General features: G+C 67.8%; 49 protein-coding genes and 4 pseudogenes. 24 read left to right on the top strand and 29 right to left on the bottom strand.

Going from position 1 to position 51,825, the window contains the following annotated elements; genetic code table 11:
• From ABT245_RS37120 to ABT245_RS37110, 3 genes are all read left to right on the top strand, one after another.
• On the top strand, nt 1-355 hold a 355-nt coding region (locus tag ABT245_RS37120; protein ID WP_351742805.1), incomplete at its 5' end, for a FadR/GntR family transcriptional regulator.
• Complete coding sequence (locus ABT245_RS37115) at nt 303-830, top strand: GntR family transcriptional regulator (protein WP_351742802.1); 528 nt, start codon at nt 303-305, stop codon at nt 828-830. The genes ABT245_RS37120 and ABT245_RS37115, both read left to right, overlap by 53 nt.
• Before the next feature lie 501 nt (nt 831-1,331).
• Entirely contained in the window at nt 1,332-1,751 is a 420-nt protein-coding gene (locus ABT245_RS37110) for a hypothetical protein (RefSeq protein ID WP_351742800.1), read from the top strand.
• Here ABT245_RS37110 and ABT245_RS37105 read toward each other — a convergent pair.
• Complete coding sequence (locus tag ABT245_RS37105) at nt 1,723-2,121, bottom strand: transposase (protein ID WP_351742797.1); 399 nt, start codon at nt 2,119-2,121, stop codon at nt 1,723-1,725. The genes ABT245_RS37110 and ABT245_RS37105 overlap by 29 nt on opposite strands.
• Between ABT245_RS37105 and ABT245_RS37100 the strand changes: the two are divergent.
• The 3 genes and pseudogenes from ABT245_RS37100 to ABT245_RS37090 form a co-directional block, all read left to right on the top strand.
• Nucleotides 2,121-2,519: pseudogene (locus tag ABT245_RS37100) on the top strand (transposase); the annotation flags it as partial. The gene ABT245_RS37105 and the pseudogene ABT245_RS37100 sit on opposite strands and share 1 nt — an antisense overlap.
• A gap of 155 nt (nt 2,520-2,674) precedes the next feature.
• The gene (locus ABT245_RS37095; RefSeq protein ID WP_351742794.1) at nt 2,675-3,121 is read left to right on the top strand and encodes a helix-turn-helix domain-containing protein; all 447 of its coding nucleotides are present in this window, start codon (nt 2,675-2,677) and stop codon (nt 3,119-3,121) included.
• Complete coding sequence (locus ABT245_RS37090) at nt 3,096-3,815, top strand: IS630 family transposase (protein ID WP_351742816.1); 720 nt, start codon at nt 3,096-3,098, stop codon at nt 3,813-3,815. Before ABT245_RS37095 ends, ABT245_RS37090 begins: the two co-directional genes overlap by 26 nt.
• Before the next feature lie 21 nt (nt 3,816-3,836).
• Here the strand turns inward: ABT245_RS37090 and ABT245_RS37085 are convergent, their stop codons facing one another.
• The 7 genes from ABT245_RS37085 to ABT245_RS37055 all read right to left on the bottom strand — a co-directional run bounded on the left by ABT245_RS37085 (nt 3,837) and on the right by ABT245_RS37055 (nt 11,267).
• Nucleotides 3,837-4,697, bottom strand: a complete 861-nt coding sequence (locus tag ABT245_RS37085; RefSeq protein ID WP_351742791.1) for a phytanoyl-CoA dioxygenase family protein — start codon at nt 4,695-4,697, stop codon at nt 3,837-3,839.
• 75 nt (nt 4,698-4,772) lie between these two features.
• Nucleotides 4,773-5,840: an ABC transporter ATP-binding protein gene (locus ABT245_RS37080; protein ID WP_351742788.1), complete on the bottom strand. Its 1,068-nt coding sequence runs from the start codon at nt 5,838-5,840 to the stop codon at nt 4,773-4,775.
• Nucleotides 5,833-6,984, bottom strand: a complete 1,152-nt coding sequence (locus ABT245_RS37075) for an ABC transporter substrate-binding protein (protein WP_351742785.1) — start codon at nt 6,982-6,984, stop codon at nt 5,833-5,835. Before ABT245_RS37075 ends, ABT245_RS37080 begins: the two co-directional genes overlap by 8 nt.
• A 169-nt stretch (nt 6,985-7,153) precedes the next feature.
• A complete protein-coding gene (locus tag ABT245_RS37070; RefSeq protein WP_351742783.1) occupies nt 7,154-8,068 on the bottom strand; it encodes a carbohydrate ABC transporter permease in 915 nt (304 codons plus the stop codon).
• Nucleotides 8,065-8,925: a carbohydrate ABC transporter permease gene (locus ABT245_RS37065; protein WP_351742780.1), complete on the bottom strand. Its 861-nt coding sequence runs from the start codon at nt 8,923-8,925 to the stop codon at nt 8,065-8,067. The genes ABT245_RS37070 and ABT245_RS37065 overlap by 4 nt, the downstream gene beginning before the upstream one ends.
• A 132-nt stretch (nt 8,926-9,057) precedes the next feature.
• A complete protein-coding gene (locus tag ABT245_RS37060; protein WP_351742777.1) occupies nt 9,058-9,822 on the bottom strand; it encodes an HpcH/HpaI aldolase family protein in 765 nt (254 codons plus the stop codon).
• Between the two features lie 344 nt (nt 9,823-10,166).
• Nucleotides 10,167-11,267 (bottom strand): aminotransferase-like domain-containing protein, encoded by a 1,101-nt coding sequence (locus tag ABT245_RS37055; RefSeq protein WP_351742774.1) that lies wholly within the window; start codon nt 11,265-11,267, stop codon nt 10,167-10,169.
• 115 nt (nt 11,268-11,382) lie between these two features.
• Between ABT245_RS37055 and ABT245_RS37050 the strand changes: the two genes are divergently transcribed.
• The 6 genes from ABT245_RS37050 (at nt 11,383) to ABT245_RS37025 (ending at nt 16,956) form a co-directional block, all read left to right on the top strand.
• Nucleotides 11,383-12,066 carry an HAD family hydrolase gene (locus ABT245_RS37050; RefSeq protein ID WP_351742771.1) on the top strand — a complete coding sequence of 228 codons (684 nt, stop codon included), beginning with the start codon at nt 11,383-11,385 and terminating at the stop codon, nt 12,064-12,066.
• Nucleotides 12,063-13,670: a gamma-glutamyltransferase gene (gene ggt / locus ABT245_RS37045; protein WP_351742768.1), complete on the top strand. Its 1,608-nt coding sequence runs from the start codon at nt 12,063-12,065 to the stop codon at nt 13,668-13,670. Before ABT245_RS37050 ends, ggt begins: the two co-directional genes overlap by 4 nt.
• Before the next feature lie 13 nt (nt 13,671-13,683).
• On the top strand, nt 13,684-14,232 hold the full coding sequence (locus tag ABT245_RS37040) for an amidohydrolase family protein (protein ID WP_351742765.1): 549 nt from the start codon (nt 13,684-13,686) through the stop codon (nt 14,230-14,232).
• A gap of 10 nt (nt 14,233-14,242) precedes the next feature.
• The gene (locus tag ABT245_RS37035) at nt 14,243-14,830 is read left to right on the top strand and encodes a hypothetical protein (RefSeq protein ID WP_351742763.1); all 588 of its coding nucleotides are present in this window, start codon (nt 14,243-14,245) and stop codon (nt 14,828-14,830) included.
• Nucleotides 14,831-15,147: 317 nt separating this feature from the next.
• Nucleotides 15,148-15,987: a TIM barrel protein gene (locus ABT245_RS37030; RefSeq protein WP_351742760.1), complete on the top strand. Its 840-nt coding sequence runs from the start codon at nt 15,148-15,150 to the stop codon at nt 15,985-15,987.
• A 51-nt stretch (nt 15,988-16,038) separates the two neighbouring features.
• Nucleotides 16,039-16,956, top strand: coding sequence for a 2-hydroxy-3-oxopropionate reductase (locus ABT245_RS37025; protein WP_351742757.1), 918 nt, complete (start codon nt 16,039-16,041; stop codon nt 16,954-16,956).
• Between the two features lie 170 nt (nt 16,957-17,126).
• Here ABT245_RS37025 and ABT245_RS37020 read toward each other — a convergent pair whose 3' ends face one another.
• Both ABT245_RS37020 and ABT245_RS37015 read right to left on the bottom strand, forming a co-directional pair.
• Entirely contained in the window at nt 17,127-18,242 is a 1,116-nt protein-coding gene (locus ABT245_RS37020) for an alpha/beta fold hydrolase (protein ID WP_351742754.1), read from the bottom strand.
• Nucleotides 18,239-19,192 (bottom strand): MurR/RpiR family transcriptional regulator, encoded by a 954-nt coding sequence (locus ABT245_RS37015; RefSeq protein WP_351742751.1) that lies wholly within the window; start codon nt 19,190-19,192, stop codon nt 18,239-18,241. Before ABT245_RS37015 ends, ABT245_RS37020 begins: the two co-directional genes overlap by 4 nt.
• 151 nt (nt 19,193-19,343) lie before the next feature.
• Between ABT245_RS37015 and ABT245_RS37010 the strand changes: the two genes are divergently transcribed.
• Entirely contained in the window at nt 19,344-20,567 is a 1,224-nt protein-coding gene (locus ABT245_RS37010; protein WP_351742748.1) for a metal-dependent hydrolase family protein, read from the top strand.
• Nucleotides 20,568-20,656: 89 nt separating this feature from the next.
• Here the strand turns inward: ABT245_RS37010 and ABT245_RS37005 are convergent, their stop codons facing one another.
• Together ABT245_RS37005 and ABT245_RS37000 are read right to left on the bottom strand one after the other, a co-directional pair.
• Complete coding sequence (locus ABT245_RS37005) at nt 20,657-21,319, bottom strand: HAD family hydrolase (RefSeq protein ID WP_351742813.1); 663 nt, start codon at nt 21,317-21,319, stop codon at nt 20,657-20,659.
• Between the two features lie 156 nt (nt 21,320-21,475).
• The gene (locus ABT245_RS37000) at nt 21,476-23,083 is read right to left on the bottom strand and encodes an outer membrane protein assembly factor BamB family protein (protein WP_351742746.1); all 1,608 of its coding nucleotides are present in this window, start codon (nt 23,081-23,083) and stop codon (nt 21,476-21,478) included.
• Between the two features lie 21 nt (nt 23,084-23,104).
• Here ABT245_RS37000 and ABT245_RS36995 point away from each other — a divergent pair, with 21 nt between their 5' ends.
• Nucleotides 23,105-23,401 carry a hypothetical protein gene (locus ABT245_RS36995; protein WP_351742744.1) on the top strand — a complete coding sequence of 99 codons (297 nt, stop codon included), beginning with the start codon at nt 23,105-23,107 and terminating at the stop codon, nt 23,399-23,401.
• Nucleotides 23,402-23,616: 215 nt separating this feature from the next.
• On the opposite strand, the gene ABT245_RS36990 is transcribed toward ABT245_RS36995, so the two are convergent.
• The 4 genes from ABT245_RS36990 to ABT245_RS36975 all read right to left on the bottom strand — a co-directional run bounded on the left by ABT245_RS36990 (nt 23,617) and on the right by ABT245_RS36975 (nt 27,931).
• A complete protein-coding gene (locus tag ABT245_RS36990; RefSeq protein WP_351742742.1) occupies nt 23,617-24,723 on the bottom strand; it encodes an ABC transporter ATP-binding protein in 1,107 nt (368 codons plus the stop codon).
• Nucleotides 24,723-26,021, bottom strand: coding sequence for an extracellular solute-binding protein (locus tag ABT245_RS36985; protein WP_351742739.1), 1,299 nt, complete (start codon nt 26,019-26,021; stop codon nt 24,723-24,725). The genes ABT245_RS36990 and ABT245_RS36985 overlap by 1 nt, the downstream gene beginning before the upstream one ends.
• 61 nt (nt 26,022-26,082) lie before the next feature.
• Nucleotides 26,083-26,910, bottom strand: a complete 828-nt coding sequence (locus ABT245_RS36980; protein WP_351742736.1) for a carbohydrate ABC transporter permease — start codon at nt 26,908-26,910, stop codon at nt 26,083-26,085.
• Nucleotide 26,911: 1 nt separating this feature from the next.
• The gene (locus ABT245_RS36975; RefSeq protein ID WP_351742733.1) at nt 26,912-27,931 is read right to left on the bottom strand and encodes a carbohydrate ABC transporter permease; all 1,020 of its coding nucleotides are present in this window, start codon (nt 27,929-27,931) and stop codon (nt 26,912-26,914) included.
• Nucleotides 27,932-28,085: 154 nt separating this feature from the next.
• On the opposite strand from ABT245_RS36975, the gene ABT245_RS36970 reads away from it, so the two are divergent.
• Nucleotides 28,086-28,859 carry a GntR family transcriptional regulator gene (locus tag ABT245_RS36970; RefSeq protein ID WP_351742731.1) on the top strand — a complete coding sequence of 258 codons (774 nt, stop codon included), beginning with the start codon at nt 28,086-28,088 and terminating at the stop codon, nt 28,857-28,859.
• Between the two features lie 422 nt (nt 28,860-29,281).
• Nucleotides 29,282-29,536, top strand: a pseudogene (locus ABT245_RS36965) (DDE-type integrase/transposase/recombinase); the annotation flags it as partial.
• A 156-nt stretch (nt 29,537-29,692) separates the two neighbouring features.
• Here ABT245_RS36965 and ABT245_RS36960 read toward each other — a convergent pair.
• From ABT245_RS36960 to ABT245_RS36920, 9 genes are all read right to left on the bottom strand, one after another.
• The gene (locus tag ABT245_RS36960) at nt 29,693-30,250 is read right to left on the bottom strand and encodes a DUF4328 domain-containing protein (protein WP_351742811.1); all 558 of its coding nucleotides are present in this window, start codon (nt 30,248-30,250) and stop codon (nt 29,693-29,695) included.
• Nucleotides 30,251-30,526: 276 nt separating this feature from the next.
• Nucleotides 30,527-31,261: a GntR family transcriptional regulator gene (locus tag ABT245_RS36955; RefSeq protein WP_351742728.1), complete on the bottom strand. Its 735-nt coding sequence runs from the start codon at nt 31,259-31,261 to the stop codon at nt 30,527-30,529.
• Nucleotides 31,262-31,603: 342 nt separating this feature from the next.
• Nucleotides 31,604-32,653: an aldo/keto reductase gene (locus ABT245_RS36950; protein WP_351742726.1), complete on the bottom strand. Its 1,050-nt coding sequence runs from the start codon at nt 32,651-32,653 to the stop codon at nt 31,604-31,606.
• A gap of 137 nt (nt 32,654-32,790) precedes the next feature.
• Complete coding sequence (locus ABT245_RS36945; protein WP_351742723.1) at nt 32,791-33,813, bottom strand: phytanoyl-CoA dioxygenase family protein; 1,023 nt, start codon at nt 33,811-33,813, stop codon at nt 32,791-32,793.
• 314 nt (nt 33,814-34,127) lie between these two features.
• A complete protein-coding gene (locus ABT245_RS36940; protein WP_351742720.1) occupies nt 34,128-35,285 on the bottom strand; it encodes an NAD(P)/FAD-dependent oxidoreductase in 1,158 nt (385 codons plus the stop codon).
• Nucleotides 35,286-35,305: 20 nt separating this feature from the next.
• The gene (locus ABT245_RS36935; RefSeq protein ID WP_351742808.1) at nt 35,306-35,500 is read right to left on the bottom strand and encodes a ferredoxin; all 195 of its coding nucleotides are present in this window, start codon (nt 35,498-35,500) and stop codon (nt 35,306-35,308) included.
• 79 nt (nt 35,501-35,579) lie between these two features.
• The gene (locus ABT245_RS36930) at nt 35,580-37,028 is read right to left on the bottom strand and encodes a cytochrome P450 (RefSeq protein ID WP_351742717.1); all 1,449 of its coding nucleotides are present in this window, start codon (nt 37,026-37,028) and stop codon (nt 35,580-35,582) included.
• Entirely contained in the window at nt 37,025-38,419 is a 1,395-nt protein-coding gene (locus ABT245_RS36925) for an MFS transporter (protein ID WP_351742714.1), read from the bottom strand. The genes ABT245_RS36930 and ABT245_RS36925 overlap by 4 nt, the downstream gene beginning before the upstream one ends.
• 386 nt (nt 38,420-38,805) lie before the next feature.
• Entirely contained in the window at nt 38,806-39,810 is a 1,005-nt protein-coding gene (locus tag ABT245_RS36920; protein ID WP_351742711.1) for a GlxA family transcriptional regulator, read from the bottom strand.
• A 213-nt stretch (nt 39,811-40,023) separates the two neighbouring features.
• Here ABT245_RS36920 and ABT245_RS36915 point away from each other — a divergent pair, with 213 nt between their 5' ends.
• Together ABT245_RS36915 and ABT245_RS36910 are read left to right on the top strand one after the other, a co-directional pair.
• Nucleotides 40,024-40,806 carry an MBL fold metallo-hydrolase gene (locus tag ABT245_RS36915; protein WP_351742708.1) on the top strand — a complete coding sequence of 261 codons (783 nt, stop codon included), beginning with the start codon at nt 40,024-40,026 and terminating at the stop codon, nt 40,804-40,806.
• Between the two features lie 149 nt (nt 40,807-40,955).
• Nucleotides 40,956-41,768, top strand: a pseudogene (locus ABT245_RS36910) (IS256 family transposase); the annotation flags it as partial.
• A 10-nt stretch (nt 41,769-41,778) separates the two neighbouring features.
• Here the strand turns inward: ABT245_RS36910 and ABT245_RS36905 are convergent.
• Nucleotides 41,779-42,702, bottom strand: a pseudogene (locus tag ABT245_RS36905) (helix-turn-helix domain-containing protein); the annotation flags it as partial.
• Here ABT245_RS36905 and ABT245_RS36900 point away from each other — a divergent pair.
• Both ABT245_RS36900 and ABT245_RS36895 read left to right on the top strand, forming a co-directional pair.
• Entirely contained in the window at nt 42,656-44,656 is a 2,001-nt protein-coding gene (locus ABT245_RS36900) for a hypothetical protein (RefSeq protein WP_351742700.1), read from the top strand. The pseudogene ABT245_RS36905 and the gene ABT245_RS36900 overlap by 47 nt on opposite strands.
• Complete coding sequence (locus ABT245_RS36895) at nt 44,656-45,057, top strand: hypothetical protein (protein ID WP_351742697.1); 402 nt, start codon at nt 44,656-44,658, stop codon at nt 45,055-45,057. Before ABT245_RS36900 ends, ABT245_RS36895 begins: the two co-directional genes overlap by 1 nt.
• A 493-nt stretch (nt 45,058-45,550) precedes the next feature.
• Here ABT245_RS36895 and ABT245_RS36890 read toward each other — a convergent pair whose 3' ends face one another.
• Both ABT245_RS36890 and ABT245_RS36885 read right to left on the bottom strand, forming a co-directional pair.
• Complete coding sequence (locus ABT245_RS36890; protein ID WP_351742694.1) at nt 45,551-46,321, bottom strand: AMP-binding protein; 771 nt, start codon at nt 46,319-46,321, stop codon at nt 45,551-45,553.
• Nucleotides 46,322-46,359: 38 nt separating this feature from the next.
• Entirely contained in the window at nt 46,360-46,614 is a 255-nt protein-coding gene (locus ABT245_RS36885; protein ID WP_351742691.1) for an acyl carrier protein, read from the bottom strand.
• A gap of 315 nt (nt 46,615-46,929) precedes the next feature.
• On the opposite strand from ABT245_RS36885, the gene ABT245_RS36880 reads away from it, so the two are divergent.
• Both ABT245_RS36880 and ABT245_RS36875 read left to right on the top strand, forming a co-directional pair.
• Nucleotides 46,930-49,029 (top strand): alpha/beta fold hydrolase, encoded by a 2,100-nt coding sequence (locus ABT245_RS36880; protein WP_351742688.1) that lies wholly within the window; start codon nt 46,930-46,932, stop codon nt 49,027-49,029.
• Nucleotides 49,026-49,772: a class I SAM-dependent methyltransferase gene (locus ABT245_RS36875; RefSeq protein ID WP_351742685.1), complete on the top strand. Its 747-nt coding sequence runs from the start codon at nt 49,026-49,028 to the stop codon at nt 49,770-49,772. Before ABT245_RS36880 ends, ABT245_RS36875 begins: the two co-directional genes overlap by 4 nt.
• 80 nt (nt 49,773-49,852) lie before the next feature.
• Here the strand turns inward: ABT245_RS36875 and ABT245_RS36870 are convergent, their stop codons facing one another.
• Nucleotides 49,853-50,569 carry a PIG-L deacetylase family protein gene (locus ABT245_RS36870; RefSeq protein WP_351742682.1) on the bottom strand — a complete coding sequence of 239 codons (717 nt, stop codon included), beginning with the start codon at nt 50,567-50,569 and terminating at the stop codon, nt 49,853-49,855.
• 222 nt (nt 50,570-50,791) lie between these two features.
• On the opposite strand from ABT245_RS36870, the gene ABT245_RS36865 reads away from it, so the two are divergent.
• Nucleotides 50,792-51,199, top strand: coding sequence for a DUF3224 domain-containing protein (locus tag ABT245_RS36865; RefSeq protein WP_351742680.1), 408 nt, complete (start codon nt 50,792-50,794; stop codon nt 51,197-51,199).
• A gap of 114 nt (nt 51,200-51,313) precedes the next feature.
• On the top strand, nt 51,314-51,679 hold the full coding sequence (locus ABT245_RS36860; protein ID WP_351742678.1) for a VOC family protein: 366 nt from the start codon (nt 51,314-51,316) through the stop codon (nt 51,677-51,679).
• The last annotated feature ends 146 nt before the right edge of the window (nt 51,680-51,825 follow it).

Here is a 51,825-nt window from a genome sequence, read left to right as displayed (position 1 = left end):
TCTTCGTAAGTCCACACAACTCACGATGATCAACGGTGGCCGCACCCGTCTCCGCACCGGCCCGACCAGCAAGATCACGATCTACAGCTGGAGTACTAGGAGGAAATACATGGCTGGTCGCCGACCGACACTCGTTGACGAGGTCCGAGAAGGGCTAATCGAATCCATCACCAACGGGACCTACGGAGTCGGCGACCGCCTGCCCAACGAGCAGGAAATCGGGGAGCAGTTCAACGTCAGCCGGGCCACCGTCAGAGAGGCCTACCGGCAGCTCATCGACGCGGGTTACCTTCACCGTCGACATGGCGCAGGGACTTTCGTCTCCCGCGCCTCTGCGTCACGCGCTCGACCTTAACCTCAGCTACACGGCACTCATCCAGGCAGCCGGGTACACGCCGAGTATCGAGGTCCTCGCACACCGCGTGGAAACCGTCTCACCGACGGATGCGAAGAAACTGCGTCTTAACGCTGACGACGAGGTGATCGTCATTGAGCGGATCCGCTATGCCGACAAGCAACCCGTCGTCTATAGCATAGACCGGATCCCGATGCACGTGGTTCCCGAGGAGCTGCGTGGGGTGTCGAGTCCATCGATCTTCGACATACTCGACCAGTCACACCATTCACCGCGCGCCGGGCGAGCGCGCCTGCAACCGGTACTCGCCGAAGAGCCGGTCACAGGTTATCTCGATGTCGCGGTGGGCTCTCCCCTGCTGCACTTTGACCAAGTGGACCAGGACCAGTCAGGCACGCCCGTCCTTACGTCATACGAGTGGCACACCAGTGACGTGTTCGAGATGTGGATCAACCGCACCCGCGGCGCCCAGTAATACCCTGTCAGTTTTGCTGACTCCTCCGGTCAGCATGTTGGTGGATGCTCTGATACCCCAGAACAGCAAGCCCCGTACAATTGTCGCGCCTGACTACGCCATCGTCGCCCGCTACGATGAGAGGTCATCTCATCTGGGCGAGGGGTGCAGGCTATGGCGGCGAAGGTGAGGAAGGCATCGGCTTTGCTTTCGTGGCGTCGGTAGAGTCGGCGGCAGCTTCATTTCGTGGGCGACCCCATTTTTTGCCAGATTCACTATGCAAATTCTTACGCCTACTCCCGCCCGCTGGAGTTTCTGACCACGACGGGGATCAGCGACGGTGCGACGCCTGAGACGCCATCCGCTTTCCGAACGTGATCGTTTAGTTCGGGGTTTGTGGGCATGAACTCCGGCCGGTGGCGGGAGAGATGAGCGTGATTCGTCCGTTCATCTGGTTCGTGGGGGTGGCTGGTGGCGTCGGTGCTTGGTCTGCTGGAGACCCGGTAGAAGAAGATCCGGGAAGTGGTGGCGGGGCTGCGGGAGGAGGCCGAGCGTGTGCAGGCCGCGCTCGGTGATGCGGAACGCGTACTTCAGCGTCTCGTGGATGCCCGGGTCACGGTGACCGAGGTGCTGACCGAGCCGTCCCTGGCAGCAGCGGAGCAGGCGCCGGGGGCAGTGGCGGGATCGGTGGTGCCGCACCGCGTCGAGGGCATGGCGGCATCCGCCCTGGCACCGGATTATCAACGCATCGTGGAGGTACTGGAGTCGGACGCCGGCCGGGCAGGTCTGCGGTGTCAGCAACTGGCCGTGTCCCTCGGCCTGGAAGCAGTTCCAGCGAAGGTCGAGGGACTGCGGTCGAAGGCGAAACGCCTGGTGGAACGGGGTTGGATCCTGCAGGTGCGGCCGGGAGTGTTCACCGCGCTCGCGGCACCGGCCCGCTGAAGGCACTCGGGCGGCGTCCGGCCAGCCGGCTGCTCATGAGCATGGTCATCGACCACAGCACCATGGCCTCGTGCATGGCGGGCAGCGTCTCGTAGTCACGCACCAGACGACGCGAACGCATCAGCCGGCTCAGCGTGCGCTCCACCACCCACCTGCGCGGCAGCACCACGAACCCCGCCATGTCGTCGGAGCGTTTGACGATCTCCAGGGTGAGCCGGCACTTCTCGGCAGCCCAGTCCACCAGCCCGCCCGCGCAGCCGCCGTCCGCCCAGACGAGACGGACGGAGAAATAGAACGCACGCAGCCGCGCGAGCAGCGGCACTCCCGCCTCCCGGTCCTGCACGCTCGCCGCGGTCACCACCACCGCCACAGGTCTTCCTCACCGACGCCCCCATCGCGGGTGGCGGATCGCTCCAGTTCCTGGAGGTCCGCCACCGTGCCCACGCCCGCGTCGAGGACCGCATCCGCTGCGGCAAGACCACCGGCTTCGGACGCTTCCCGTCCCGCCACTTCGCCGTCAACACCGTGTGGCTGGAGCTGTCGCTGACCGCGATCGACCTGTTCGCCTGGACCCGCACTCTGCTGCTGGACGGCGAACTCGCCGACGCCGAACCCAAGAAACTCCGCTGCCGGCTGCTGCACGCTGCTGCCCGCATCACCCGAGCAGCCCGCCGCATCCACCTGCGGATCGCCGAAACCTGGCCCTGGCGCCACGAACTGACCACTGCGTTCGTCCGTCTGGCGGCCTTGCCCCGGCCTGCCACCTGAGCGGCGAAAACAACCCGCCCGCCCACGACCCGAGGAACAGGGAGCACCCGGCTCGCACGCCGGGTCCCCGCCATCCCCACCCACCCAGAACCATCGCAACACGATCAAGCCACCTCAGCCAATCCCAACCGAAACACGGAGGCTAGTGTCTCGTGATGCTGTTCATGGAACCTGAGGCTTCTGTGATCGTTGAGTCTGGTATGGATCTCACCTCTGAACAGATGGCAGAACTGCGGGAGTTGGCCGGGTCGCGGGATGTTCCGGCCGATGTGGCGCTTCGGGCACGGATCGTGTTGTGGTCCGGCGAGGGGCGGCGGCGCAAGGACATTGCCGAGCTTGCCGGTGTGGCGCCGCTGACGGTGGACCGCTGCAAGGCCCGTTATGCCGAGCGGGGCCTTGCCGGTCTGGAGGAGAAGCGCCGCGGCGGGCCGCGTACCCAGGTGCCGCCGCAGGTGCAGGCCCGGGTGATCGCTTTGACGAGGATGTCCCCGCCGGCGGAATCCGGTCTGTCGCACTGGTCGACGCGGGCACTGGCCGACCATCTGAAGCGGCGGGAGGGCAACTCGGTGTCGTGGCATTACGTCGCCCGCATCTGGGCGTGAGGAGAATCTGAAGCCGCACCGCTCGGGCACCTTCAAGATCTCGAAGGACCCGGCGTCCGCGGAGAAGGCCGGCGATGTCGTCGGTCTGTACCTGGCCCCGCCCGGCGGCGCTGTGGTGTTGTCGATCGACGAGAAGACGCAGGTGCAGGCCCTGGACCGGACCCAGCCGGTGCTGCCGGTGACTTTCGCGGCCACCGGGAAACGCACCCACGACTACGTCCGGCACGGCACCACGAACCTGTTCGCCGCGCTGAACGTCACGACCGGTGAAGTGCTGGGCGAGTGCAGGCCGAACCGGAACGGCACGACCTGCCTGGCGTTCCTGAAGAAGGCGGTCAGGCCACATACGGGGAAGGAGATCCATATCGTCCTGGACAACCTCTCCACGCACACCACCCCGGACGTGAAGGCGTGGCCGGCGAAGAACCCGCACGTCCACTTCCATTTCACCCCCGTCGGGTCCTCGTGGTTGAACCAGATCGAGATCTGGTCCGGGATCATCACCCGGCAGGCCATCCGCCGCGGCACGTTCGCCAGCGTCAACGTCCTGGTCAAACAGATCCGCGACTACATCGACTCCTGGAACGAGAATGCGAAACCCTTCACCTGGACCGCCACCACCGACGAGACCCTCATCAAGGTCCGACTCGCCCAGACCAGCGTGAAGAAACTCGTCAATAACAATGCGAAGTAACGCAATCAGGATCACGAGACACTAGGAGGGGTTCGCGTCTGGGCCGGTGCCCTCTCCGGCCCCGGCGCGACTGATGATGGATTCCCGGCGACGTTCCCTTTCCTCCCGCATGTCGTTGTAGAAGGCGACGGCGGCCGGGTCCATGTCGTACGCCGGAACCACGTCCGGGGCAAAGTGGCCGTACTCGTCCACGCCGCGCACCAGCGTCGCGCTGTCCCTGAAGCCTTCGATCGGCCGTACTCGTGTGGCGACGTAGCGAATCGCGATGCCGCATCGCCTTATGTCAGAGGTGTTCGCCTCCGATCCATGGACCAGCATCGTATGGTGCAGCGAAAACTCACCAGGGTTGAGCTCCAGGTCGACTGCGTCATTCTCGTCGACGTCGACCTCGACCTCCTGGCCTCGGCTCAGGACGCTGTCCTTGTCGAAGGTGTCGTGGTGCGGAACCTGGCCCTGTCGGTGACTACCCGGGATGACCCGCAGGCAGCCGTTTGTGCGCCTGCTCGGCGTCAGCGCGACCCAGGCGGTGAGGACACTCGGCTCTGAAAGACCCCAATAGGTTGAGTCCTGGTGCCAGTTGACGAACTTCGGGTCGTGCGGCTTCTTGTCGAAATGAGCCGTGCCCCACGCGAGCACATTCGGCCCGAGAACGTCTTCGACCGCATCAAGAACCGTCGGCGTCCGCATGAAATCGTTGAGCCACTTCATCAGCAGATGCGGCTTGTACTTGGCGCGCGACCACAGGTCCGGCTCCCGCCGCTCAAGCGCGTCCATGTGTTCCAAGATGCCCTGTGCCTCGTCAGCGGAGAATGCTCGCAGCGGATGAACGTAGCCGTCTCGCTCATACTGGTGAACTTGTGCGTCCGTGAGCAGCTTTGGCATCTTGATTGTTCCCTTTCTTGTTGTGGATGATGGACAGAATGCGACGGAAGGCGCGTTTCCTCGGTGTGACGCTGCCTATGCGTCGATGCGTATGCCCTCGGCGTCGAAGAGATGCAGACGTTCGACATCGACGCACAGGCGTACGGTGTCCGCTGTGACGGTGCCCACGGGCAGCCGGGCCTTGAGCTTGTCGCCACCGGCGAGAGTGATGTGGGCGAGTTCCTCGCTGCCGAGGAGTTCGAGGAGCCTGACCCGGCCGGTGAGCGTGACTTGGGGGCGGCCTGCCGAGGTGTCGGCCGCTCGAAGGTCCTCGGGCCTGATGCCGATGGACCCCGTCGCGGCGGCCTTCGACGTCCGGAGCTCGACGATCTGTGACCCGTCGGGCGTTCGGAAGTACCCGTCCTTGACGGTGCCGTCGAGAAGGTTCATGGCTCCGAGAAACGAAGCGGTGAACCTGTTCGCCGGGCGGGCGTAGACCTCGCGTGGAGTGGCCTGTTGCTGCAGCCGCCCCTCGTTCAGGACGGCTACCTGATCGCCGAGTGTGAGCGCCTCGGTCTGGTCGTGGGTGACATAGACGACCGTGGCGCCGAGCTGCTTGAACAGCTCGTGCAATTCGGTGCGCATATCGACCCGCAGCGCGGCGTCGAGGTTCGACAACGGCTCGTCCATCAGCAGCACGGACGGCCGGCGGATCAGCGCCCGCCCGATGCCGACGCGCTGTTTCTGCCCACCGGACAGCTGGGCCGGTTTCTTCCCCAGATGCGTGGTCAACCGCAGCAGCCGCGCGATCTCGGCGACCCGCCCAGTGCGCTCGCCTCGCGGCACCTTGCCCATGACCAGTGGGAACTCGATGTTGGCGGCGACCGTCTTGGCCGGGTACAGGGCGTAGTTCTGGAAGACCATGGCCGTGCTTCGCCGCTGGGGGTCGGCATATGTCATGTCACGGCCGTTGATGCGGATCGTCCCGCCGGTGGGATTGTCCAGTCCGGCGATGCAGCGCAGCAGGGTGGTCTTGCCGCAGCCGCTGGGCCCGACCAGGGTCAGTGTCTCGCCGGCCTGGCACGACACGGTCACCCGGCGCAGGGCATGGTCTGCCGGTCCGAACGTCTTGGTCACGTCGACGCAGTCGATTCCCTCAGCCATGGTTCTTCAGGATCTCGTCGACCGCGTTCTGCGACTCGGTGAGTGCCTTCTCAGGGGACTCATTGCCGCCCAGTGCCTGGAGGAGGCTCTTCTCGATCGCGTCGTTGGCCTCGACGTCGTGACCGCCGGGGTAGGTCTGCCACTGGTTCAGGTAGGGGACGGCGTCCAGTGGTGTCCGCCGGTTGGGCTGCTCGCTGAAGTACTTCTTCAACTCCGGGCTCTTCAGGGCGGCGGAGTTGACGGGCAGGTAGCCGGCCGCGAGGGTCAGTGCCGTACTCGCCGTTGGACTGACCAGTTGCTGGATGGCCTTCAGGGCCGCCGCCTGGCGTTTGGCGTCCTTGGTGAGCAGGACGATCGCCGCGCCTGACGCGGGTGCGCTGCGTGCGCCGCCGTCTTCGATGGGGACCTGTCCGGTGGCGACGGTGAACTTCGCACCATTGTTGATGTTGCCGAGGTTTCCGTTGGACTGGATCAGCATGCCGGCGTCGCCGTTGATGAACGCCTGGACATTGGGGCTGGTGTCCGACGTACGGGCGAGCAACGGCATGGTCTTGTCCTTGACCAGACCGCGCCAGTAGTTGACCACCGCTCGGCCCTGGGAACTGTTGAACGCGGCGCCGGTTTCGTCGGAGTTGAGCATCGCGCCGCCGGCACTTGCCAGTTGCTGCTGGAAGTCGATGTTGCTGCCGCCGTTCCAGTCCATCACGATGCCGTACTTGTGCTTGGCCGGATCCGCCAGCTTCGCCGCGTCCTTGCGCAGCTCACTCCATGTGGTCGGCAGATGCGTCGGGTCGAGCCCTGCGGCCTTGAACATGTCCGCGTTGGCATAGAGAATCCGTGTCGCGACGCCGTAAGGAAGCCCGTACTGCTTTCCGTTGTACTGGGTGAGCTTCAGGAACTTCGGGTCGATGTTCTTGGTGTCCAGGCTGCCCTTGGCGATCGCGGTGTCCAGCGGCTGGGCGATGCCGAGGTCGACCAGGCTGCGCAGGTTGTTCAGCCCGACCAGAGCCACATCCGGCAGGCGACCGGTGCCCGCCTCGCGAATGATCCGCTGCTGGACGTCGTTGTAGTTCTTGCCTGCGAGGACCAGGTTCACCCGAGGGGCGTTCTTTTCTTTCTCCAGCGGCTTGATGGCAGTATTCAACGGATCAGCGTAGAGACTGGCCTGCGTGTAATAGACACTGACGGCACCGTCCTTGGTGTCCGATGTGCCGCAGGAAGTCACCCCGGCCAGGAGGCCAACGGATGCCAGCGCAGCGGTGATTCTCCAACGCATGGTTCTACTCCTCGAAAAATAAAACCGAATGGGATATTCAGTCCGGGGTGTTCGACAGTACGAGACCGCGAACGAAATGACGCTGGGCGAGCAGGAATCCCACCACGAGCGGAAGCACCGCCAGCGTGGCGGCGGCCATCTGGGCGGCAAAGTCATTGCTTTCCGAGTTGGCGAATGCCGAAATTCCGTAGGGCACCGTCGCCGCATCGTCACTCGACAGGACCAGGCTCGGCCAGAAGTAGTCGTTCCAGTGGGAGACGATACTGAAGACCGCGAATGCGGTGAGCGCCGGCCGGGCCATCGGAAGGACGATTCGCCACACCGTTGTCCAGTTACTTGCGCCATCGAGCCGCGCGGCATCCAGTACGTTCTGCGGGATTCCCAGAAAGAACTGGCGCAGCAGGAATACGCCGAAGGCGCTGGCGAGAAAAGGTGAAATGAGCGACAGGCGATTGTCCAGTAGGCCCGCCTTGGCGAACAGCAGATACAAGGGTATGGCGACGACCTGCATCGGCAGCATGGTGGCGAACAGCACAAACCCGAGTGCCAACCTGCTGCCGCGAAACCGCATCCGTGCCAGCGCGTAGGCGGCCGGAACGGCGAGCAGGACCTGACCGAGGAAGATCAGCCCGGTCACGGCCACGCTGTTGAGGAAGTACCGTCCCATCGGCACCGTGTCGAAAACGCGCTGATAGGCATCGAAGGTCGGATGCTGCGGCAGCAGGTTGCTGCTGTAGATTTCGTCGTCCGGTTTGAAAGAGCTGAACACCATCCAGGCGAACGGCGCGAGCATGACGACGGCACCCAAGGCCAGCAGTAGGTGCCGGGGTATGTCGCTGGCGGCGGCCCGCCGCAGGACGCTTCCCCGGCCACGGCCGGATGCGTCGGGTGACTCTGCTCGGCCCGGCGTCAGAACGCCGGCGGTGTGCTGCGATCGTGTGCCGGTGGTCATCGGGCGCCCGCCTCGCTGAGTCGTCGGCCGAATGACCGCATCTGTACCAGCGTCACCAGCATGACGGTGGCGAGCAGCACGATGCTGATGACGGCACCTCCGCTGATGTCCTGGTAGAAAACCCCTCGCCGGTAGAGCTCGTAGCTCAGGGTTGAGGTACTGCCGGTGGGCCCGCCCTCGGTCATCAGCGCCACGGTGTCGTAGACGCGCAGCGCGCTGATGGTGCTGATGACGACGGCGAACACCGTGGTCGGCCCCAGAGCGGGCCACTGGACGTGCCAGAAACGATGCCAGGCGTTCGCGCCGTCGAGACGGGCCGCCTCCAGATGCGCGGTGGGCACGTTGGCCAGCCCCGAAAGAAACAGCACGACCGCGTATCCGAGTTGGTGCCACACTCCCACGAGAGCAACCGCCGGGAGGGCGAGCGAACTGTCGCTCAACCAGTTCGTCACTCCGAACAACTGGCCCACCGTGGAGTCGATCATCCCTCGCTCCGGGTAGAACATCCATTTCCAGACGATGCTCATCGCCGCGAGAGTGCTGGCGAACGGCAGAAAATACACCGTCCGCCAGAAAACCTTTCCACGCCGCACGCTGTGAATGGTGAGGGCGATCAGAAGACCGAGCACCGTGACGGCCGGCACGGTGAAGAGCGAATACAGCAGGGTGTTGATGAGAGCTTGGCGCAGTTCATCACTGCCCAACACCCGCCGGAAGGAGTCGAGGCCGGTGAACCGGGCGTTGCCGCCGGCCAGCGGCCAGTCGAGCAGGGACAGCACCACCGTCGATGCTGCCGGAAGTACCGAGAACACCCCCAGGAACAGCAGGAACGGACCGCACAGCACATAGGCGCCCACGCGCTTTCGCAAAGATGCAGTCCTCGATGTGCCCGCAGGTGCACCACCTGCTGATTGATGGAGAGACAGAGTCATGTGGCCGCCCTTGCGGTGTGGTACCGGCTCCATGCGAGGGAACCGTTTTTCTTGTTCTCAGACGCCAAGATCGACGCGCGCCCGGGCGACGGCGTCGAGCATGAGCGGGGCCGGGAGGAATTGCAGGACTCGGGCGCCGGCCTCGACATAGTCGGCAGCCCACTCGGCGCTGCGGGAACCGACGGAGATCCCCACCGCCTTGCCTGCGGTGGTGGCTTGCTTGATGCCTTCGCGGACGGCCTTCCGGACGTCAGGGTGCATCGTGTCGCCGGTGTGTCCCAGAGTCGCCGCGATGTCGTTGGGGCCGAAGGTGAGGACATCGACACCCGGAACAGCGGCGATCTCTCCGATGTTCGCCAGGCCGGTCGGATCCTCGATCGTGCAGACGACCAGCGTCTCACGATTCGCGAACGCGAAGGCGTCCTGCGCGTCCAGGCCGAGCGCCCAGCGGGCGTGCATGCCATGCCCGCTCGGCGAGGTGAGTGTGCGGTCGCCTTCCGGCGCGAACTTCACCGAACGGACGGCAGCGGCCGCATCGCTCGCCGTCCTGGTGTGGGCGAAGGTGAGTCCGCTCACACCGCGGTTGAGGAGCTGCACGACGAAGTCGGGCTTGCGCTCCGAGATCCTTGCCGTGGGGACGATGCCGGCGGCTTCGGCGGACCGTACCGCGTGCTCGATGCTCTCCAGCGTGTAGGGCCCCTGTTCGCAGTCGAAACGCACAAAGTCCAGCCCGGCCAGGGCGGCGTATTCGACCATCATCGGGTCTGGTGTGTCCAACCCGAGTCCGAAAACCATTTCACCGAGGAGGATCTTTTCCTTCATCGTATTTTTCTTCATACTGCTTCCCTGCCGCGGTCAAAATGGAGGTCATGGGTGAACGGGGCGCAGCCGCACGCGGTCATATGCGAGCGCGAGCGGCCTCGGTGTCAGCGTGAATACGCTCAACAGGAGGATCGCCAGGCCGGTCAGGGCTGGTGCCGAACAACTCAAGATGGTCGACAGCATGGTGCAGGATCCGTCGCGGGTACTGACTTCCTCGATATCCGAGGTGGCCGGTCGAGTCGGAATTACGGGGCCCAGGGCCCCGGTCAGGGAGTGATTTTCCCTTCGAAGATGACCGTATGGCAACAGCGTTGCGTGCGCTACGGGCGCCGAACGATGTTTGCCTATCGTTCATGTGGTGACAGGGCGGAGATGATCTCCAGTCCCCGTCGGACCTGAGCCCGGTCGAGCGGAGTGCTCAGTGACAGCCGCACCCGGGGTGGCACCGGGTGGCTGTCGACGGCGAACATCTCGGCCGGTCTGACCAGTACACCGCGTTCCGCGGCGGCCGCGGTGTAGCTGTGTGAGGTGTGCCCGGCCGGCACGCGCAGCCACAGATGCATGGCCGCGTCCTGGGTGTCGTAGTCCAGCCCGTGCAGCAGTTGCGCGGCGAGTCGCTGCCGTGCGGCCGATTCGCGGTGGATGGCCTCGGCGATGGCGGTGGCCTGGCCGCCGTCGATCCAGCGGCGGACGACCTCGGCGGACAGCGGGTTCGCCACCCAGTACGACAGCCGCACGAGGGGCCGCTTCATGGCCTCGGCGGCAGGCCCGTCGGGGCCGAGGAGGTATCCGACCCGGAGCCCCTGAGTGAGCGACTTGGTCAGCCCCATCGAGTACCAGGTCAGTTCCGGGGCCAGGGTCGCGATCGGCGGCGGCGTGTCCGGGTGAAGGGCGCCGAGCACATCGTCCTCGAAGACCGGCACCCCGTATCGGCGTGCGACGGAGACGATCTGATGCCGTCGTTCCAGGCTCATCGTTGTGGTGGTCGGGTTGTGGTAGCCGGGATTGCAGTAGATCAGCCGGGGTTTGAACTTGCGGCACGCCGCGGCCAGCGACTCGGGCACCATGCCGTCGTCGTCAAGATCGACGGGGTGCAGGTGCACCCTGGCGCGTTCGGCCAGGTTGCCGATGGACCCGTAGGTGAGCCCTTCGGCCAGTACGACATCCCCCGGGGCGGCCAGGTGGCGAAGGACCAGCAGGAGCGAACTCTGCGTTCCGTTGGTCAACAGCAACCGGTGAGGATCTGGCGCGGGCATCCGCCGCGCCATCCATCGTGCCGCCGCGAGGCGGTCTTCCGGCCCGCCACCGGGCTTGCTCTCGTGGAGCAGCATCCGGGCGCCGGGGTCGGCGGCGATGGCCCCGAGGGTGCCGACCAGTGCGTCGCCCACCTCGGGCGGGGCCGGCGGTATGGAGCGGGTGAAGTCAGCGACGATGTCGCGCTGCATGGAGTCTCCTCTCGACCCGGGCAGGCTAGCCGCACAAGCAACCTCATTGCCACATCGAGGGTGAATGATGGATTATCGTTCCCTCATCGCGTTCCACCGATCGAAGGGAAGCACCATGCACGTTGCACCGCCGGACTGGGAGTTGTTGGTCTGTGACATGGCCGGCACCGCGTTCAGCGATGACGGCCTGGTCATCGAGGCGTTCCGCGCCGCGCTGCTGGACACGGGACTTCCCGACGGCCCCGAACTCAGGGCCGCCCTGGCCTCGTTCGACGGCAACCGCGGGCGCAGCAAGCTGGACGCCTTCCGCGATGTGCTGCCCGAGGAGGGGGCACGGTCGGCCAACGAGGCGTTCGAGCGACGTTACGAGGAACTCGTCGCCAAGGTCGGCATCAAGGCGTTTCCCGGCGTCGAGGACCTGTTCGTGCGGCTTCGGGCAGCGGGCGTACGGATCGCACTCATCACCGGCTTCGCGGAACGCACCCGCGAAACCCTCGTCGACGCACTGGGCTGGCGGGACACCGTCGATCTCACGCTCAGCCCCAGCGACGCAGGCCGCGGCCGGCCGTTCCCCGACATGATCCTCACCGCGGCACTCCGGCTGCAGGTCACCGACATGCATGCCGTCGCGGTCGTCGGCGACACCCGCAGCGACCTGCTCGCCGGATGGCGCTCGGGGGCCGGCGTCGTCGCCGGTGTCACCACCGGAGCACACACCCGGGCCACCCTGGAGACCGCACCGCACACCCACCTCCTCGACTCCCTCGTCGGGATCGAGACCGCGACGGCCACCCGATGACCGCCCACCGCCCCGCGGCCGGCGGCCGCAACGGCATCGTCACCTCCGCCCACCAGCTGGCCACCCAGGCCGGCATGCGCATCCTGTGGGCAGGCGGAAACGCCGTCGACGCTGCGGTGGCCGTCGCCGCCGCCCTCAGCGTGGTCGAACCGTGCAGCAGCGGACCCGCCGGCATCGGCTACATGCTCATCCGGACACCGCACGAGGCGGCACCCGCGGTCCTCGACTTCGTCGGACCGGCACCCGGGGCCGCACACCCCGACCGGTTCACCACCCCCGGCAGCAAGGACGTCGGCATCCTCTCCGCGATGGTCCCCGGAGCGGCAGCAGGCTGGTCCGCCGCCCTGGAACGCTACGGAACCATGGACCTCGCAACCGTCCTGGCACCGGCCATCACCCACGCCGAACAGGGCTTCCCCGTCTCCCACTACCTCCACCACTACCTCGCGGCGGCCCGCCCCCGCCTCGAACTCGCCGCGACCAGCAGGGAGATATTCCTCCCCAACGGACGAGTCCCGCGCCCGGGCGAACTCCTCGTCCAGAAGAACGCCGCCGACACCCTTCGGCTCATCGCCGAAGCCGGCACCGAAGCCCTCTACCACGGACCCATCGCCGAGGAGATCACCCAGTACTGCGCCGACCACGGCGGCCTCCTCACGGCACCCGACCTCGCCGGCTACAGCCCCCGCTGGCAGGACCCCATCTCCAGCACATACCGCGGCCTGACCGTCTACTGCCCGCCCGCGCCGAGCGCAGCGCTGGAGTACCTCATAAGCCTGCGCATGCTCGGCGAGTTCCCGCTCTCCGAGATGGCACCGGACAGCGACGCATACCTGCACCTGCTGTCCGAGGTCTTCAAGGCGGCGATCGAGGAACGGAAAGCCCACCTGCTGGACCCGTCACCCTCCTACGACGACCTCCTGTCCGACGCACACATCACAGCGGCCACACAACGGCTGGACCTGCGGCGGGCAACCCCGTTCCCGGGGGAACGCCACGAGTACAACCCCGCACTGGAATGGACCCGGGCCGTGTTCGCCGGCCCGGAGAACACGACACACTTCGTCACCGCCGACGCACAAGGGTATGTGGTGTCCTGCACCCAGACCCTCGGAGGCGCCTTCGGATCAGGTGTGGTGGCCGGCACCACCGGACTGCTGCTGAACAGCTTCGCCTCCTGGTTCGACACCGACCCCGCGAGCCCCAACGCGATCGGCCCCGGCAAGAGAGTGGAGGTCTGTCTCGCTCCCTCACAGATCTGGTCGGACGGCCGGCCGTTCCTGGCCGTCGGCACCCCCGGATCGTACGGCATCCTGCAGACCACACCCCAGATGATCATCAACGTCGTCGACCACCGCATGGACATCCAGGAAGCGATCGAGGCACCCCGGATCCGCGTCGGACACGGCACCCTCCTGGGCACCGAGAGCAGGATCAGCACGGAAACCCTGGCCCGGCTCCGGGGCCGCGGACACCAGGTGCACGACCTGGGCGCCTGGAGCCGCGTGGTCGGCGGCGGACACGGCGTGGCCTTCGACCCCGACACCTCCACCATGTGGGGCGGAGCCGACCCACGACGCGACGGCTTCGCATTCGCCTGGTGAACAAGAGCCCCCGGTGATCCGACAAGATGGCATCGACGTTCACGCACACTTCCTGCCGAAGCGATACCGGACGGCGTACCACCACCTCGGTACACCCGGCCCGGACGGCCTGGCCGCATGGCCGGACTGGTCTGTCGGCCGGGCCCTCGGCACGATGGACGAACTCGGTGTCGAACTCGCCATCCTGTCCATCTCATCGCCGGGCGTCCACGTCGGCGACGACCGCGCGGCGACGGTGCTCGCCCTTGGTGTCAACGAGGACGGCGCGGCGCTGGCCGCCCGACACCCGGACCGGTTCGGGTTCTTCGCCTCCTTGCCGCTGCCCGACGTGGACAGCGCGCTGGACGAGATCGCCTACGCACTCGACCAACTCGGCGCGGAGGGTGTGGTCCTGCTGAGCAACTACCACGGGACATACCTCTTCGATCCGAGGTTCCGTCCGGTCCTCGACGAACTCGACCGCCGGGGCGCCGTGGTCTTTCTGCACCCCACGTCGCCACCGTGCTGGGAGCAGACGGCGTTCGGACAGCCACGCAGCCTCATCGAGGGAGCACCTGGGTGACGACCTCGCGGTGCAGTTGTACGCGTACGGCGCCGGCCTGACCACCGAACTCGACCGTGAGAAGGCCAATGCGCTGGCCGGCCACCTCGGCTTCGACTTCCACGGCGCGACGGACCCTCGGGAGCAGGCCAACCGGCTGCTGCATGTGTACGGCCAACGGGCGACCAACCACATCCTCGACCTGGCCAGATCGTATGCCGTTGCCAACGGCAGGAAACTGCTGGTCGCGCTCAACTTCACCGCGCGTATCGGTGTCGGCGGCCCTGCCCGCGAGCTGGGCACCCCGATCGGCGACGGTGAGCGCACCGACCAGCTGATCGTGGACCACCTGGCGGGCGGAGGCTTCGACTACTTCGACATGAACGAGGTGCACCGGCTGGAGTACGAGCGGATGGCGCCGACGAGCCTGTCCTACACCGACTACCTCGGCCTGTACCGAGTCCGCGGCGGGCACTACAGCCCGCGCGGCAACCACCTGTTCGCGTACGCGATCAAGGACTCGTTGGTCGCGCTGCTGGACCCCAAACCGCTGCCGTACCGCGAGCCCAACACCGACGCGCCGATCGACTTCGAGGGCTACCTGCCCCGCTTCCACTGAGACCGGAGCGCCGCGGTCAGGACGTGTCGACCACCTGGGCGAGCTGCGAGGCCAGTGCGGCGAACGCTTCGACCTCGGCCGCCGGGGCTGGTTGTTCAGCCGAGTGATGGGTGGTTGGCCGCCCAGGGCCGAGTGGGGCTGGTGGTCGGATTGGTGCATCCATGCTGGGAGTGCGGCTGTACGCGTTGGCGATCCGTGAAGCCCGCGGCCCCAGCCCCGCCTGACGGCAGCGCGAGTGGGTTGTCGCCGCCGGCCAACGCCGCTCTCCGCTACAAACAACATAGTTTCCGTATTGAGAACTCAGGAGCGTTGTCCGGATGGGATTCGCAGACCAGCGCTACACCGTCAACCTGTCGATCCTCTTCACGGAACTCCCGCTCCTTCAGCGGCCGGCGGCTGCCGCCGCGGCGGGATTCACCGCGATCGAGTTGTGGTGGCCTTGGGCCGGCTCACCCACCCCGGAGCACTCGCAACTCGACTCCCTGAAGAAGGCGATCGAGGACACCGGCGTGCGACTCACCGGCCTGAACTTCTACGCCGGCCAACTGCCGGGCCCCGACCGCGGCGCGCTGTCGATCCCGGGCGAGGAGTCGGAGAAGTTCCGCGTCAACATCGATGTGGTCGCGGACTTCGCCGAGTCGCTGGGCTGCACGGCACTCAACGCGCTGTACGGCAACCGCGTCGACGGCGTCGACCCGGCGGAACAGGACGCCCTCGCGCTGGAGCACCTGGTCCTCGCGGCCCGGGCCTGCGACCGGATCGGCGCGACCCTCTTGATCGAGGCGCTGAACGGGCCCGAGTCGCCCCGCTACCCCCTGGTGTCGGCCCCGGCCGCCATCGAGATCGTCGACAAGGTCAACGCGGCCACGGGGCTCGGTAACGCACGGTTCCTGATGGACCTTTACCACCTGTCCATGAACGGGGAGAACCTGCCGCAGCTCATCGGGCGGTACGCGGCGAGGACCGGCCATGTGCAGATCGCCGACAACCCGGGCCGGGGTGCGCCCGGCACGGGCGTGCTCCCGCTGGAGGACCTGCTCGAGAAGCTGACGAAGGCGGGTTACGACGGCCGGGTCGGCCTGGAGTACAAGCCGGGGAACCGCCCGAGCGCGGAGACCTTCGGCTGGCTGCCGGTCCAGTGGCGCGCCGCCCGCTGAACACCACACCACAGAGGTAGCACCGCAGGTGCAGTCAGAGAGGCACTGACCATGAACGACAATCTGGCGACTTCTTCCCACCCGCCCCGCCCGGCGATCGCCTGGATCGGCCTCGGCATCATGGGCTCCCCCATGTCCGAGAACCTGATCAAGGCCGGGTACGACGTCACCGGCTACGCCCGGAAGCAGGAGAAACTCGACCGCCTGACCGCCGCCGGAGGCACCGCAGCGAAGTCCGTGGCCGAGGCCGTGCGGAACGCGGACGTGATCATCACGATGGTGCCGGCATCCCCGCAGGTCGAGGAGGTGGCGTACGGCCCCGAGGGCATCCTGGAGAACGCACGGCCCGGCGCCCTGCTGATCGACATGTCCTCCATCACCCCGCAGACCTCGATCGACCTGGCCGGGGCCGCGAAGCACAAGGACATCCGGGTCCTCGACGCACCGGTGTCCGGCGGCGAGGCCGGTGCAGTCGAGGCCGTGCTGTCGATCATGGTCGGCGGCGAGCAGGCCGACTTCACCTACGCGAGGCCGATCTTCGAGGCGCTGGGCAGGACGATCGTGCTGTGCGGCCCGCACGGTTCCGGTCAGACCGTGAAGGCGGCCAACCAGCTCATCGTCGCCGTGAACATCCAGGCGTGCGCGGAGGCCGTGGTCTTCCTGGAAAGGTCAGGCGTGGACCTGAAGGCATCCTTGGATGTCCTCAACGGCGGGCTGGCTGGTTCGACCGTACTGACCCGCAAGAAGGACAACTTCCTCAGCCGCGATTTCAAGCCTGGCTTCCGTATCGACCTGCACCACAAGGACATGGGCATCGTCACGGACGCGGCGCGCGCTGTCGGCGCGCCGCTGCCCGTCGGTTCCGTGGTCGCCCAACTCGTCGCGTCCTTGCGCGGGCAGGGCGACGGCGGCCTGGACCATTCGGCGCTGCTGCGGGGCGTGGAGCGTCTGTCCGGCGCCCAGGTCTGACCCCTTCTCCAGCTCTCGCACAGCTGGGTCAGGGCGGGGAGTCCCTCGCTGGCAATCCTGGTCGCCATGGGCGCGGGTGCACCCGACGATGCGGCTGTCATCAGTCTGGTCCGCCCGCTGTCCGGCGTCGACGCCGGACAGCGGTGACTCGCCGACACATGTCTGCCGCCTCATGGGACCTCATGAGGCGTCAGAGCGCCCGAGACGACGAGGAGGAGATCCTCGGCGGCCTGCCAGAGCTCCTCGATGTGGCGTGCCGCACGGCGGGCACCGGCGGCGCCGAGGAAGAAGAAGTGGTTGCCGGGCATGAAACGGACCAGGTCCGTGGACAGCCGCCGACTGGTCGCGGTCAGAGCCGCCCAGGTGTCGGCCGACAGCGTCGTCGCATCCGGCAGGCGCCATCCCAGTGAGTAGGAGGTGATCGCCGGCCAGGTGAGGTGATCGCACAGGGCGTGCCGAGCGTCCTGTGTGCCCTCCGGGACAATGGCCGCGCATATGGGGAACTCTGCCCACTGCCCCACCCCGGTCTCCCGGATCGCGGCCTCGGTGTCATGGACGTCGGCCTGCCCGTCCCAGTGCTGCGCCTCACCACGCAGACCGACCGAGTGCCGGCACAGATAGTGCCGTACGTACTCCTCCCGCGACATGATCGGCCTGCCCTGTTCCGCCTGAGCAGAGATCTGCCCGTACCAGTTGTCCAGCCGCGTCGACGACTGCCCCAGGGCGGCTTCCCACAGACCCCCGGTGGTCAATGGCTGGCCTGCCCGAGGGACCGGTACGAGGCCGGGCAGCGGAGCCGAAGCCGCGAGCGACACAAAGCACCGCAGATCGAGGCCGACCTGCCGAGCGGTCCGGGCGAACGGTAGGACGGATCGGCCGGCCATGCTCCAGCCGCACAGGATGACCCCGGCCCCGAGCTGGTGCTCGGTGACGATCCGTTGGGTGAGCACCGCTGCCGCCGCACCCCACCGGTCGACGGTCAACTCCGGGTGCGCCGCCGGAAGGGCCGGATGGTCCGACGGATACGACAGCGCGAGTACCGTGAACCCACGTGCTGCCAGCCAATGCGCGAGAAAGTCGTCCGGGCGGCCGTCCGGGTGCCCGTAACTGATGCGAGCCAGGTGGCCGCCGCCCGGCAGGAACACGACGAGGGGCCGACCGGGATCGCCCACCCGCAGATAGGTCAGGAGCGGGAGCCCTTCGCTGTACTGGAGGGATTCACCGCTGTATTGGAGGGACTCACCGGCGTACTGGAGGGACTCACCATGGACCCGGTCGTCCCTCACAGCATGTGCTCCGCGTGGACGTCCGCGATCGCGTCCAGGTACGCCCTGGACCGCTCCGGATCGCGCAGGGCGAGTCCGACGAACAGCGCGTCGGTGATCGCCAGATGTGCCAATCGGCTGGCCGTGGCCTCCAGTCGGAAACCCTGCCCCGGGCTGCCCGCGATGAGCGGCGCGTCCGCGATGTCGGCCAACGGCGAGCCGTGAAAGCTGGTCACCGCGATGACGTAGGCGCCGCCCGCTTTCGCGGTCTCCGCGGCCAGCACTGTCTCGCGTGTCGCGCCGCTGTGGCTCATCGCCAGGCAGACGCCGCTTTCGCCCAACTGCCGAGCGGCGATGTGCTGGGTGATCGCGTCCATCGGCGCTGCCGTGGCCAGCCCCAGCATCCGCATGCGGTGTGCCGCGTCTCGCACGGGTGTGGTCGACTGGCCGTTACCGACGAAGAACACCTTCTGACGGGTGCGCAGGGCGCCCAGCGCACCGGCGAAGGCGACCGGGTCGACCGTGCTGATCGCGTCGGACAGCGCACGGCTGCTGGCCGCGAGGATGGTGTGCAACACCGCGTCCGGAGGTGAGTCGGTATCCAGCTCGTCGGCGAACACCAGTTGGTCGGCGCCGCGCAGGGCCAGGTCACGGACCAGGGCCAGCTTCAGGTCCTGGAAACCCTTGAACCCCGCTTGCTGGCAGGCTCTGACCACGGTCGATGCCGCCGTGTCGGCGCGCGCGGCAAGGTCCGCGGCGGAGTATCTGGTGGCTGCCTCGGGGTCGGCGATGATCACCTCCATGGCCCGACGCGCACTGGGCACGAGCGACGGCGCCGCGGCCTGGATCTGCGCGAGGACCGCACCGCTGGTCAGCGGGCCGGCCGACTGCCCGGCCGAAAGGTTCTGAGGACCCGGACCCGGTGCGCCGTCCCCGTCGCCCCCCTGACGTCGGGCTGCCTTAACCGTCATCCCCGCCCCTTCCTCCATCCAGGGAATATCGTTGCGGCGCCAGTGTACCGCAGGGAACAACGTCTCATATGCAACGTCAGTGCTTCAATTGATCTGAAGTATGGAATACGATTCCGTCTCTCGTCTCCCTTCCCGCTGGACGGAGTTCTACGTGACTCAGCTGATCAACGCACGGCTCATCGATGGCACCGGTGCAACGCCGGTTGACGGTGCGACCATCGCCATCGACGCCTTCGGCCGTATCGCTCACGCCGGTACCGGGACCGGGCCGACGCCGGCCACGGACGAGACCGTCATCGATCTCGGTGGCCGCACCGTGGCGCCGGGCTTCATCGACTGCCACGTGCATTTCGGTCTCGGCCACGTAAACGAACTGCTGGAGCCACCCCGGCACTGGGCATCACTCGCCACCTTCCAGACTGCGGAGCGCCTGGGCCGGACCCTCGCGGCCGGCGTCACCACCGCGCGTGACCTCGGCGGCCTCGACGCCGGATACCGAGAGGCAGTGACGGCCGGCCTGGTGGAGGGGCCGCGCCTGCAAGTAGCGGTCCGGATGATCAGCCACACCGGCGGGCACGCCGACTTCACACAACCCAGCGGGGTCGACGTCGATGCTCTGCGCCCGCAGCCCTGGACGGAGATCGCCGACACCGCCGGCGAAGCCCGCATAGCCACACGCCGCGTCATCCGGGCCGGCGCCGACGTGATCAAGGTGTGCGCCACCGGCGGCGTCAGCAGCCCCACGGACCAGCCCGACGACGAAGGGCTCGCAACCGACGAGATGGCCGCCATCGTCGACGAAGCGCTTCGACACCGCGGGCGACGGGTCGCCGCGCACGCCCAAGGCGCCGCCGGCATCCGCAACGCCGTCCTCGCCGGCATCGCCAGCATCGAACACGGCTACGGCATCGATGATGAGACCATCGACCTCATGCTCGAACACGGCACCACACTCGTGCCGACGCTCACCACCGCGGCTTCCATCCCGGAGCAGGGCTCAGTGCCCGACTTCCTTTACCAGAAGAAGATCCGGTGGTCCGCACTCGCGATGGAACGAGTCGCGGAGGCGATCCGCCGAGGCGTACCCATAGCACTGGGCACCGACTCCGGGGTGACCTCGCATGGACACAACCTGCGCGAACTGACTCACCTCGTCGACCTCGGCCTCTCCCCCATGGGCGCGATCGAGGCCGGCACCCGTGTCGCGGCCCGGCTCCTCGGCCTCGACGCCGACCTCGGCACGATCGAACCGGGGAAGCTCGCCGATCTTGTCGTGTGTCGGACCGACCCGCTCCACGACATCGCCGGCCTCGCCGACCCGGACAACATCCTGCTCGTCATGCAGGCCGGCCGCCCCGTGAAAAACCGGCTGTGACCACGGACTCCACCGGACTCCCGCGGCGCATGTCCCTTGCCTTTCCGTGGCCGGGACGCGAGTGAGACACGTTCCCCACAGATCAAGGCTCAGGGGCCGTGGCCGATCGGTTGGCACTGTCTGTCGAAGAGTGCGATCACACGGTGGTCATCAAGTCGAGGTGCCGTGACGGCCCTTGATGTGAGGTCGAAGGCCGACTCGCCGATGAAGACGAGATGCATCCCCGCCGCCCGCACGGCGCGCGCGCCGACCTCGGAGTCCTCGAACCCATAGGAGAGCGCGGGGTCCGCGTGCACACGGTCGCAGGCGGTGAGGTACACGGCCGGGTCGGGCTTCGCTGCTCCTGCCGTCTCGGTCGTGCACACGGCATCGAAGGCATCGAGGAGGCCCGAACGCCCCAGCATGGAGGTGACGATGTCCGTCGGACCGTTGGACGCGACGGCGAGCGGTAGCCTCCCGTGAAGTGTGTGCACGAGGCTCGCTGCGCCAGGGAGCATACGCGGCGGCTCGACGTCCGCGATCTCGATGAATCGCTTGACCACTCTCGCCTGCACTTCGTTCACCGGAGCGCCGGTGATGCGGGACAGGATCGCCGCTCCGGTCCGCACCGGACTGCCGACCGTACGGGCGTGTTCGGCTGCCGTCATTTCATGACCGAGTTCGGCGGCGATCGTGCTGAAGGACCGTGCCCATGCGGGCGCGCTGTCGAGGAGGAGTCCGTCGCAGTCGAAGACCGCAGCCTGGGCTTGTATTGCTTTCAGTGTTCGCTTCCTGTCCTTTGTGGGGCTTGAGGCGGCACGGATGCCTCAGTTGCCGCCGCGGCGTGCAGGGAGCCGGCCGGGCACCGGTCGGCTCCCTGGCCGCCTGACGCGGTTCTGGACCACGTTTCACACGTCCGCGCTGTTCCTTCAGTCGCGGCCGACGGCGACGACCGTTCCGTCCGTTGTGACGACTATGAGCCGGTCATCGGTGGCAAGAGGCGGCGCGAGCAGACTCTGACCGATCTCGTAGGAACGCTCATACCGCCCCGTCGCAGCGTTGACCGCATGGATACGGCCGTCCATACCGGGGGCATACACGGTGTTCTTCTCGACCGTCGGCGAGCCCATGAGAGGGCCATGTGCCGTTCGTCGGAACGGGATGTGCGGGAGGAGCGCGTCGCCCTCCAGTTCCAGGCTCCAAGCAGCAGAACCGGTGCGGACGTGGTAAGCGCTCATACGGCGATCGGAGGTGACGGCAATGACGAGATCGCCGTGGAATGCGGGCTGCCCCGGTGCGTACACCGTACTCGTCTCGCGATCCCAGAGGATCTTTCCGTCGTCGATCGCCCAGAGGTGGCCCGACGCGGGGAAAACCGTAACTCCCGATCGGTGCCGATTGCCTGGGCCCACCGGGCTCCAGCCGAACCAGTCGAGGTGGCTCATCGCATCGTCTCGCACGGCGACGGACAGGGGCGTGGCCGCGACGGCGGCCGACCGGTCGGTGCCCTCGGCACTCGGAGAGTCGAGCTGCCACATCGGTTCACCGGTTTGCGGCTCGATCGCCACCAGCGCGGGCCGCAGCGGCGCCGCTCCGAGGAGGAGTTCGTCACCGGCCAACATAACTCCCGTATGCGGCACGTTGTTGAAGTGTGGCCACGGGCGCGGGAACGTCCATCGCCGCTCACCGGTGACGGGATCGAGAGCGCGGAGTGTTCCGGGATAACCGACCACGACCACATCATCGGAGCTTACCGCTGGAACAGTCAGGCACCAGTCCCGAAGGGGGTCCGCCGAGAAGTCGGTCCACACTCTCGTGCCGTCGGTGACATCAAACCCGGCCGCGTTGCCCGCGATGTCATGGACGATGATCATGTTGCCGACGACCGCTGGTCGTGCCGCGATCGGATGGTCGAACGCTGTGCTCCATCGCTGTTCGCCGTCGGTGAGTCCGAGTACCGTCACACGGCCGCTCTCAGGTTCGTCGCCGGTGCCGGCCACGATGACGGCGTCGCCGCAGAGCACGGGACCGCCCGCCGTCCGACCGCTCGCCTGCAGGCTGCGGCTCCACAGCGCGCCGCCGCTCACAGGGGTGCGAGGAACCCCGATCGGCGCCGAAGGTTTCACCTCGATGCCGTCCCAGGTGATGATGCGTGAGCTGGGTGCGGAGTGGTCGAGTCCGGCGAACAACGCCGAGGGTGTGTTGATGAATCGGATTCCCTGATGCGTGGTGACGCGATCTGTGTGCCAGTGGCCGGTGAGGACGGCGAGCGGCTTGGTGGGGAGGTTTCGGAAGAACGATGCGTGCGGGTTGTCGTGTGCGAGGAGGATCCAGGGTCGGTCACCGATCGCGTCGATGTCGTTGCGGATCCACCGATCCTGCCGAACTCGGTCGATGCCGCGTTCCCAGGTGTTCCAGTCGATCGCCACGATGTGCAATCCGGCGATGTCATGGGAGTACCAGCGGGGACCGACGTGCCGTTCCCAGAGGTCGGAGCTGCTGCCGTTGATGAGGTAGTCGGTGTCCGTCAGGCTCATCGCGTAACGGATGCCCGCCTTGTGATCCGCGTTTCCCGGCAGGGCGAGGATCGGCAGGGGCGGCTCGTCGATGAGGCCGTGCAGCGCGTCGTACTCGGCGCTTGCCCCGACGTCGACGAGGTCGCCGGTGAGGAACGCCGTCGCGAACGGGCCATGTGTCTCGGCCAGACGCCCGAGAACGTCGCGGGCGTGCGTGGCTTTCGGGCTCTCCATACTCCAGTCCGAGCCACCGGAACGGACTTCGCCGGACGAGTCAGTGAGGTGAAAATCGGTGGTGTGCAGAAATCGGATGGGCAGCGACTGTTCTTCGGGTCGTAGCCGGAACAGAAGCCGACGATCGAGGTCTGGTCGGGCCCACCATCGGTCGCTTGTCGACCCGGTGGGCAGGCAGAGTGTGATGAACTCGGCCGGTGGGAGGGAGAAGACACCGTCGCTGTCCGTGTGCACGACATCGGTGAGGTTGCTGACGAGCACGTTCGCGACAGGTCGGCCGGCAGCGTCGATGACCTCGCCGCTGATGAGTTCCTCGGATGTCACGAGCGCACCTTGTCCTTCAGTTCGCTGAGTGTGCCCAGGCGGAGTTCGTCCGCGCCGAACACGTGCACGTCGGTCGCGTCGAACCCGAGCCGGACGGTCTCGCCCGGCGTCACGGCCCTGGTTGCCGCGACCCGCGCCCGGAGTGTCGCTGCGGGCAGCCCGGACGCGGTGGTGCGCAGATGGAGCACGGCGGATGATCCTTCGTGCTCGCGCAGCACCACCTCGGCGCTCACGGTGTATTCCTTCGAGTCGTCGTTCACCGCCATCGCTTCGGGACGGATACCGAGTGTGAGGTCGGCGTCCTGGCGCACGTCGCGCAGATGCAGATGTGTGAACGGTGTCTCCCAGACTCCCGCGTCGATCACCGACGCCTGCATCGTGTTCATGGGCGGCGTTCCCACGAACGTGGCGACGAACAGCGATGCCGGCTGGTCGTACACCTCCTGAGGCGTCCCGAGCTGCTCGATACGGCCGGCCCGGACGACCGCCACTCGATCGGCCATCGCCATGGCGTCCGTCTGGTCGTGCGTCACATGAATGGTCGTGGCCGCCGTGGATCGCATGATCTCGGCGATCTCGGCTCGGAGACTGATGCGCAGTTGGGCGTCCAGGCCCGACAGCGGCTCGTCGAGGAGTACGACTGCGGCCTGGCGCGCCAGGGCCCGAGCGAGCGCGACCCGCTGCCGTTGACCACCGGACATCTGCCGCGGCAGGCGCCCGAGCAGTTCGCTGATGCCGAGGCGCGCCGCGATGTCGTGCGCGCGGTCGTTCGCCTCCTGCTTGGACAGGCCGATGCCGTGTCGCAGCCCCAGCGTGATGTTGTCCCGCGCGGTGAGGTGTGGGTACAGCGCGAAGTGCTGGAACACGATCGCGATGTCGCGCTTGTGCGCGGGGAGGGTGCTCTGGGGGACGCCGCAGATGATGATCTCGCCGTCGTCCGCCTGCTCAAGCCCGGCGATGATCCTCAGGAGCGTGCTCTTACCGGAACCGGAGGGCCCGAGAATGACCAGGCTTTCACCGTCATCGAGGGTGAAGGAGGTGTCCGCGACCGCGGTGACGGACCCGAACCGTTTGGCGACGCGCTGCAATTCGACCGATACCACTACTTCACCGCCGCGTTGATCTGCTGCACCGTCGTGGACACCTCGGAGTTCGTGTCGCCGCCCCGGATGATGTGCTGCACCATTTGCTGCACGATCTGGTTGACGCGGCCGGTCGCGGTCCCGGGCCACGCGTCCCAGGTTGTCGGCGTGCCGTCGTACTTCCAGCTGTAGCCGACGGGTGTGTCCGCGGCAGGGTCGGCCGCGAGGGTCCTGGCGGCTGCCCGGTCGACCGGGATGTAGCTGAACTGCTTCGCGCTCGCGGCGATGACGTCGGGATCGAGCATGAGCGAGATCATTTCGTTCGCGTACGCGGCCTGGCAGGGGTCCTGCGAGAGAACCATCCACCCGTTTCCGCCCGCAGGCAGTGAGGTCTTCTGCACCGATGGCACGGGCATCGCCGACACGTCCCAGTCGAACTTGCTGCCGACGGCGGCCCGGGTCGACGCGGCGATCGACGGACTGTCGATCATGAATGCGATGCGGCCGCCCTGGAAGGCCGTCCGTGCGTCGTTGACGCTGATCGGGTCCTGGAGGCCGTCCTTGCCCAGGGTCTGGTAGAGCGAGATCGCCTCGCGCCCGGCCGGGGTGTCGAATCCCGCGGTGCCGTCCCCCTTGATGTACGCTCCGCCGGCGCTCTGGACCAGAGCCTGCACGATCCAGTCCGAGAAGCTGTCCTGCGGCACCTGCACCGGGGCGGTGCCGGTGACCGCCTTGATCTTCTTTGCAGCCTCGATGAGTTGACCGGTGGTCGTCGGCGCTGATGTGACACCGGCTTTCGCCGCGAGGGTCTTGTTCATGTACAGCACGGGAACCGACAGCTGGAATGGCGCGACATACGCCTTCCCGCCGATGGTGCCCGCCGCGAGGTATCTCGTGTTGTAGGTCGACCGCAGGGAGGTGGTGTCGATGGGCTGCGGCTTGTACTGGTCGACGTAGTAACTCACCTGCGACAGACCGACCATGGCGACGTCGGGTCGCCGACCAGCCGCGATGTCCGCAGTGACCGCCTGCGTGAGCTGGTCGTAGGTGGTGACGTTCGTCTCCCTGAGCTCCACCGAGAGCTTCGGGAACTTCTTCTCCATCTGGGCCTTGGCCTGCCTCGCCGCGGTCTCCCCCTGCTGGGCGTAGGCGACGGTGATGGTGCGGCCCGAGGGTTTGCACTGGTCGAGGGCTGTCGCGGTGGCGACGCCGGAACCCGATGCGGTCCCGCCGCTGGAGCCGCAACCGACGAGCGCGACGGACGCGACGAGAGTGAGTGAGGCGCCGAGCACGGCACGCGTGGAGATATTTATGGGCATGGGGTGGTAGTCCTCTGCTGCTGATGTGATGCGAGTGTCGAGGGTGCGAAACGGGTCGCAATCAACCGGGAAGTTCCCCGCCGGCGATGCCGGCGACGAATCGTCGTCGTGCGGCGAGGAAGAGAATGAGGATCGGGACGGTGATGATCACGGCGCCGGCGGAGAGGGCACCGAAGTCGTTTCCGATGTCTGACTGTGCGAAGGTTGCCAGCGCAAGCGGTGGGGTGCGCATCTCTTGACTCCGAGCCACCAGCAGGGGCCACAAGTAGTCGTTCCAGTGGAAGAAGACCGAGAAGAGCGAGAACGTGGCGATCGCGGGTCGGCTCGATGGAATGATCACCCGCCAGATCGTCTGAAGTGTGCCCAGGCCGTCGGACCGGGCGGCGTCGATGAGCGCGTCCGGGATGGTCAGCATGTGCTGCCGGAGGAGGAACAGGCCGAATGCGCTCGTGCCGAACGGCACGATGAGTGCGGAAAGCGTGTTCACCATGCCGAGACGGCTGACACCGATGTACAGCGGGAGGGCGGTCGCCTGGGCCGGCACGAGCAGCGCCGCGAGCACCAGGTAGTAAGCGAGACGCTTACCACGAAAGCGGAGCTTGGCGAATGCATAAGCGGCAGGGATACATGTGAGGAGCTGGATCGCCAGGATACCGATCGTGACGATGACTCCTGTCACCATCGCCCGGCCGAGATGCGCCTCGTTCCAGGCGCGAACGTAATTGGACAGGTCGAACCCTCGCGGAATCGGCGAGAGTCCGTCGCCGACGATGGCGTCGGCGGACGCGACCGAGGTGCGCAGCATCCATGCGAAGGGGAAGACCGCGAACAAGCAGGCGATGATGACGGCGGTAGCGGTCAGGCTCCTGGTCAGCCAGCGACGTGTCATGTCAGCGCTCGCTCTTGGTGAAGGCGGATCGGCGCACGGCGCCGATGATGACGAGGATGATCAGAAGGACCGCTGAGAGCGCCGCGCCTTGGCCGAGGTCGTAGTAGGAGAAGCCGAGTTGCCAGATCTCAGTGAGTACGGTCTGGGTGGAGTTCAAAGGACCGCCTTGCGTCAGCACATTGACCGTGTCGAAAACCTGCACCGACTGGAGTGTCATCAGCACGGCCACGAAAAGCGTTACGGGACGCAGCAGCGGAAGAGTCACCCAGCGGAGACGTCTCAAGCCGGTGATTCCATCGACCGTTGCGGACTCAGCAATAGCGGTCGGAATGGTGGTGAGGCCGGCGAGATACATCAGCATCGCCAGCGAGGACCCGCGCCATACGCCGATCGCGGCGAGGGTCGGCAGCGCCAGGTGAGTGTCGCCGAGGAAGTTGAGCGGTGCGAGGCCGATCATGGCCATCAGTTGATTCACAAACCCGCCGCGCAGGTCGAAAACGTAGCGGAAAACGACGGCCATGGCGACAAGGTTCGCGGTGAACGGCAGGAACAGCAGCGCCTCGACGAGGACACGAAACCGCCGGATGGTGTTGGCGAGCAACGCCAGGCCGAGACCGAGGGCGATACTCGGAACGATGGTCATCGCACAGTAAAGGGCGGTGTTGCCAAAGGACTGGATCACGACGGGATCGTCGAATATCTCCTGATAGTTGCGCAATCCGACCCAGGTCGCCTGATTTTCAGAACCGAGGCGGATCTCGAACAGCGAGCTGATCAGCGCCAGCGCTGTCGGCAGTACCACGAAAACGCCGAGGAACGCGACGGCCGGAACCACGAGGACGCCTGCGGGCACGCCACGGCGACTGCGGACTGCCGTGTGAGGTTTCTTCAGCCGCCGGCCAGGCTCGGTCGCCGTGGCAGCCGCGGGGACGGTGAGGTGTTCGGTCTGCACGTTGCTCCGGATGTCGATCTTCGCGAGGGGGGTGGGGGTGACACAGAGCAGCGTGGCGACCCAGAGCAAACACAGGTTGAACAGATCGCAAATGGTGTGGCATAGATGAGTGAGCAGCTTGTCTATGCAGGGCGCAGCAGGTCTGCCACCTGCATAGACAAGTTCGTCTGCTGTTCACCGTCGCACGACCAGCCGGTGACGCAGGTGCTCTATCGTCTTCCTGATGAACATGCAGAGTTCCCCCGGCCTCGGCCTCAGGTCGGCGACCGCGAAGACATCGACGTACCTCCGTGTGGCGAACGAGCTCGCCGAGGAGATCCGCGATCTTCCAGCCGGGCATCAGCTGCCTTCGGAGAACGAGTTGGCGACCCGATGCGGGGTGAGCCGACTCACCGCTCGCGCCGCGATGCAGGAACTGGAGCGCCGCTTCGTAGTGACGCGGGTACGCGGTCGCGGCTCCTTTGTGGCGCGACGACTTGAGATCTTGACGCGGGTCGGGTCCTCGCCAAGCTGGTCGGAGGCGGTGCGGCAAGCCGGCGGACAGCCAAGCCTTCGCGTGCTGAACGTGGCAGAGGTGGATGTCTCCGATGAGGTGTGCCGAATCCTGCGCCTCGACGGCCAGAGCACAGCTTTTCAGGTCGACCGCCTGTGCTACGTAGACGGGTTGATCGCCGAAGTGACGCGTACATGGTTCCCGAAGGGACTGGTGCCACGCCTCGATGACCTGCTCGGTCGCGGAGGATCGCAGACCGTCTTGCTTGAGTCCTTCGGCTTCGCGCCTCGGAAGACCTGGGTCCGTACGGATCTCGTGCCCGTTCCAGGAGAGGTCGCCAGGCTCCTGGAACTTGAGGGACAGCCGGCCGTGCTGCACACAGCTTCCATAGTCGAGGATGCCGAAACCGGCACACCCCTGCTTACAGGTGAGTCCTGGATGCGGCCGGACGTGGTGCGGACGACCGTCGAGGTAGGCGTCGAAACCAAGGGCGAAGGTCACTGACGTCCTCGGCGCCATACCGTGGCTGGCAAGCGGTGGCTGTCGCAGTGGCGCGGACATGAGGTATCCGCGAGGAGCTGGGCTGGCCGCAGAGCAACGGGTGTTTCGCGAGTTGCTCGCTGAGGCACCACCAGGCTGCGCCGGGGCATGGTGCTGTTCGAACTCCAACGGAGGGATAGGCGAGCACACTGTGGTGTCGACGCGTTGTAGCAGATGAGCCTGCGGGCGCGTCCCCACCCTACGGTGCGCAGGCCGCCTCCAACTCGAACAGACCCCTGCGGACGGTGGTCTCGCTCGCTCCCGCAACCCGCGCGACGGTGCGGACGCCACCAGGTCGAGCAGCCCCGCCTCCGTCGGTGCCCGATCTGCTGCGGCGGAACTTCACCGCGTCCGCCCCGATCGGGCTGGGTCGGTGACATCACCTCCTGCCCATCGACGGCGGGAAATTCCTGTATCCGGCCACCGCCATCGACGTGTACTCCCGCCGCCTGCCGGGCTGGTCGACGGCCGATCACCTGCGGGCCGAACTCGTTACCGACGCTCTCGATGCGGCCGTCCGCACTCGCGGCGGCCAGGCGGACGACATCATTTTCCACAGCGGTCACGGGGCTGCTCAGTACAGCTCGAAGGCGTTCGCCGACGCCTGCCGCCGGGCCGGGATCCGTCGGTCCGTGAAAGCGGTCGGCACCTGCGCGGACAACGCCCGCCGCGAAGGCGTTCCTCGCCGCCCTCAAGCGGGAGATCCTGCCCGACCGGCGCGGCCGGCCGACCGCACGGCCGCCCGTCTCACAGCCTTCCGCCGGCTCGGCTTCTACCAACAAAGCCATCCCTGCGTGTCATCGGCCGGGGCGGGCGGCGCCGAGGCGGGATGCGCCAGTCGCTGCTCCTGCGCGGCGCCGAGCCGTAGAACCATCGCCATCGTCAGCGCCGCCGCGGGCAAGGGACATCAGGTCCACGAAAATGGCACGTGCTGTGGCGGACCGGAAGTCCTCGGGGCTGTCGGACAGGGCCCCGCTGAAGAAGCTCAATGTCATGGCGCCGAACATCGCGGCGTCCAGGTGGCGCCACCAGTCGAGCACGGTCCGGCGGCCGGACGCCACGGCCGGGAAACCGCTCACAGCCCAGATGTCCTTGGCCATCTGGAAGGGGATCCACAGCTGTCCGACCGTGATGCACGACCCGGCGACGATGCCGCTGCCGTACCGCCGACTGCCGGGTGCGAAAAGGGCGGCGTCCATGTGGGCTCGGCGCAACCAGACGAGCCAGACCGCCACCAGGGCGCGTGCTACCGCGGCGTGCAGTTCCTGGGTGGTGAGTACGGTGGCGTACTTCTCCTCGACGACGTCACTGTCCGGCCCGTGCGGCCCGAGGTACGCCGAAACCGCTCCGTACAGCGAGAAGCCGACAATAATGTGCCACGGCGGTGATCAGCCCGTGCAGTGGGCGGAGCACCGCGAACGGCGGATGCGCGTAGTACGGGACGTTCGGGACACGCGCAGCATACAGAGCGCCCACGGGGGCGTCGCACACGGGCCGACGGGGGGGGCGGCGGGGTGTGCCGTGCGGGGTCGTACGGGGAAGGGGAAGTGGCGGCGACCGTGGGAGCCGAGTGGACCGGTGGCGGTCCCGGATGCGTGGCGGGCGGTGTCAACGCGCTGCTTTGAACTCGGTCAGGATTCCCGGCTCGGTCGTTCGTTGATGGCGATCCGTAGCCGGATCACATCTGGGCGGCTTCGCCCGTTGGCGTAGCGAAGCGGACGTCCGCTTGTGGCGTCGGACAGCCGTGACTCGGTATGCCAAGCCGGCGGTCGGCCGACCAGTTCCAGCAGGCGCGCAGTTTGGTGATCGACAATGTCGAGCTCAGCTGCGAGCCAGTCGCGCTCGGGCTGGTACCCGAGGGCGACCAGCAGGCTGTAGTGGGATCCGCCGAGGGCGAGTTGCTCCTCGATGAGCGGTGCGAGCGCCGTCGGGAGATACGCCGTCGTGATGGTCGCGGCGACATCGTCGACAAACCCACGGGTCGTCACACGCAGGACTGGCTCACCCGAAGACAGCTCGAGCTTTTCCCGCACGTACGGGTCGGGGTCATCGAGCTGTGTCAGGTCGAGAACCTCCTGCCGCGGTGTCGCACCCGCGCGTCGCACCGTTTCGCTCCAGCTCGCCGGGGAGTCGGGGCCGATGAGGAAGTCGATGCCCGGAGCGACGAAGGTGCCGGCGCCATGCAGGCGACGCACGAGGTATCGACGCTCAAGCTCTTGCAGGGCGGCGCGCGCCGTGTCGCGGCTCACCCCTTCTCGTGCGGCGAGCTCGTGTTCGGAGGCGAGCTTGGTTCCGGCGGCCATGCTCGCCAGATCATCGGCGAGGCGATCGGCGAGGGCGACGTAGGTGGGTATCTGGTCGGACATGTACTTGCCTGCTAAGCCGAGGCTCGGCAGTCGGGCTGCCCCTTCGCGCAAAGCCGGCTCACCGCCGTCGATGCGGTGTTCTCATGACGGGCCGCCTCATAGGGCCGGGCGACGTCGAGGGAGCGGGGCATAGATCGTTCCTCGTCAGTTCTTGGAGAAGGTCATCCGGCGCGCTCTCGAACGGTAGCAGACCCGCACCTGCACGGTGCCCTGCCGGTGGACAGGGCAAGTTGACCGTTACTGAGATGAAGAGAGGGGCACTCGACTGCGGCGTACCGGTGCGCATGTTCGGCTCGGCCGAGTCGTGGGCGCCCTGTCGCACGGAGCAGGCGGGCTCCCCGGTCAGCGGGGTTCGCTGCTGAGCGGCCGGTGGGACTGCTCCCGGGCAGCCGATGTTTCACACATGTCCGGGTAGCGGTCGCCGACGACCTGTCCGGCGATCGGCTCCAGGGCTGCCAGCTCCGCGGCGGTGAGCACGACGCGGGTCGCGGCCGTGTTCTCCCGCACACGGTCGGCCTTGCGGGTGCCGGGGATCGGTACGACGGTGAGGCCGTGCGTCCGGGCGCGTTGATGGACCCAGGCGAGCGCGACCTGTCCGAGCGTGACGCCGTGCGCCTGAGCAGTCAGTCGGACCGGTTCCAGCAGGTCGGCGTTGCGCTTGGCGTTCTCACCGGTGAAGCGGGGCCAGGAGCGGCGCACGTCGCCCGGGTCCAGGTCGCTCGCGGCGTCCTGGAACGAGCCGGTGAGGAATCCACGGCCGAGCGGCGAGTACGGCACGACGGCGACGCCTAGCTCAGCCGCCGCTCCGACCAGAGAGACCTCCACGTCTCGGCTGAACAGCGACCACTCGGCCTGCACTGCAGCGATCGGGTACACCGTATGCGCTTCGCGCAGCTCGGCGCCGGTCACCTCGGAGAGGCCGAGGTGCTTCACCTTGCCCTCGGTGACCAGGTCCGCCATGGTGCCGACCGAGTCGGCGAGCGGAACGCGGGGGTCGCGGCGGTGCATGTAGTACAGGTCGATGATGTCCACGCCCAACCGGCGCAGGCTTGCCTCGACCGCCTCCCGGATGTACGCGGGGTCGTTGCGGACATCGCGGAACGTCGGATCGTCCGCCTTACGAATGACCCCGTACTTGGTGGCGAGCGTGATCTCGTCGCGGTTCGCACGTACGAACGGCGCGAGGAAGCTCTCGTTGGTTCCATGGCCGTACTGGTCGGCGGTGTCGAACAGCGTGACGCCCGCTGCGAGGGCGGCGTCGAGCGCCCCGCGGGCCTCGGCCTCGTCGGTGTCCCCGTAGAACGCGCTCATTCCCATGCAGCCGAGGCCCTGCGCGCCGACCTGGGGGCCGTCTGTGCCGAGCTCGACGGTGGGGAGTTCATCCATGTTCATGGTCGTTCCTTTTCGACGCGAGTGCGGTGCTCGCGTCCTTGTCGGTCAGGATTTCGCGCACACGCGGGGAGCCCGCCGGCTCGGTGATGGAGCCGGCGGGTGAGCGTCCCTGCTCGTACGCGTCGGCGGTTCGGCGGTCAGCCCACCTGGTCGGCCAGCGAGCGGGCGTTGATTCCGCTCCAGTAGGTGCTGTACCAGCCGAGGAAGAACCGCTGGTACTCCTCCGGCAGGCGGCGGACCAGTTCGGCCGCCGGCTCCATGCCGGCCCACGCGGCGAACATGTGCGGGGCGTACCCGCCCAAGAGCATCACCTGGTCGCGTCCGGAGCGGATGGCGCCAATGGAGTGCAGCAGCGACTCGACGTAGATGAGCGTCGATCCGGCCGGTGCGTGCACGCGGTGGATCAGCGACGGGTCCCCCAGGGCGGCGCCGATGACCGCGTGTTCATCGAGGTCGGCCGGGAGCTTGTGGCTGCCGGGGATGACCGAGGGGCTGCCGTCCTCGGGGGTCCAGTCGGTGAGGTTGGTGAGCGCCTTGACGAACGGGAAGTGGTACAGCCCGTTCGCAGTCGTGCCGGACTGGCCACGGGAAAGCCGGTGGAAGTTGTCGCTGCTGTACTTTTCGTCGTCGGGGTTTGCTGCCGGTCGGCGGATGTGCGCGTCCGAGCGCACCAGGCGGGCCCGCCCACCCATGAGTTCCTCGGTCATGCCGACAATGCGCGGGTGAGTCAGGTAGTCGAAGAACGACGGCGCGACGTGCGGCAGGTTGTGGATACGGAAGTTGTCGGCGGTGTCGGTCCGCAGCAGTTCCGGGTCCACGAACGCGGGCCGAAGCGTTCGAAGGTCGTCACCGGAGCGGAACTTCCGCTCGATGGCGTAGATGTCGCCGCGCAGCTGATCGACCTCGGCCGGCGTCAGCATGCCCTCGATCACGACGTAACCGTAGAGCTCGAGGTGCAGTCGCTCGGCGGGGGTGAGCGCGGGCGCGGAGCGCCGAAAGCCGCTGAGGCCGCGCGTGGAGATCGGGCCGCCGTTCAGGCTGGTGCCGTCGGCCTCGTTCGGCGTCACGGCACCGCGGACGCGCTCGTCGGCAGCCCAGAACTGGGCGATCGTATCGGTCGCGATGACGGCGGGGGTGTCCGCCGGGGTCGTCTCGGTCATGGTCCTGCTTCTCTTGTAGGTGTCCGGCCGGCCGAATCGGGGCCTGCCGGTGTGCTCGTGAGGTTGGCTGTGTTGGTCGTCGCGGTCGAGGCACTCGTGTACTCGCCGCGGTGTGGCGTTCGCGTGCTCCGGTCCGCTCAGGTCGGAGCGCCGACTGCGTCGCCCAGGCGAACGTGGCGCGGGCGCGGGGATTCGTGCTCGTGTGGTGGACGGCGGGGATACGGGCCGCTCTTGGCGGAGCACCGGATCGCGCGGGATCGCCAGGTCGCTTGCGTGACGGGGTTGCGGACGCGGAGAACACCCGGTGCACACGCTCACGGTTCAGCGACGGGCGCCGGCTTTCCGATGTGAGCGCGCTCGGCGCGGAGTTCCCTCGGCATGTTCCACGCCAGGACCCCGGCGATGCGGTCGTCCTGGACGTAGCGGGCAATGAACTGACGCTTGTCGATGTCGCCGCCGATGACCTCCGCAAAGGAGCCTCGCGGGAAGGTGCCGTATGCCTGGATCCGATGCTCGTACTGGTCGGTCCAGAAGTACGGAACCGGGGCGAAGGGCTGTTCGGCGCCCAGCAGGTTCGTCGCTGCGGCCACGGCCTGCTCGGTGGCGTTCATGCGATGTTCGACCCGGATGTGACGGCCCAGGGTGGGGTGCCACCAGCGGGCGACGTCTCCGGCTGCGTACACACCGGGGGCGGCGCGGCAGGTGGCGTCGCAGACGACGCCATCGTCGAGGACCAGACCACTGCCTTCCAGCCACTGGGTGGCCGGAGTGGATCCGATCGCGACGAGGACGAGGTCCGCAGGCAGGATGTCGCCGGTCGCGAGCTCCACCCCGGTGACTGTGCTATCGCCCCGCAGTCCTCGGACGGTGGAACCGCACTGGATCTCGACGCCCTGCTCGCGGTGCAGATCCGCCAGGCGCCGACCGATGTCTTCACCGAGCTGCCGCGCCATCGGCGCGGGATGTGGGTCGACGATGGTGACCTGCACCCCCGCCCCCCGGGCGGCAGCCGCGACCTCGCACCCGAGGAATCCGGCGCCGACCACGACGAGACGGCTGCCCACCCGAAGCCGGGTACGCAACGCGAGGGCGTCGTCGATCGTGCGGAGCACGTGGACCCCGGCGAGATGGTGCCCGGTCGGCAGGTGCCTGGGCGTCACTCCGGTGGTGATGATGAGCCCGTCGTACGGTACCCGGTCCTGGTTCTCCAGCTCGACGGTGCGGTGTTCCAGGTCGAGCGCGGCCGCGCGGATGCCGAGTCTGCGCTCGATCTCCAGCCGGTTGAGGGCGTCGTCTTCGCGCAGGGCGAGACGGTCGTGTTCCCAGGAGCCGGTGAGGACTTGCTTCGACAGCGGCGGCCGGTCGTAGGGGGCGTGGACCTCATCGCCGATCAGAGTGATCGTCCCGTTGAAGCCGCGGCGACGCAGCGTCTCAACGGCAGTCATGCCGGCGACCGAGGCTCCGACGACCACAACTCGGTTCGGACGGCCTTTCACTCGATCACCCGGATCGCGGTGGCGGGGCAGAGTATCGCGGCCTCCCGTACCGCGTCGTGCAGCTCAGCACGCGGCGAGCTGTCGAGCACCACCACCACCCCGTCTTCGTCGCGTTGATCGAACACCTGTGACGCTGCGAGCACGCAGTGCCCGCCGCCCACGCACTTGTCCGTGTCAACCTCGATGCGCACGTTCATCACTTCCGTTTCTGATGCTGTGATGTCGTTCTGTTCGGGCGTCCGTCGCGGCGCCGGCCGGGCGTTCATCGGCTCACCACGTCACCAGGAGCCGCTGCGGGCCGCGGACGACGCGGATGTCCGGGTGCCATGGGATCTCCGCGACGGGGACCGCGAAGTCGAGCTTCGGGAAGCGCGCGGCGAGAGCGGTGAACGCGGTCCGCAGTTCCTGGCGCACGAGGTGCTGGCCGAGGCACTGGTGCATGCCGTAGCTGAATGTGACGTGCTGCGCCGCGGACGGGCGGGTCGGGTCGAACCGGTTCGGGTCCGCGAACACATGCGGGTCGCGGTTGGCGGCCGGCATCGAGACCGTCACGAGTTCGTGCGCCTTGATGACGGTGCCGCCGAGTTCGACGTCCTCCGTGGCACGTCGGATGTTGCTGACCTGGGACACGCTGGTGAAGCGCAGCACTTCTTCGACCACTTGGACGGCGCTCGCCGGGTCGGACTTGAGCGCCTCCCATCGGGCGCGGTCGTGCAGCAGGGTGAACACTCCGGACGCGATGGTGGCGGAGGTGGTCTCCTGCGCGGCCCTCACCAGGATGACGGCGGTGGCGACCAGTTCGTCATCGCTCATCCTTCCGCCGTGGACCAGATTGCTCAGCAGGTCTTCGCCCGGCTGCGCCCGCTTCTTGGCTATGAGGTCGCGGCAGAATGCGTGGAACTCGTCGTGCACCCGCACGTAGTCGTCGGGGGTGGAGTTGGGGTTCGCCCTGGCCTCGAACAGCCGCATCATCGTGCCGCGCTCGCTCTCGGGCACGCCGAACAGGGCGCAGGTCATCATCGAGGGGATGGCGCCGGCGAACGCTTCGACGAGGTCGACCGGGCCGCCGGCCCGCTCCATGGCGTCGAGCCGGTTGGCGACGATGCGCTCGACGAGGTCCTGGTACTCGGTGACGCGTCGCGGCGAGAAGTAGCCCGACAGGATGCGCCGCATCCGGGTGTGCTTGGGCGGGTCAGAGGAGAAGAACGGCAGCTTGCTCAGGGAGTGCTCGTGGAGAGCGTCCAGCACCTGGGGGTCGCGGAAGGCGTCGGTGAGCCGGCCGTCCCGGTGGTAGCCGTCGACCAGGTTGCGGGCGATGTCCGGGAAGTCGGTGTCGTACTCGATCGCGTCCAGGAGCAGGGACGCCTGCTTGTCGGGATGGTCGGTCGCGAACCCGCCGGGATAGACGCTGAACCGCGCGTCGCCGAGCACGGCGCGAGCGAGCTCGTGACTGGTCACGAGCCACCCGAGGGTGCCGTCCTCGTACCGCATACGAGTCAGGGGGTGGCTCTTGCGAAGCTCGGCGAGCTCGTGGGGCGGCTCGAAGGGGTGCTCGCGCTTCGTCGGCAAGGTGATCGGGCAGGGCGGCGCGTCGCTGACCGGCGAGGCCGACGCGGTCCTGGTCTTCCCCTCATCCACGCTGTCCACGGACGACGGGGCCGCTGCCGCAACAAGCGCGGCGTGGTCGACCGGGCAGCGGGACTGAGCGTCGCGGGTCATGCCTGCACCCCCGAGTCCGCGGTGACAGGAGCCTTGGTCGCACGCAGCGCCGACGGCAGCATGCTGCGCTCCAGCTCGCTCAGGCTGCGCCCGGCAGGTTCGGGGACGAGAAACAGGAACAAGATGGCCACGCCGTAGCACGCAGCGGCGACGATCTCCGTGATGTGCAGCCCGAAAGCAGCAAGTACCAGCGGGGCGAAGAAGGAGCCGACGTACGCGCCGAGTTTGCCAACCCCGGCGGACACACCGTGGCCGGTCGCCCGGACGCTGGTCGGGAACGACTCGGCCGACAGCACCATGATTCCCGCGTACGGACCGAGGTAGTTGCCGAAGGACGCCAGCCCGAAGACCACCAGGAACGCAACGAGGTTGTCGGTGATTGAGGGGATGAATCCGATCGCGAGGAACGCCACGATACAGATCGTGCAACCGGTGATCAGCAGACCCTTCCGGCTGACCCGGTCCATGAGCAGCACACCGCAGACCAGCCCGGTGACGTTGAACAGGACCGCCAGAATCAGGTTGATCGCAGTAACACCGGCCAGGGAGGCGTGCGGCGCCAGGCCCGCCAGGATCGACGGCTGCATGAGCGAGTTGCCGTTGACCGCGATGTTCATGGAGAACCACGCACCGCCTGTACCGAGCAGCGTGATGAGAAACTTCCGGTTGCTCAGTGCCTGCAGGAACGTGAGCTTCATGCGGACGCCGTCGGCGTCGCTCTGGGCCTTGACCGCGCCGGCCGCGAAGCCGTTGAGTTCACTGGCGGCGCGCTTGGCATCGCCGACCACGTTTGCGGTGTAGCGCGGCGACTCCGGCATGCTGCGTCGGAGGTAGAGCACGCCGCACGCGGGGATCGCGCCGAGACCGAGCATCAAACGCCAGGCGAGAGCGTGGTCGACCCCGGCGGCGAGCAGGGCGAGCGCAACGATATAGCCGGCGATGGTTCCGGCGGCGAGGGAGGAGAACATCATGGCCACCTGCCGGCCGCGGTTCTTGCGGTTGGCGTACTCGGTCATGATCGTCGCCGACACCGGATAGTCGCCGCCGATCCCGATCCCGAGGAACAGGCGGAAGATCAGCAGCCACATGAAGTTCGGGGACAGCGCGGTGAGGATCGCGCCCACCACCATGATCAGCGCCTCGATGCCGTAGAGCTTCTTGCGCCCGATGATGTCGGCGAGCCGACCGAAGATGACAGAGCCGAAGAACGCGGCAAACGCCGTCGCACTCCCCACCAGCCCGATCTGCACGGTCGACAGTCCCCACTGCGGGACAAGCAGCAACAGCACCGTCGAAATGATGGTCAGGTCGTAGCCATCGGTGAAGAACCCCATTCCCGATGTGAAGGCGGCCTTCACGTGCAACATGCTGGTCGGCGCCTCGTCGAGCACAGTATCGACAGCGTCGGCCGCAGACGCTCTCGTGGCGGGAGGGGACATCGCTTCTCCTTGAAATATCACCGAAGTAGACGGTCGCGTAGCCGTGGGACCGATGTGCGCGGCGGGGGAGCCGGCACCTACATCGCTCGCCCACCCGCGTCATGAACGGTAGAGAGGCTGCATGTCCAGCAATCAACCATTGAGCGACAACTCGACGACTTGTGGCCACAACTTTTCAAGTGAGGGGCGAACTGTGGTCTCCGGTCAGCCAGGGCGCAGGCGTCGAGCCCTGTCCGATCACCTCAACGCATCCGGTGACCCGGCGGCCCATGGTGGTCGAGGCGAATGGTGTGAGCGCGGGAACGCAACTGGCTTGCCAGGCGTGTGGTGAACAGCGTTCATGGGCGGAGGGTGTTGTCGGCGTTGGTGGTTCGTGCCGGGTCTTTGGCGCGGTGGGTGTTTCGGTATTGCTGGGGTGTGACGCCGGTGAGGCGGCGGAAGTGCGGTCGTAGTGAGATGCCGGTGGCGAAGCCGACGCGGGCGGCGATGGCGTCGATGGTGAGATCGGTGTCCTCCAGCAGGCGTTGAGCATGCAGGACCCGTTGGTGCAGGAGCCATTGCAGGGGCGAACTGCCGATATGTGCCCGGAATCGCCGGTCGAATGTGCGGCGGCTTTGGTGGGTGAGTGCTGCGAGGGTGTCGATGTCGAGTGGCTGGTCGAGATGGGCCAGGGCGTAGGCCGTGGCCGCGGACAGGTCGGCGCTGTCGTCGGGTGAGGGTACGGGTTGCTCGATGTACTGGGTTTGGCCGCCGCTGCGGTGCGGGGGGACGACCATGCGTCGGGCGATTGTGGCGGCCACGCGGGTTCCCCAGGTGCGGCGGACGAGGTGCAGGCAGGCGTCGAGTCCGGCGGCGGTGCCGGCACTGGTGATGACGTCACCCTCGTCGACGTAGAGCGCACCGGAATCGACGTGGATCGTGGGGTAGCGGGCGGCGAGGGCAGGAGCGTGGGCCCAATGGGTCGCCGCGCGCCGTCCGTCGAGCAGCCCCGCGGCCGCAAGGACGAAGGCACCCATGCACAGGCCGACGATGACGGCGCCGTCGGCATGCGCCTGGGCGATCGCCTCCAACACGCGCTGGGGCGGGTCCTGCTGGGGGTCACGCCACGTGGGCACGATCACCACGCCCGCGCGGTGCAGCGCGTCCAGGCCGTGCGGGGCCAGCAGTTGCAGGCTGCTGGTACTGGCGAGCGGCCCGTCGTCCGCGGCGACGGCGAGCACCTCGAATGCCGGCACGCCGTGCCGGCTCCGGTCGACCCCAAAGACCCCGATCGGGACGGAGGTCTCGAACATGGGGGCGTGGTTGAAGATCAGGACGGCGATGGTGGTGGTACGTCGCGTCACGAGGTTGCCCTCCCTGCGCTGCGGAGGATCACGGGGTACTGGCTGGAATCAAATGACAGGTGGCGTATCAGCCACTCACCGTAGCAGGTCGGCGTTGGCGACGATCAACGCATGAGTTCTCCGTATTCCGACCTGCCTGGCAAGTCCGATCGACGTGTGCGGGATGAAGCGAACGGCGCCGCTAGGACCGAAGAACGCGCAACCGCGCGCATCATGCTGGTAGGAGGGCCGACAACGATCATCGAACTCGGCGGACTGCGACTGCTCACCGATCCGACCTTCGACCCGCCGGGCGAATACCCCATCGGTGACCGCACCCTCACCAAGACCCTCGGCCCGAGCGTCCCAGCGGGCCAGTTGGGGCGCATCGACGCGGTACTACTGTCACACGACCAGCACCCCGACAACCTCGATACCGCCGGACGCCGGCTACTCGGTGAGGTTCCCCTGACGGTGACGACTCCCGCGGCAGCCGAACGACTCGGCGCCCCTGCGCTGGGTCTCCCGCCCTGGCGTCACACCACCTTGCAGCGACCCAATGGCAGCCAACTGCGCATCACCTCGGTTCCCGCCCGGCACGGGCCTGAGGGCACCGAGGCCGCACTCGGACCTGTCACCGGGTTCGTCCTGTCCGCCGACGATCTGCCGTCGGTCTACATCAGCGGGGACAACGCGTCACTGCAGGTGGTCCAGCAGGTAGCAGACAACCTCTCCCCGATCGATGTCGCCGTACTGTTCGCTGGAGCCGGCCGCACCACCCTGTTCGACGCCTACCTGAACCTGACCAGCACGCAGGCAGTCCAGGCGGCGCAGTTGCTCAACGCGCCTACCGCAATCGTCCTGCACACCGAGGCATGGGCCCATCTCACCCAAGGCCCCGGCACCGTGAAAGACGCCTTCGACCGCCAAGGCGAACAGCACCGACTCCTCACACTCCGCCACGCACAATGGACCGACCTATGGACGCGGGACCTGCAAGCTGGGGCCACCCTTTGACGGACACGACCCCGTGACCGGTACCGCGCCGGAGTGCGAGCAACCGGTGGCCCCCGGCTCGGGTGTGTCTGAAAGATCGTGTAAGTCCGTGACGTGACAGGTTGGTCGGGGGCTCGTCGTGGGTCCCCTGGCCTCCGGATCGGACGGACATGAGTGAGAAGGAGAATCCGGCGGTCGAGCCGGATGAGCTGGTGGACGAGGTCGTCGAGCGGTTGATGGACCGTGCCGATGCCTCAGGGGCCGCCCTGCTGGGTGAGGGCGGGCTGTTGACTGAGGTGACCCGGGCCGTGCTGGAGCGGGCCCTGGAAGCCGAGATGACCGGCCACCTGGGTTACGAGAAACACGATCCAGCTGGCCGCGGGTCGGGCAACAGCCGCAACGGCACCTCGCCCAAGACGGTGCTGACCGACGCCGGAACGGTGACGGTCGCCGTTCCCCGCGACCGCAACGGAGCGTTCGATCCGAGGATCCTGCCGAAGGGTGCCCGGCGCCTGGCAGGCTTCAACGAGCGGATCCTGTCGTTGTACGCGCGCGGGATGAGCGTGCGGGACATCCGCTCGCACCTGGCGGCCATCTACGGCGTCGAGGTCTCCCCGGACCTGATCAGCACGGTGCCCGATGCCGTCGTGGACGAGCTGGCCGCGTGGCAGAACCGGCCGCTGGACGCCGTGTGGCCGATCATCTACATCGATGCTCTGTGGGTGAAGATCCGCTCGGGATCGGTGGTGAGCCGTCCGGTCTACGTGGCCGTCGGTGTCGACATGGACGGCTGCAAGGACGTGCTGGGCCTGTGGGTCGGTGCCGAGGGCGAGGGCGCCACGACCTGGATGGCGGTGCTCTCCGAGCTGCGCAACCGTGGCATTGAGGACGTGTGCATCGTCGCCTGCGACGGTCTCAAAGGGCTGCCCGACGCCGTGACGGCGACCTGGCCGAAGGCCACGGTTCAAACGTGTGTGATCCATCATGACGCCGTCAAGAAACAACCTGGTGGTTGTGGGCGCCGACTGAGATGAGCAGGTCGGCTGCGGTGGGGTGGCGGTGGTCGGCGGGAGTGATGTCGATGTGGCGGGCGTCGAGGATCGGCAGGACATCACGGATCGCGTTCCACAGTGTGCTGCGGCAGACGCCGAACAGCTCGGCGAGAGCGTCGAGGCCGCAGACGCGGCGGCGGTAGAGGATCGTGGCGAGGATCCGGTCGCCGTCGGTGATCTTCTGTCGGAAGACGCCGCCGCGGGTGCCCGGGCGCCGGTTGCCGCCGCGCTGGCGGTGGCGGCGCTCTTCGATCGCGGCGGCATAGGGCACGATCAGTGCTTCGAGCAGGGCATGCAGCGCCTCGTGACTCATGCCGGTCAGAGTCGGGTCCGTCAGCGCCTGGCGGGTCAGTGCCGTGGGAGCGTGCTCGGCCGGGCCGCTGCCGGTGACCCATGTGCGGAGGTCCTCGGCGCGGGTGAAGTAGCGCACGACGGTGGGCGTGATGCTGATTTTCCGTTCGTCCAGCAGCTTCCGGGTGGCCTTGATGCCGTGGCCGATGGTGACGGGATTCATCCCGAGCAGGTCGCCGAGCACCTTCTGTGGGCAGACTTGGCGCAGGTAGATGACGGTGAGCAGGACTTCGTCCGCATCGCAGAGCAGTGATCGGCTGCGGCCTGTGGTGGCGACGCGTCGCCCTTTGCGGAGCACGTAGCGGTGTTGTTCAGCCGCGGCTGCCTGGGCGGGGGCCAACTTGGCTTTCAGCGCGTCCAGTTCGCCGGTGCTCATGCCGGTCAGGCGGGGGTCGGTGAGCAACTGGAGGGCCTGGGCGCGGGTCTCGGCGCGTTCGTCGGCGCGCGACGACGAGATTGTGGCCATCATGGCCGGTATCGAGCCGGGCCTTACCGAGGAAGTCGTACGCCAGGCGGTCGCCGATGCGGCCGTCTCCCGGGCCAAGCGCCGCCGCTTGGCCCGCGCTCTCACTGACGATCCGGACCTGCTGACCACCGGCCGCCCCGAGGGCCCGCCGGTGGTCGGGGACTTCATCCGGGCTCTGCGCGCGCACGGCTCCCGCTGGGCCGTCCTTCCGAAGTGCGCCGACTGCGGCAGCACGAAGAAGCTGACCAGCCTTCGGGCGGACGGCCAGCGCACCTGCCAGCCCTGTGATCACAAGTCCCGTGCTGCATCGCTGAGTTGCGTTGAATGCTCCCGGCCGGCTCGTATCTATCGCCGCACCCGCACAGGCGAGGCGATCTGCCGCGACTGCTGGCGGCTGCCCGACGGGGACCCGATCGCACTGATCAGCGCGGCCGTCACGGCGATCGCGCCGTCCGCCGAGCCTGCGGCCGTCCGCCGGGCCGTCGAATCCGTCGCGCCCATCGGCAACACCTACGTGATGTTCCGGCTGCTCTGGGAGCTCGAGGACACCCCCGGCCTGCTGACCGGTGAAGGCGCCAAGGCATCCGCGCGGTCCGCCCGGTTGATCACCGCCCTGGCCGATGCCGGCGTCACCGTCACCGCCCCGGCCTGCCACGTCTGCGGCGAGGTCCGGCCGCTCAACCGCGTCCTCGGCAATCAGCGCTGCTGCCTCATCTGTTATCGCAAAGCCAAATCCTCGCCCTGCGGGGCCTGCGGGAAAAGTCGAGTGATCGCGACACGGCGCCAGGACGGAACCCCGCTGTGTTCAACCTGCATGTGCTACGAGGCTGAGCATCTGATCATCTGCGTTCTCTGCGACCGCGCCCGCCCCTTGGGCCAACGCACCAAGGAAGGCCCGCTCTGCCGGGCCTGCTTCCGGCCGACCCTGCAGATCTGCTCGTTCTGCGGCAAGGGGCCGCGACGCTGTTACCGCGCGAAGACCGGCATGCCCCGCTGCGACACCTGCTCACGCACCCGCCGCCGCTGCGTGGGCTGCGGCAAGGAAAAGTACGCCGCGGCCCGCACCGAGGACGGCCACCTCTGCGAGACCTGCTGGCAGAACAACCCCATCTCCTTCAACCCCTGCCGGCTCTGCGGAACGATCGAGTATCTGCACAGCTACGGCCGCTGCCACCGATGTGTCCGCGACCAGAGGCTGCACGAACTGCTTTCCCGCAACGGCACCCTGCGGGCTGAACTCGTCCCCGTCCGCGACGTCCTGGTCGCGCACGGCCCGAAGGCGGGACTGGCCTGGCTGGAGAGGTCCGGCGCCCGGAAGATCCTGGACGGTCTCGCCGACGGCACCTGCCCCCTGACTCACGACGGCCTGGACGCCTTCCTGCCGAACAAATCCGTGGCCTTCTTGCGGGCCGCACTGGTCGCCGCCGAGGTCCTGCCCGCGCGAGACGAACGCCTGGCCGCCCTGGAACGGTGGATTCCCCAGGCGACCAAGGCCGTTCCGGACGACAACGAGCGCAAGCTCGTTCGACGCTTCGCGACCTGGCACCACCTTCGGCGTGTTCGTCGCGACGCCCGCAAGACCCCGATCACCGCGAACCAGACAGCCGCGGTCCGCTCCAGCATCCGCGGCGCCATCGCCCTGCTGGTCTTCCTACGACAGCACGACACCGACCTCAAGCACTGCACCCAATCTCACCTGGACGAGTGGATATCCGGCGGCACCACCATCCGCTACGCGGCCCGGGGCTTCGTCGAGTGGTGCCTGAAGAATCGCCATATCCGTCCGGGACTGACCATCCCCAGCCGAGAAAAGCTGAGCCGAGTCCGACCGACTGACGAGGACGAACGCTGGGCTCTCTGCCGCCGCCTCATGCACGACGACTCCATCGCCGTCGAGGACCGTTTCGCCGGGCTCCTCGTCCTGCTCTATGCCCAGCCGCTCTCGGTGATCTCCCGCTTGCCGGTCACCAGCGTCATAGTCGAGAGACGAAGACCTCGTTGATGCTGGGCGAGAAGCCACTGCTGCTGCCCGATCCCATCGACAAGATCGCCCAGCAGCTTCTCGCCCGACGGCGGGGACACATGACCCTCGGAGTCACCGAGGACTCGCCCTGGCTCTTCCCTGGGGGATACGCCGGACAGCACCTCACCGACTACCACCTGAGCGTCCGGCTGACGCGGCTGGACATCTACTCCCGTCCCGGCCGATCTTCCGCCCTCACGACTCTCGCCGCCCAGCTGCCAGCAACGGTCCTCACAGAACTGCTCGGGATCAGCATCGAGACCGCCACTGCCTGGACTCAGGTTGGAGGCAACTGGGCTCGATACGCCGCAGAGCTCCAGGACCGCCCCCACCCCAGGCTTCACCACACGGCGGATGCGAGCGAAACCCCGGGCGCTTGATGGTCCCGTGGTCCTATCGTCTCGGCCATGGAATCAGAGCAGTTGAAAAGTTCATCTCAACGATGGATGAATGCCGCACTTGCGGCCTTTGCCGCGGGCCCCGAGAGCTACGACTTCGCCGTTCACCACGCTGGAGTCGCTACAGAGCACCTGCTCAAGGCATACCTCGCCGGGATCCATCCAGCTCTGATCGTCGATGGTCGACACTTCGACTCGTTGCTTCATGCCACGGGCCTGGGATCTCACGCAGCTCCGCTGACCAAGGTCAAGACCATCGGCCTGGCGACGCACACGAGCGGGTACTCAAACTCCTTCCCAGAAAAATCCCGATCGACAAGAAGGCTCTCGAACCGCTGGCGGATGCCCGAAATGGAGTCGCCCACAGTGCGACACACGACTCGACACAAGCCGAAGCAGTGTTCACAGTCTGCCTGCGCTTGGCCGACCCCATCCTCGGAGAGCTGAAAGTCGATCCGGTCAGCTACTGGGGCCCTTATCGAGTCCTGCACGACAAGCTGGTCGATGAGCAAGTACGACAGGAACGCGTCGCGGCAGAAGCCCTACTGGTCAAGGCCCGTTCACTGTTCGAGCAACGGTTCGGGCACATGCCACACAAAGATCGCGATGTGGTTCTGGCCACAATCACAGGCAAGCCGATGATCATGATGAGCCGGGAAGCACCGAAAACGTGCCCAGCCTGCGGTGCGTTGGGGGTGCCGGTCGAGCCGGAGGTGAAGAGGATGTAGGCGATGCCGTCGGGCGCCCCCGCGGGGGGCTGCCACCCGCTCCCATCACCGGGCTCGGACAACTCGTCCGCCGTCAGGACGCGGGAGCCGCCCGCGGCGCTGGGCAGCTTGGCGGGCAGGGCGGGGCGGTCCGTGCGCGGGGCCAGTACGACGTGGACGGGCGCGTTCTCCATGAGCCGGGCCACCTGTCCGGCGGCATCCGGGGCGGCGATGACGGCACCGCAGCCCGCGGCACCCATCACGGAGGCGTTGCGGGCCACCGGGTTCTCCGGGTTCAGCGGTACGGCCGGGGCGCCGGCGTAGAGAGCGGCGAGCAGACCGATGTACGTCTCGGGGGTCTTGGAGGCGAGCACGGCGACGGGAGCGCCGGGTTCACCGAGGGTGCCGCTGCCGATGGCGGCGGCCCAGGTGCGGGCGATGCCGTCCACCTCGGTGTAGGTCCAGCTGCGGTCGAGGATGCGCAGGGCCGGGCCGTCGGGGTTGCGGGCGAGGCCGTCGGTGAACCAGTCGTGCAGCATCCTGGCGCCGTGCGGTCGTATGCCCGCCGCGCCGGCCATCACCGGTTCGCCAGACAGCTGCTGACGACGCGCCACAGGTCGGCCGGGGTGGCGAAGCTGGCCGGTACGAGGGCCCCGTCGGGAAACTCGATGCCGTAGGCGTCCTCCAGCCGGGAGGAGAGGCCGACCATGCCGAGGGAGTCCAGGCCGTGCGCGGGCAACGGGACGTCGGCGCGCAGCGGAGCGGTCGGGGGGTAGTCGGTGAGTGCGGCCCTGACCAGCTTCTCGTAGGTCTCGTCCCAGTTCGTCGCCACGGTGCGCCTCGTCCTTCTCGTCGTCGCCGGGGTTGTGCCGGGGTGCCGGGTGAGCCCTGTCGGTGTGCACGCGGTCCGGACGGTCCCGGGTGAACGTCGCGGAAATGGCGGGCGGGTCCGGTGAAGAGAAATCCGGCGCGGGGATGCTAACGACGGAATTTCGGCTGCCGCAAGGGCGTCCGGGGAATTTTTCGGCGTGCTCACTATTGAGCAGAATTCCGGCTCGTAAATACCGGATCATCTGGAGTCTTCATTTTCCGCAGCTGCGGGAATCACGCGCTCGGCGTTGCCCGCCGGCACAGGAGGACGTTACGCATGCCGCAGCGTGTGCTGATCGCCGGTACGTCACCACTCCTCGCGGGCCGACTGGCGGCCCGCTGCCTGGCGTCCACGGATTCCGCCGACGGGACGGAGGTGATCCTGCTGTCCGCCGCAGGCTCCCGTCCCGGGGCGTTGGCGCCGGACGAGCGGGAGCTGGCCGGGTTTGTGGCTCGGTGTGGCGGTGGAGAGGGGGTGGCGGATGACGGGGAGGAGCGGACGCCGGCCGCCCTGGGGGATCGGCCGGTGGACGGCTACGGGGGGCGGCTGACTGTGGTGTGCGCGGAGCCGGACGCGGTGGCCGCGGAGTTGAAGGCCTGGACAGCGGATCAGGTGTGGTGCGTGGTGCCGGGCTGGGACCGGTCACCGGTGCGTGGGGCACGTGCGGACGCGGCGCTGGCCGGCGCGGTGCTCGCCGCTCTGCCGGGGCTCGGGGCCCGCAGGTATGTGCACGTGGGGCCGGAGATGCCGGCGGACGGCGGTCCGGGGGGCCGGGTGCGCCGGACTTACCGGGAGCTGGAACGGCGTGCTGTGGAGGCCTGCCTGGACGCCGGCGCGTCGTGGCGGGTCCTGCGCACGCCGCCGGTGGTGGACGGCCAGGCGCCGGTACTGGGCGAATGCCCGCCGGGGGCGCACCGGCTGCTGTGGGCGCTGCACTCGGTGCGGACCGAGGTCGAGGACCGGGTGCCGGACTGGTTCGAGCAACACCCGCTGCGGGTGGCCGGCGTGGAGGGGCTGGGCCTGACCCTGCTGACCGCGCGGCAGGCCGCCGGGGCACTCTGGCGGACCGGCGCACCCGGCGACCTGCCGGACGGCTTCGCGACGGTGCCCTCACCCGTGCCGGTCCCGCTTCCGGACGTCCTGGCCCGGGCCGGCGCGGTGCACGGAATCGACGTACGCCCCGTAGCGGACCGCGAGAACTTCTCCGCCGCCGACCGTTTGCTGGACCTCCGCCTGGCGGACATACGCCGCCGGGCGGTACGGCCAGGAAGCCCGACGGCGACCACGCCGGCCTCTCCCCCCGCCGCGAACGCGTTCCCCCCTCCCCCCGGCCCCACGCCCGACGACTCACCCCCACCCCTGTCCGTCGCCGGCCAGTGGGAGTTCTTCGGCAGTGTCCGGGCGTACCAGGCCCTGGCCGGGCGAGTGACCGATGCCGCAGGGCGGGGCGGCGTGAGTCTGCGGCGGCGTGTTGTCGAGGTGGCCGGGCGGCCGCTCGTGTTGTTCGAGGGCGGGGCTCATGAGGGACCGCCTCTCGTGGTGTTGAACGCGCTCGGGCAGGGGCCCGGGTTTCTCACGCGGCTGTGTGCCCGGCTGGCCCCGCATCACCGCGTCGTCACCTGGCAGGTGCGCGGCACCGAGCGGGAGGATCCGCCCTGGCAGACCCGACACCAACTCGACGACATGGAAGCGGTGTTCGAGGCCATGGGCACCGAGCGCGCTCATCTGCTCGGCTGGTGCACCGGTGCCAAGATCGCCACGGCCTTCCAGCAGCGTCGCCCCGACGTCGTCGCCTCGCTGGTGTTCCTGAACGCCACGTTCCGGCAGAGCGGCCGCTGGGACGGCATGGACACCAAGTACGAGTCCGACCTCGCGGCCGTGTGCCGCGCGCTGGACCGCAGGCCCGACAAGGCCGCCCGGATGCTGGACCTGCTGGCCCCGGGGGCGGCGGGCGAAAAGGGCAGCCCAGGTGCCCAGGACGCCGGGGTGCTCGGCGTGCTGAGCAGGGCGCTCACCGACGAGGTACGGCGGCCCTTCCGGGACGCGGAGGTGCTCGTACGGTACGCCCGCCAACTCGTGGACCTCTGGCGGCTCGACTCGGCGGCCCAGGCACCGCTGGTGACCGTGCCGGCACTGTTCGTCTGCTCGGAGTTCGACGGCATCTCCTCCCCGGCCAGGGCCCGCGAGGCCGCCCGGTGCTTCCCGCACGCGCGGTACGCGGAGCTGGCCGTCGCCGGTCACTACGCACCGCACGACCGCTCCACCCTCGTGGCGGAGCTGATCACGGAGTTCGTCCGCGCGCCGGAGGAGGTCGCCGACCTCGTGCGGTACGCGGAGATCACCTGGCACATCGACACGGAAGGAACTGCACGGTGACCGAGGCCAAGGCCTTCGACCGGGTCGCGGACGACTACGACCGGATGCGGGGCGGAATGGAACGCGGCAGGCAGGCCGCGGCACAACTGGCCGGGGACCTGGCTCCGGGGCCGGTACTGGAGGTGGGCGTCGGCACGGGCATCGTGGCGACGGGGCTGACCGAACTCGGCCACGAGGTCTATGGCGTCGATGTGTCGCTGCCGATGCTGTCGAGGGCCGCGCAGCGGCTTCGGGGGCGGGTGACGGCCGGGGACGCGCGTGCGTTGCCGTTCGCCGACGGCACGTTCGGCAACCTGGTGTTCACGCACGTCCTGCACCTGGTCGGGGACATGCCCCTGGCCTTGCGTGAGGCGTCGAGGGTGCTGCGCTGCGGGGGGCGGCTGCTCGCGGTACACGGGGATCCCGCGGCCGACCCGGACGACCTGGTCGCCGTCCTGGACCGGCTGGCCGTACTGCAGCCGCCGCGCCCCGACACCCCCGAGCGGCTCGACACGGCGGCGGAGGAGGCGGGGCTGAAGCACCTGCAGCACGAGTTCGCCCCGGACTACGAGCGGGCCACGGCCCCTCGTCAGCTGCTGGAGAGCCTGGAACGCCGTCTGCCGCCCTACCTGTGGGACGTCGACGACGAGACCTGGGCCCGCGTCGTAGAACCCGCCCTGGCCGTCCTCCGCTCCCTGCCCGACCCGGACCGCCCCCGCATGCAGCAGTGGCGCGTCCACCGCAGCGTGTACGTCAGGATCTGAGCCGGCCTTGCGCCCGTGAGCCGAGGAGACGCGGGCCGGGGACGCCGGCTTCGTCGACTGCCGTCCCCGGTACGAAGGGCTCAGCGCGGTATCAGTTCGAACGCGATCGCCGGGCGGCCGCCGAAGCGGACACCCATCGCCTCGGCCAGGCCCAGCAGAGGGCCGCGGACGTCTGTGACGGGGGGCTGCATGGCGGCCAGATAGCTCGCGTGGGCTTCCAGGGACGCCACCGCCCGGTCGATGTGGTCGGAGACGTCCACGGCATGGGTCGGCCGGGGCGAGTTGGAGATCGCCACGTAGCGGACGCCCTGCCAGGGGCCGGGGCCGTCCTCGGGGAAGATCCAGCGGTTGGCGGCGTCGCCGACCGCGTCGAGCAGGGCGCGGCCGGTGTTGCGGTGGTCCGGCGAGTTCCAGCGGCCCGTCGAGGTGTGGTCGTGGTGACAGAAGCCGAGGACCAGTTCGGGGCGATGACGGCGGATCGCGGTGGCGAACTCGCGCCGCAGCTCGGCGGAGTACTCGATGCGGCCGTCGGCATGGTCAAGGAACTCCACGCCCGCAGCCCCCACCACGGCCGCGCTGGCCCGCTGTTCCGCCTCGCGGACCTCGGCGGCCTTCTCGGGTGCCATCGAATCGATGCCGGCCTCGCCCCGGCTGGCCACCAGATACGTGACCGTCTTTCCGGCCGCGGTCCAGCGCGCGACGGCGCCCGCGGCGCCGAATTCCATGTCGTCGGGATGCGCCACCACGGCGAGGGCGCGGGTCCAGCCCTCGGGCATTTCCTGGAATTCATCGCTCATGACCCGAAGATAACAGCATCCTTTCCGTCCCCGATAGGCTGGGAATGCTTTTCCATCGGTTCAATGCGGCGGCATCTACTCCATTGGGAAAGTACCTCTTGACGCCCCCGGTGAACGCTCAATAGTGAGCAGAGCCGTCGGTGCCGAGGCGCGAGGATCCGGCTGATCCCCGTCGGCGCTTTGGCCACCGGCGCCGAGGTCCCGCCAGCGAGAGGACAACGCATGGAGACGCAGTCGAGCAGCACCATGACCTGGGATCCCTGGCAGCCGGTCCCCTATGAGCAGACCGAGGGCGCTCCCGTGCTTCTGCACGGCCAGGTGGCCAACCACTACCAGGGACACATCGAGGGCGAGGGCGTCCAGCAGGTCCTCATCGCCCTGTCCCCGGACGGCGTGAGTGTGTTCACCGCCCTGGAACGGGTGACGGGCCGCATCGGGGACCGCAGTGGCAGCTTCGTCCTGCAGGTCACCGGCACCACCGGCGGCGGTACGGCCAAGGCCACCCTGGAAGTGCTGGAGGGCTCGGGTACCGGTGAACTGGCTGGTCTGCGCGGCACTGGCACCTACTTCTGCGACAACCCCGGACCGAACGGCCATGCGACGGTCACGCTGGACCACTCCTTCGAGTAGTCCCGGCGATCCGCGTGCGCGGTGACCGGCAAGGGCCTAGGCTCGCCAACGCCGGAGGTGCACACGGAAGTTGCACGCCGAAGACGACCATCGTCTTGAGGAAGGAAGTCTTTCATGTCCCCCATTGGGCAGCTGGCAGCGGTCACCCTCGACGCGCCAGACCCGAAGGCACTCGCCGCGTTCTACTGCGACGTGACCGGCTGGCAGACCCTGTTCGCGAGCGAGGACTTCGCCTACATCGGCACCCCGGACGGATCCAGCCGTATCGGTTTCCAGCGGGTCGAGAGCCTGAAGAAGCCCTCCTGGCCCGGTGACGACAAGCAGATGCACCTCGACTTCAGCGTCAGTGACCTGGGCGAGGCGGTGGAGCGGCTGACCGCCCTGGGGGCGACCAAGCCGGAGCACCAGCCGGGCGGCGAGAAGTGGGTCGTGCTGATCGACCCGGCCGGTCACCCGTTCTGCGTGACCACCATGGCCTGACGCCGGCCCCTGCCGGTACGGCATGAGGAGGCCGCGGCACTCGGTTGAGTGCCGCGCGCCCCGCCAAGACGGGGGGGGGGGGGGCGGGCGCGGACGAGCGGGGGCCCCGCCCCCCTGACCGGCGAAGCCCCCGCCCCAAACGAGGG

The sequence above is a fragment of the Streptomyces sp. NPDC001508 genome (assembly GCF_040298665.1).
In the GTDB taxonomy this organism is placed as follows: Bacteria; Actinomycetota; Actinomycetes; order Streptomycetales; family Streptomycetaceae; genus Streptomyces.
This window is presented reverse-complemented; position numbering and strand designations above follow the sequence as displayed.

Excerpts from the sequence above, each read along its gene's own strand:
- ABT245_RS37115 (WP_351742802.1), top strand. The coding sequence starts at position 303 with ATGGCGCAGGGACTTTCGTCTCCCGCGCCTCTGCGTCACGCGCTCGAC.
- ABT245_RS37095 (WP_351742794.1), top strand. The coding sequence starts at position 2,675 with ATGCTGTTCATGGAACCTGAGGCTTCTGTGATCGTTGAGTCTGGTATG.
- ABT245_RS37085 (WP_351742791.1), bottom strand. The coding sequence starts at position 4,697 with ATGCCAAAGCTGCTCACGGACGCACAAGTTCACCAGTATGAGCGAGAC.
- ABT245_RS37080 (WP_351742788.1), bottom strand. The coding sequence starts at position 5,840 with ATGGCTGAGGGAATCGACTGCGTCGACGTGACCAAGACGTTCGGACCG.
- ABT245_RS37070 (WP_351742783.1), bottom strand. The coding sequence starts at position 8,068 with ATGACCACCGGCACACGATCGCAGCACACCGCCGGCGTTCTGACGCCG.
- ABT245_RS37060 (WP_351742777.1), bottom strand. The coding sequence starts at position 9,822 with ATGAAGGAAAAGATCCTCCTCGGTGAAATGGTTTTCGGACTCGGGTTG.
- ABT245_RS37055 (WP_351742774.1), bottom strand. The coding sequence starts at position 11,267 with ATGCAGCGCGACATCGTCGCTGACTTCACCCGCTCCATACCGCCGGCC.
- ABT245_RS37050 (WP_351742771.1), top strand. The coding sequence starts at position 11,383 with ATGCACGTTGCACCGCCGGACTGGGAGTTGTTGGTCTGTGACATGGCC.
- ggt (WP_351742768.1), top strand. The coding sequence starts at position 12,063 with ATGACCGCCCACCGCCCCGCGGCCGGCGGCCGCAACGGCATCGTCACC.
- ABT245_RS37030 (WP_351742760.1), top strand. The coding sequence starts at position 15,148 with ATGGGATTCGCAGACCAGCGCTACACCGTCAACCTGTCGATCCTCTTC.
- ABT245_RS37025 (WP_351742757.1), top strand. The coding sequence starts at position 16,039 with ATGAACGACAATCTGGCGACTTCTTCCCACCCGCCCCGCCCGGCGATC.
- ABT245_RS37015 (WP_351742751.1), bottom strand. The coding sequence starts at position 19,192 with ATGACGGTTAAGGCAGCCCGACGTCAGGGGGGCGACGGGGACGGCGCA.
- ABT245_RS37000 (WP_351742746.1), bottom strand. The coding sequence starts at position 23,083 with ATGAGCCTGACGGACACCGACTACCTCATCAACGGCAGCAGCTCCGAC.
- ABT245_RS36985 (WP_351742739.1), bottom strand. The coding sequence starts at position 26,021 with ATGCCCATAAATATCTCCACGCGTGCCGTGCTCGGCGCCTCACTCACT.
- ABT245_RS36980 (WP_351742736.1), bottom strand. The coding sequence starts at position 26,910 with ATGACACGTCGCTGGCTGACCAGGAGCCTGACCGCTACCGCCGTCATC.
- ABT245_RS36970 (WP_351742731.1), top strand. The coding sequence starts at position 28,086 with ATGAACATGCAGAGTTCCCCCGGCCTCGGCCTCAGGTCGGCGACCGCG.
- ABT245_RS36955 (WP_351742728.1), bottom strand. The coding sequence starts at position 31,261 with ATGTCCGACCAGATACCCACCTACGTCGCCCTCGCCGATCGCCTCGCC.
- ABT245_RS36950 (WP_351742726.1), bottom strand. The coding sequence starts at position 32,653 with ATGAACATGGATGAACTCCCCACCGTCGAGCTCGGCACAGACGGCCCC.
- ABT245_RS36945 (WP_351742723.1), bottom strand. The coding sequence starts at position 33,813 with ATGACCGAGACGACCCCGGCGGACACCCCCGCCGTCATCGCGACCGAT.
- ABT245_RS36930 (WP_351742717.1), bottom strand. The coding sequence starts at position 37,028 with ATGACCCGCGACGCTCAGTCCCGCTGCCCGGTCGACCACGCCGCGCTT.
- ABT245_RS36915 (WP_351742708.1), top strand. The coding sequence starts at position 40,024 with ATGCTGGTAGGAGGGCCGACAACGATCATCGAACTCGGCGGACTGCGA.
- ABT245_RS36900 (WP_351742700.1), top strand. The coding sequence starts at position 42,656 with ATGGCCGGTATCGAGCCGGGCCTTACCGAGGAAGTCGTACGCCAGGCG.
- ABT245_RS36895 (WP_351742697.1), top strand. The coding sequence starts at position 44,656 with ATGCTGGGCGAGAAGCCACTGCTGCTGCCCGATCCCATCGACAAGATC.
- ABT245_RS36890 (WP_351742694.1), bottom strand. The coding sequence starts at position 46,321 with ATGCTGCACGACTGGTTCACCGACGGCCTCGCCCGCAACCCCGACGGC.
- ABT245_RS36880 (WP_351742688.1), top strand. The coding sequence starts at position 46,930 with ATGCCGCAGCGTGTGCTGATCGCCGGTACGTCACCACTCCTCGCGGGC.
- ABT245_RS36870 (WP_351742682.1), bottom strand. The coding sequence starts at position 50,569 with ATGAGCGATGAATTCCAGGAAATGCCCGAGGGCTGGACCCGCGCCCTC.
- ABT245_RS36865 (WP_351742680.1), top strand. The coding sequence starts at position 50,792 with ATGGAGACGCAGTCGAGCAGCACCATGACCTGGGATCCCTGGCAGCCG.
- ABT245_RS36860 (WP_351742678.1), top strand. The coding sequence starts at position 51,314 with ATGTCCCCCATTGGGCAGCTGGCAGCGGTCACCCTCGACGCGCCAGAC.